Below are 53,762 nucleotides of genomic sequence, written 5' to 3' on the forward strand. Positions count from 1 at the left end.
CCTACCTCGGCGGCCTCGGCACGCTGCTCGGGGGCGTGCTCGCGGGGTCGTTCGGCTGGCGCAGCGCCTTCCTGATCATGGTCGTACCGGGCGTGCTCACGGCCCTCCTCGTCTGGCGGCTCCGCGAGCCCGTCAGGGGACACCTCGACCGGCTGGTGGCCGAGGGGGGCGCCGGAGCCGCTTCCGGCGTTCCGGGGAGCATCGGCGCCGAGCCCGCCCTCGACGTCGCGGGCGGTGCCGGTATCGGCGCCGGCAGCTCCGACCTGGGGGCCGTCGGCGGCCCCGAGGGCGTCAGGCCGCCGTTCGGCCGCCAGCTCCGCGAGGTCATGGCCATCCGCACCCTGCTCGTGGTCTGTATCGGCCTGATGCTGGTCAGCCTGGGCCTGGGCGGGGTCTTCTACTGGCTTCCCTCGCTGCTGGTACGCAACTTCGGCATCGGCATCGCCGCCGCGGGCTCGCTGAGCGGCATCATCACCATCATCGGCGTCGTCGGCGGGACCGTGATCGGCTCGTGGATCGGCGGGGTCTGGCACGGCACCCGCAAGGGAGGCAGGCTCCTGGCGGGCGGCGGGGGCATCGCGCTGGGCTCGACCGCCCTGGCCGTCGCGCTCACGATGAACTCCATCCCCCTGTTCAGCGTGGTGCTGGTCGTCGCCAGCGTGCTGACGTCGATGGCCATCCCCAACCTGACCGCCTCCCTGGCCGACGTGGTCCCCGCCGACTCCCGGGGGCTCGGCTTCGCCGTCCTGCAGCTCTTCCTCACCGGGGGCGTCGCCTTCGGCCCGCTGATCGTCGGCATCGTCTCCGACAACGCGGGCAGCCTGGTCGTCGCCATGTACGCGCTGATCGTGCCGATGGTCGTGGGCGGCCTGATCACGCTGTTCGCGCGCGGCTTCTACGAGCGCGACGCGCAGCGGGTGCTGGACGCGGCGCGCGGTTGATCCCCTGTCCCCTTGATCCTCGGTCCGCCCGCCCCGGCTCCCCGGCACCGCCCGGGGAGCCGGGGCGGGCGGCGTCCGGGACCCGGCGGTGACGCCAGGGCGGTGACGACGCGGGGACCCGGTCGTGACGCCGGAACGGTGACGACGCGGGAGGCCCGGCCACCGAACCGGAGCGGACGGTGACGAGAGTCCGGAAGGGGGACGGGAGCGGAGGGTGACGGGCGGCCCGGCCGCGACGACGGGGCGGACGGCGGGAGCGGGACCCGCCGAGGACGGGGTCCGCCAGGACGCGCCGTCTCCCGGCGAAGGTGACGTCCGGGATGAACAGCCGTAATCCTCTCAGGGGCCGTTTTCGACGGGAATACCCCACCTGACCCGACATGAACATTGATACTTAAACTTCGCTCCTGTGGCTTGAAGCTAGATCTGTCCCATGGGCATAGTGTGTCGAATCACTTACGTACCGGTTACGGCGTGCGACCGTGGGGTTTCGTCCCCGCCACCGCGGGCCTCGTGAAGAACCGCGGATTGGACAGGTCGAATGAGTTCCCCCCCGCCGATCCGCTCCAAGATTCTCAAGATCCTCGTCGTGCCGATCCTCGCGCTGGTCGCCCTGTGGTCGTACATGGCCGTCTCGACCGTCGCGGAGGTCAGCGCCCTCTCCCAGACGCTGAACCGCTGGGGGGCGATCGGAGCGCCGACCCGGGATCTGGCCACCGAGCTCCAGCGTGAGCGCAGGCTCACCGCCGAGGCGGTCGGCCGTACGGCGCAGGACAAGGCGCTGGCCGACCAGCGCAGGGCGACCGACGGCAAGGTGGAGGTGGTCCGCGAGGTGATCGCGTCCTCCGCGGCCAGCCAGCCCGGCAACACCCTCGCCGACGTGCGGGCCCTGGAGTCGGCCATGGACGGCCTGGACGCGCTGCGGGTCTCCGCGGACAACGACTCGATGAGCGCGATCCAGCTCACCGACGCCTACAACGCGTCCATCTTCGCCGCCACCCGGCAGTTCGGCTCCCCGACGACGCTCCCCGACGTCGCGTCCTTCCGTACGGTCCGCGGCGTGGGCGCCTACACCAACTCCGCCGAGTACCTGGGCCGGGAGCAGTCCATCCTCGCCCCCGTGCTGAAGCGCGGCGAGATGACGCAGGCCGAGCACGCCGCCTTCGTCGCGGCGATGACCACCCGCAGGAACTTCCAGACCAACGCGGACCGGGACATGAGCCCCGAGCTGTCGGCGCGCTACCAGCAGGTCGCGGGGGACGCGCCCCACCAGCGGCTCCAGGCGGCGGAGAACACGATCTTCGCGTGGGACCTGAAGGGCAGGCCGCCGCTGGACGCCGCCTCCTGGAAGCGCGACTCCCAGACGGTCCTGGACACCATCGCCCGGCAGACCAAGGAGGAGCTGGTCAGGGCCGCCGCCATGGGTGAGGGACTCAAGCGCGACGCCATCCTCCGCATCGCCGTGGTCGTCGGCGTGGGCCTGCTCGCCATCGTCGCCTCGATCCTGATCTCCTACCGGTTCGGCCGATCGATGATCGCCGAGCTGAGGCGGCTGCAGGACTCGGCCGTGGAATTGGCCGAGGAACGGCTGCCGAAGCTGGTCGAGCGGCTGCGCAGGGGGGACGACGTCGACCCGGCGAGCGAGGCCCCCGAACTGGCCCCGGCGGACACCGCCGAGGTGGACAGGGTCGTGCGGGCGTTCTCCAGCGTGCGGCGTACCGCCGTGGAGGCCGCGGTCGGGCAGGCGACGCTCCGCAAGGGCGTCGGCCAGGTCTTCCTCAACCTCGCCTGGCGCAACCAGGCGCTGCTGCACCGCCAGCTCAACCTCCTGGACGCGATGGAGCGCCGCGTCGAGGAGCCGGAGATCCTGGAGGACCTCTTCAAGCTCGACCACCTCACCACCCGCATGCGGCGGCACGCGGAGAACCTGATCATCCTGTCCGACGCGGCGCCCGCCCGCAGGTGGCGGGACCCGGTGCCGATCTTCGACGTGGTGCGCAGCGCCGTGCTGGAGGTCGAGGACTACACCCGCGTCACCGTCATGCCCATGCCGCACGCCCCGATGCTGGTGGGCGGCGTGGTCACCGACCTGATCCACCTGATCGCCGAACTGGTGGAGAACGCCACCGTCTTCTCGCCGCCGAACACGGTGGTCAACGTCCGGAGCATGTCGGCGGCCAAGGGCTTCGCGCTGGAGATCGAGGACCGGGGCCTGGGGCTCAACCGGGCGACGCTGGACGAGCTCAACGCCAAGCTCGCCGAGCCGCCGGAGTTCGACCTGGCCGACAGCGACCGGCTCGGCCTGTTCGTCGTGTCCAGGCTCGCCGCCCGGCACGGCATCAAGGTCGTGCTGCGGCCCTCGCCCTACGACGGGACCACCGCGATCGTGCTGCTGCCGCCGGCCCTGCTCGCCGTGGAGGAGGTGCCGGTCTTCGAGGTCCCGCAGCGCTCCCGTCAGGGCGGCGCCCACGCGGCCGGGCAGAAGCGCACGCAGGGCGTGTCGTCCGCCCCGGCGCCCAGGGCGCTTCCCGGCGCGCCGGAGTGGCAGCCGGTGCCCGATCCCTCGAAGGAGTGGCAGGCGGTCCCCGAGCCCTCGGCGGACTGGCAGCCGGTGCCCGACCCTTCGACGGAGTGGCAGCCGGTCCCCGATCGCCCGGCGCCCGCGACGGAGTGGCAGCCGGTTCCGCAGGACGCCACGGAGTGGCAGCCGGTTCTCGAGCCCTCGACGGACTGGTTCCCCGCCCAGGAGCGGCAGGAGCAGCCCCCGGTACTGCCCACCCGGCGGGCGGTCGCCGTCCCGGACGCCGACGACGACCTGGACGGGCTCCCGGTGCGCGTACGGCAGGCCAACCTGGCGCCCCAGCTTCGCCAGGCACGTTCCTCGGGGCAGCGTGAGGTGTCCACGCGAACCCCCGAGGAACTCTCGAACCTCATGTCGTCCATGCAACGAGGCTGGCAGCAGGGCCGCAGCCGGACCGAGCAGGACCAGGACGTGTGGAACCGAAAGGAGAGTCACCCCGATGCCCGACCCCAGATCTGAACTGAGCTGGCTGCTCGACGACCTGACCCACCGTGTCCCCGGCGTCCGGCACGCCATCGTGCTGTCCTCCGACGGACTGGCGATGGGCGGCTCCCGGGACCTGACCCGCGAGGACGCCGAGCACCTGTCGGCGATCTCCGCGGGGAGCCACAGCCTGGCGCTGGGCGCGGGCCGCCACTTCGGCCTCGGCGGCGTACGGCAGACCATCATCGAGATGGAGAGCGGCTTCCTGTTCGTCACCGCGGCCGGGCAGGGGGCCAGACTGGCCGTGCTCGCCGCGGGGGACGCCGAGCTGGGCATGGTGACGTACGAGATGGCGCTGATGGTCAAGCGCGTCGGCGAGCATCTGTCCGCGCAGCCGAGAGGGGCCGCGCCGGCGCCCGCCTGGAATGGTGCGAGGTCGTGACGGGAGAGGATCCGGGGCCCCTCATCAGGCTGTTCGGGGTGACCGGGGGCAGGGCCCGCCCGGTGGGGGAGAGTTTCGACGTGGTGGCCATCGTCACGACGGTCGACATGCCGTCGGAACCGGTCGGGCTGATGCCCGAGCACCTCGACGTGCTGACCTCGTGCCGCCGCCCCACCCCGGTGGCCGACGTGGCCGTGAACCTCCGGCTACCGCTCAACATCACCCGCGTCATCCTCAGCGAGCTGCGGCGAGAGGGCCTGGTCACCATCGACCGGCCCCGCCCGGTCGGGAAGACGATCGACGAACGTATCTACAGGGAAGTGCTGCATGGAATACGCGGCCTCTGAGCCGGGCGCGAGCCCGGACGACACTCCGGCGATGGCCATCAAGATCCTTGTGGCCGGTGGTTTCGGTGTCGGCAAGACGACCATGGTGGGCACGATCAGCGAGATCAGGCCGCTGCACACCGAGGAGCTGCTGAGCGAGCGCGGCGTCGGCGTGGACGACCTCTCGGGCGTGGAATCGAAGATCACCACCACCGTGGCGCTGGACTTCGGGCGGATCACCATCCGCGACGGGCTCTGGCTCTACCTGTTCGGCACCCCGGGCCAGGACAGGTTCTGGTTCATGTGGGACGAGCTCTCCGTGGGCGCGCTCGGCGCGGTCGTGCTCGCCGACACCCGGCGCCTGCAGGACTGCTTTCCCGCGGTGGACTACTTCGAGCAGCGCGGCCTGCCGTTCGTCGTGGCGGTCAACTGCTTCGACGGCGCGCGGCGGCACGACCCGATCAAGATCCGGCGGGCCCTGGGGCTGGACGGTGTGGCCCCGATCGTCCTGTGCGACGTGCGCCGTCGCGAGTCGGTCAAGGAGGTGCTGACCACACTGGTCACCTACTCGGCGGGGGGCGCCTACCAGGACGCCCACGCGCGCGTCTGATCATCCGCCGCCCGGCCGCGACGCGCACCTGGTGGCCCAGGTGCGCCGAAGCGGCCGCGGGGACGTCCCTGTCAGGATCGCGGCTCGTCCTCGGGGACCGCGCCGGCGGCGAACGACGGCACATCGCCCACCAGCTTCGCGATCTCGGGGTTCTCCCGGTAGCTGCGCTCGTGAAGCTCGGCGATCCGCGCGCCGATCTCGGGGTCGCCGTCGTCGCTGATGTCGAAGGACACGAAACGGTCGACCAGCGGAAGGCCCGCCTTCTCGCTCGCGAAGTGCACCGGGTGCATGAGGTACTCCCAGTAGCCGTCGAGGTCCTCGACCGCGAACACGGCGCCCCACTCGTAGTCCCCGCCGATGTCGGGGCCCACCACCCAGGACGTCACGGCGTCGATCTCCGAACCCTGCAGGCGCAGCCGGTCGAGCGCCTCCGCGCGTTGCCGGTCATCGACCTCGGGCCGGAACGTCAGGCGGTTCACATGAAAGATCACGATGGGCTCCTCGGTTCGTCGGGGTGTCGCACGGGGGCGCGGACGAGACGGGTTCGTCTCCCGCCGCGTCCGCGGGCTGGATCGCGTGGTGCTCGGCGGCGGCAGCGACCAGGACCCCTGACGACTTCCCGCCGGCCCCGGTGACGCGTGCGCCGCTCATGACATGACACTCGCAGCGAGGGCCGATCGTTCGCGTCGGTGATTCTCACCTATACGGCGCGCCCGTACGGCGTGATCGGGATCCGCCGGAGAGGGTCGCGAGGAGACGCCGGGCGGGGCTCACGGGGACGCCGGGCCGTCGCCGGCCGGGCGGCCGTCGCGTTCGCCGAGCAGCCGCGCGGTCTCCGAGGAGACCTCGGTGGCCAGTACGGCCGAGACGACGTCGACCAGGTGGCTGGTGAAGAGCCGGTCGTCCCTGCCCTCCGGCCCGGCGGCGCGCCGGGCGAGCTCCACGTACGTCACCCGGATGGCCATGAAGCGCTGGTGCAGCCGGGTGACGGCGACCTCGGGCAGGAGCGGGGCCACCAGCTCGCGCCACCGGTTGATGCTCTGCCCGGGATCGTCCTGCCCGCTCCGCAGGGCGGGCCGGCCGGCGCGGTGCACGAGCTGCTCCATGATCCTCAGGTAGGCGCGCCCACCGTCGGGGTCGGCCAGTTTCGCGGCCATCGGCCGCACCAGCGCACCGGCGAGGGACCGGCGGGCCTCGGCGCCGGGCGGCGCGTCCCGGGACTCGTACTCGTCGAGGAGCTGGTGGCGGCGGGCCTCGATCTCGGGGTGGTGCTTGGCCAGCACCGCGCCGAGCAGCCCGGCGCGGTCGCCGAAGTGGTACTGGAGCGCGGTCGAGTTCCGCTGACCGGCTGCGGCGTTGATCTCGCGCAGCGACACGCCGTCGATCCCCCGCTCGGCGAAGAGCAGCTCGGCCGCCGCCACCAGGCGCCTGCCGGTGGCCTCCGGGTTAGGGGGCATGGGAACTCCTGCCTTGCCGGTGGATGTGCCGATGACTATGGTAATAATGCACGCGTCTCAAATCGTCGAGCAGCCGCCTCAAAGCCGGTGGCACACGGCACAGGATAGAGGCGATCGGCGGGACGACGGTGATTCCCGGTGACTCCCGGTGACCTCGCGCGACCCGCCGACACGTCACGGAAGCGGTAACCGGTCAAGGGGAGAGCATGGCCATCGACTTCACCCTCGCACCCGAGCACGAGGAGATCCGCCGCCGCGTGCGGACCTTCGTCCAGGAGACCGTCATCCCGGCCGTCGAGGGTCTCGACGTGGACAAGGGGGGCGGCCGCGACGAGTACCTCCGCGTCATCTTCGACCTGCGCGCCAAGGCGAAGGCCGAGGGACTGTGGCTGCCGCACATGCCCGTGGAGTGGGGCGGGATGGGCCTCGGGCACGTCGAGCTCGCCATGGTGCAGTCGGAGGCGGCCAAGACCCGGCTGGGGCCGTGGGTCCTCAACTGCTCGGCGCCCGACGAGGGCAACATGCACACGCTGCTGCACTGGGGCACCGACGAGCAGAAGGAGAGGTACCTCAGGCCGCTGCTCAAGGGCCACGCGATGTCGTGTTTCGCGATGACCGAGCCCGAGGTGGCCGGGTCGGACCCCACGCTCATCCGCACCCACGCCGTCCAGGACGGCGACGAGTGGGTGATCAACGGCCACAAGTGGTTCATCTCCAACGCCCGCCGCGCGAGCTTCGCCATCCTCATCGCCAAGACCGAGCTCGACGTGCCCGAGGGCTCGCGCGGCGGCAACACCGCCTTCCTCGTCGACCTGCCGCAGGAGGGCTGGAACGACGTCCGCGAGGTCGAGACGATGCACGGCTCCACCGGGCACAGCGAGATCGTCATCACCGACCTGCGGGTGCACGACGACCAGATCCTCGGCGGGCGCGGCAACGGCCACCGGCTCGGCCAGTACCGGCTCGGCCCGGCGCGGCTGGCGCACTGCATGCGCTGGATCTCCCAGGCCGAGACCGCGCTCGACATGATGGTCGACCGCGCGCTCAACCGCTACAGCCACGGATCGCTGCTGGCCGAGAAGCAGGGCATCCAGTGGCTCATCGCCGACTCGGCCATGGAGCTCTACCAGTGCAAGCTCATGGTCCTGCACGCCGCCTCGAAGATCGACAAGGGTGAGGACTTCCGTACCGAGGTCTCGATGGCCAAGCACTTCGTGGCCAACAGCCTCAACCGGATCGTCGACCGCGCGATCCAGGTGCACGGCGCGCTCGGCTACTCGACCGACACCCCGCTGGCGAACATGCTCCAGCACGCCCGCTGGGCCCGCTTCGCGGACGGTGCCGACGAGATCCACCAGATGCGCATCGCCGAGCGTACGATCGCGGCGTACCGGAGCACGGGATCCACCAACGCCGCCACCGGAGGGCTGCCGCTGTGAGCACGCAGGAGACGAGCATGGGAACCGGCGACGGCGAAAGCGGCGGAGTCACGGGCGGCGGGCTGCTCAGCGGACTGGTCCCGCTGCCCCCGATCCAGGCGTCCAACGTGGTCCGCGGCGACGACCTGGAGGGGAAGGTCGCCCTCGTCACCGGCGGGAGCAACGGCATCGGCGCGGGCGTGGCCCGGCGGCTCGCCTCCGGCGGGGCCCGCCTCGTCCTCGCCGACATCGACGACGACGCCGGCGAGAGGCTCGCCGGCGAACTGGACGCGACGTACGTCCACTGCGACGTCTCGCGCATGGAGGACAACGAGGCGGCGGTGGCGATCGCGGTCGAGCGGTACGGCAGGCTCGACCTCGCCTTCCTCAACGCGGGCATCTCCTCCGGCTGCGGGCTGGGCGAGGACTTCGACCTCCGGCGCTACCGCCTGGCGATGGGCGTCAACCTCGACGGCGTCGTGTTCGGGGTGCACGCCGCCCTGCCCGCGCTGCTCGCGGCGGGCGGCGGCACGATCGTGGCCACCGCCAGCATGGCCGGCATCGTCGGCATCCCGTCCGACCCGATCTACGCCGCCAACAAGCACGCGGTCGTCGGCCTGGTCCGCACGCTCGGCCAGGACCTCCAGTCGCGGGGGATCAGGGTGCAGGCGCTCTGCCCCTCCTTCGCCGACACCGCGATCCTCGGCGAGGGCAAGGCCGTGCTGGAACGACTCGGCTTCCCCGTCCTGGAGGTCGCGGACGTCGTGGAGACGTTCATGCGGCTGCTCGACAGCGAGGACACCGGCGAGTGCTGGTTCGTGATCCCCGGCAGGGAGAGCCAGCCCTTCGCCTTCCGCCGCGCCCCGGGGCCGCGCGCCTGACGCCTCCCGCGCGGTCCGGGGCTCGCGACACGCTCAACGGCCCCGCCGATCTCCTGAACGACCGCGACGGTCACCGAAAGTAAGCTCGCGGACGTGAAGAGTGGTCATGAGCTGGTCTCGTCCAGGAAGGCACCGACCGGAGGGCTTCGTCGCGTCGTGCTGCTGACCGGCCAGCTACGGGTCGGCGGCACCGAGAAACAGATCCATCTCCTGGCCACCGGCCTGGCCCGCAGCGGGGTGGAGGTCGACGTGGTGACGCTGCACTCCGGGGGGCTCTACGGCGACGCGCTCGAACGCGCCGGCATCTCCGTGCACAACGCCGGGTTCACGGCCCTGTCGGCGGGGATCACCGCCCTTCCGCACAACCTGCTCGCGGCGGCGCGCCTCGTCAGGACCGTGCGGAGGCTCAGGCCGGACGTGCTGCACGCCTTCCTCTACCACGCCTACGTGATCGGCGCGCCGCTCGCCTGGCTCGCCAGGGTCCCCGTCATCGTGGCGGGACGGCGCAGCCTGAGCGTCTTCAAACGGCTCCGGTACGGCAGCCGCCCCCTGGAACGCCTCGCCGCCCGGCTGACACGGCACGTGGTGGCCAACGCCGTGGCCGTGGCGGAGGACGCCAGGAAAGTGGAGGGCCTCGCCAGGGAGAAGATCAGTGTGATCTACAACGGCCTGCCCGAGTCGGCCTTCATGCCCGCCGCGCCCGCGTCGATCAGCACCGACCTGCCGGTCGTGTGCTGCGTGGCCAACCTGATGACGTACAAGGGACACCGCTTCCTCGTCGAGGCCGTGGCGCTGCTGGCCGCCCGGGGCAGGCCGTGCACGCTGGTGCTCGCGGGCGAGGGTCCCGAGCGCGACGTCCTGGTGCCGCAGGCGGCGGCCCTGGGGGTGGACCTGCGCCTGCTGGGCCTTCGCCGGGACGTCGAGGCCCTGCTGCACCGGGCCTCGGTGGTGGTGCTGCCCTCCCTCCACGAGGGGATGAGCAACGCGGTCATGGAGGCGATGGCGGCGGGCAGGCCGATCGTCGCCACCGCGGTGGGCGGGACCTGCGAGCTGCTGCGCGGGCGCGGCCTGCTGGTCCCCCCGCGAGGGCCCGGGGAGCTGGCCGACGCCCTGGAGCGCGTACTGGACGACCCCCGCCTGGGAGCCTCCCTCGGCGGCGCCGCGCGCGCCTGGGCACTGGACAACCTCCGCGTGGACTCCATGATCGACCGTCACCTGGAGCTGTACGGGCGCCTGCTGGAGGAGCGATGTGCGCGATAGCCGGCGCCGTCTCCGCGGGCGGGGTGGACCCGGGGACGGTCCTGGCGATGTGCGAGACCATGGCGCACCGCGGCCCCGACGGCGACGGCCTGCACGTGGAGCACTCGGCCGTGCTCGGCGCGCGCCGCCTGGCCGTCGTCGACGTGACCGGCGGCGACCAGCCCGTCCGCAGCGAGGACGGCCGCGTCGTCGCGGTGTTCAACGGCGAGATCTACAACTTCGCCGAACTCCGGGCCGAGCTGCTGGCCAAGGGGCACCGCCTGGCCGCGAGCGGCGACTCCGAGTGCCTGGTCCACCTGTACGAGGAACACGGCGATGCCCTGGTGCACCGCCTGCGCGGCATGTTCGCCTTCGCCCTCTGGGACGGGCACAGGCGCAGGTTGCTGCTGGCGCGCGACCGGGTCGGCAAGAAGCCGCTCTACTGGGGGGTCCGGTCCGGCTCGCTCCGCTTCGCCTCCGAGCTGAAGGCGCTGATCGCCGACCCGGAGTGGCGCGGCGAGGTCGACCCGGTCGCCCTGCACCACTACCTGACGTTCCAGTACGTCCCCGCCCCCTGGTCGATCGTCCAGGGCATCGGCAAGCTCCCGCCGGGCTCGACCCTGGTGTGGCAGGAGGGCCGCGTCCGCGTCGACCGCTACTGGCGGCTGGACGCCACCCCCCGCCCGGTGGCCGCCGCCGACGAGGAGGCGGAGGCGGAACGGCTGCGCGAGCTGCTGCTGGAGGCGACCCGGCTGCGGATGGCCGGGGAGCGCCCGATCGGCGCCTACCTGTCGGGAGGGGTCGACTCCTCCGCCGTCGTCGCGGCGATGGCACGCCAGTCCTCGCGGCCGGTCCGCACGTTCTGCGTCGGCTTCGACCACGCCGCCTTCGACGAGCGCGAGCACGCCCGGCGGGTGGCCGCCCTCTACGGCACCGACCACTCGGAGCTGACGCTCTCCGACGCGCCGCTGGAGGTGTTCCCCGCCCTGTCGTGGCACTTCGACGAGCCGTTCGCCGACTCCTCGGCGATCCCCAGCCTGCTCGTCGCCCGGATGAGCGGCCGGGAGGTGACGGTGGCGCTCACCGGGGACGGCGGGGACGAGTCCTTCGGCGGCTACCGCCGCTACCTGATGCTGCGGCGGGCCGCCCGGCTGCGGACGCCGCCGGTGATGTCGCCGCTGCTGGGGGCGGCGGGCAGGAGCCTGCAGGTTCTGTCGCGCCAGGGGTCGGCGCTCCGCAAGGCGGGCTGGGGCCTGGAGCTGGCCGGGCTGCCGGCGGCCGACAGGTACACGCGGCTGATGTCCTACTTCACCGGGGAACAGAAGTGGGGGATCTACACCCCCTGGCAGCGGGGCCGGGTGGGGGGCGTCCGCAGCGGCGCCCTCGTCGAGCGGGCCTTCGCCGAGTCCTCGGCCGGCTGCGACCTCACCCGGTTCATGGACGTCGACGTCAACACCTACCTGCCCGGCGACCTGCTGGTGAAGACCGACCTCAGCACGATGGCCTGCTCGGTCGAGGCGCGCTCCCCCTTCCTGGACCACGTCCTGATGGAGTGGGCCGCGGGCCTGCCCGGCGAGCTGAAGATCCGCGGCGGGACGACGAAGTACCTGCTCAAGCGCGCCCTCGCGGGCTGGCTGCCCGCGGACCTGCTGCGGCGCCCGAAGATGGGGTTCGGGGTGCCGCTGGCCTCCTGGCTCAGGGCCGGGCTGCGTCCTCTCGCGCACGACCTGCTGACCGACGCCACCGCCCGCGGCCGGGGGATCTTCGACCCGGGGGCCGTCGCCCGCCTGCTCGCCGAGCACGCCGCGGGCCGGGACCACTCCGACCGCATCTGGGCCCTGCTGCAGTTCGAACTGTGGCACCGCACCCACCTGCCCGCCCGCCCGTCCGCCGATCACCCGCCCGCGTGAGCGCCCCGTCGCCTTCCACGTCGTCCTCCCCGCCGCTCCCCGCGTCCGCGCCGCTCCCCGCGTCCGCGCCGCGACGTCGCGACGCGACCGCCGCCCGCCTGGTCCACCTGCTCCTGACCCGCGTGACCCTCGCCGTGGCCGGGGCACTGACCAGCGTCGTCGTGGCCCGCGCACTGGGACCGGAGGACCGCGGTGTCTACTGGGTGGTCGTCACGGTCGCGATCACGGCGGCGGCTGTCGGGAACCTGTCGGTGGAGAGGTCACAGACGGCCCTGTGGACGCGGGAGGGCCGCCGGCCGTCGATCTCGGCGAACGCGCCGTGGCTGGGACTCGCCGTGGGCACGGTGGCCGCGGTCACCGCGTTCGCGGCCGTCCTGCCTCCCGGCACCGCCGTGACGGTCGTCGCGGACCGCCCCACGCTGGTGTGGGGGCTGGTCGCGGTGCCCGTCATGACGGCGATCGTCTACGTCGGCAACGTGCACGTCCTGCGCGCCCGCACCGGGGTCGTCAACCGGGGCTCGCTGGCCGGGGCGGCCGTGCAGTGCTCCGCCCTGGCGGCCCTGGCGCTTCCCGGCCGGCTCACCGTCGAGGGGGTGGTGATCGTCTGGACTCTCTCCGCCGTGGTGAACCTGCTGCTGTTGCTGCCGTCCCTGCCGGTGCGCCGGCCACGCGGGCGGAGGCTGGCCGCCCGCACGCTCTCGTGCGGGCTGCGCCACCACCCGGGTTACGTCTGCCACTTCCTGCTGCTGCGGCTCGACATCCTCGTCCTGAACGCCATGGGCACGCCCGCCGCCGTGGGCGTCTACTCCATGGCGGTGACGCCCGCCGAGCTCCTGCGGGCCATGACCGGCACGGTGGTCCAGCTCGCGCTCCCCCGGCAGATGGAGTCGAGCCTGGAGGAGGCGGCGGCGTACACGGCGCGGACGATCCGGATCACCGGTGTCCTGGCCGTCTCCTCGGCCGTCCTGTTCTGCCTGGCGGGCCCGGTCCTGGTGGTCGCCGCCACCGGACCGGCGTTCGCGGGGTGCGTCGTGCCGATGCTGGTGCTCGCACCGGGCGTGGCGGCCGCGGCGACGGCGGCCCCGGCCGCGGCCTACCTGCTCCGCCTCGACCTGCCGTTCCCCGCCGCGCTGATGTACGGCGCCGCGCTGCTGGCGAACCTCGTCCTGAACGTCCTGCTGATCCCTCCGATGGGCGTCACGGGGTGCGCCCTGGCGTCCACGGTCGCCTACACGATGCTCGCCGCCGCCCAGGCAGGCTGGTTCGCACGCTCAGCCGGGGTGTCCCTGCGCCGGCTGATCCCGGGTGCCGCCGAGGTAGGAGAGATCGTCCGACGGCTCCACGGGCTCCTGCGCGCCGGCCGTCCCTGAGGGGGCCCGCGTGACCATCGGGTCGGAAAGCTCCCGCCCACCGGCCGGTCGATCCGATGTGTCCGGCCGCCGGAGCAGGTACTCGTTGCAGCCGAGCCCGCCCGCGCACGTCTTGAGGACCAGGAGGCCGAGATCGTGCGCGCGGGCGCGGGCGAGGACCTGCTCGGGCCTGGAGACCTCGAACGGGTAGCCGCCCACCCAGTCGAGCATGTCGTGCCGGCGCGACATGCCCCGCGGCTGGACGTCCGCGGGACCGGCCCCGCCACGCAGCAGCCGCGCGATCCTGAGCAGGGGCCAGGCCCGGTAGACGTAGAGCGCGCTCCCGGCGATCAGGGCGCCGCGGGTCACCGGCCCCGACCGGTTGTAGCGCCGTTTCACGGCGGTCCAGACCCGGCTCTGCCCGCCCTGGTCGTTGTAGAGCGAGACGAACAGCAGCCCGCCCGGGGCGACGAGCCCGACGGCGGCGTCGAAGGCCCGCCACATGTGCCCGGTGTGGTGCAGCACCCCCCAGGCGTACACCACGTCGAAGGTCCCCAGCCGCGCGAGACGGCCGCCGTCCAGGATCGACCCCTTCTCGATCGTCCAGCAGGCACCGGCCGATTCCCGCGCGACCTTCCCGGAGGCACCGGCCGGCTCCCGCACGACGTTCCCGGAGGCGCCGGCCGATTCCCGCACGACGTTCCCGGAGGCGCCGGCCGGCTCTCGTTCGACCGCCGGGGAAACCCCGGTCGCCTCCCGCTCGACCGTCAGGCAGGACCGGGGCGTTCCCCCCTCGACCGTCCCGGAGGCCTCGGGGGCGAAGGCGCGCCGTAGCCGTACGGCGGACTCCACCGCCTCGGCGTCGGAGTCGAAGGAGTGCACGCGTGCCCCGAGGCGGTACGCGGCGAGCGAGAACAGGCCACTGCCGCACCCCACGTCGAGGAAGGTGCGCCCGGCGAGGTCCTCGACGCCCAGGGTCGCCCGCAGCGAGTCGACCGCGCGCCGGATGCGATCTTCGTCGACGAGCCCGACGAAGGACTTCCAGTTGCGGCCGAAGGCGAACCTGTCACCCCGCCTGACCTGCAGAAGGTTCTCGTCCACCGTCGTCTCCTGTCACCTGCCGCGCGAGGACCACCGTACGATTATCGACAACGTATCGTGACTCGAAGATCACCCTGCGGAGGCGACGCCGGAGTGGCCGGCGGACGTCGATCGACGACGTCCTTTCCGCTTTCGGGCACACCTGTGAATCGCCGGCCACGATTTCGGATGACGACGAGCAACGATGTTCCGGTAGCCGTGACGCCACGTCATGCGTTCAGGCCGGGAATGTCACGTCCGGGTCGTGACGTGGTCGCACTGCTCGGTGAGGGCGGTGGCTGATGGGATCGACGGCATGTCCTCGACACCGGTCATCGACGTTGAACGTCTGAATCTCACATACGGCGACTTCCCTGCCGTGAAGGACCTGTCCTTCCAGGTGCGGCCAGGGGAGCTCTACGCGCTGCTCGGCACGAACGGGGCGGGGAAGACCTCGGCCCTGGAGACCGTCGAAGGTCACCGCAGGGCCACCTCGGGCACCGTGCGGGTCTTCGGGAAGAGCCCGCAGGACCGGCGCACCGTGCGGCCCAGGATGGGCGTCATGCTGCAGGAGAGCGGGTTCTCCCCGGACCTGACGGTGCGGGAGTCGGTCCGGCTGATCGGGGGGCTCACCCGGCGCACGGACACGGTCGAGCGCGTGCTCGGCGTCGTGAACCTCACCCGCAGGGCCGCCACCAAGGTCTCCCAGCTCTCCGGTGGCGAGAAGCGACGCCTGGACTTCGCCACCGCCGTGTACGGGACACCTGAGCTGATCTTCCTGGACGAGCCCACCACCGGCCTGGACATCCAGTCCCGGGACGATCTGTGGACCACCGTGGACAGGCTGCGCGAGGCCGGCTCCACCGTCGTTCTCACCACGCACTACTTGGAGGAGGCGCAGCAGCACGCCGACCGCATCGGTCTCATGCACGAGGGCACCCTCCACCGGGAGGGGACCGTCTCCGAGCTGACGCGGACCCTGCCCTCCACGGTCCGCTTCTCCCTGCCGGGCCCCGCCCCGGTGGCGCCGCTGCCGCTGCCGGCCGTACGCGACGGCGACGGAACGTTCCTCGTCGAGACCTTCGGCCTGCAGAAGGACCTGCACGTCCTGCTGGGCTGGGCGCAGGAGCACTCGGTGGAGTTGCGGGACCTCCAGGCCGGACCGACCCGGCTCGACGACGTCTTCCGCGCCATCGGCAACGACCGCACCCCCTGACCTTTTCCCGACCCTCTGTGAAAGGGCGCCTCGCCATGCTCTCGATCGCTCTCGGCGAGCTGATCCAGATCTTCCGGAACCGGCTGGTCCTGGTCACCGGTCTCGTCATGCCCGCGGTGGTCAGCGGGTTCTTCATCCACCGGCACGAAGCCTTCGCGGCCCTGGGCAGCCTCGGGTACATCGCGGCGATCATGATGTTCACCGTGGGGGCGTTCGGGCTCTACACCACCGCGGTGACGACCCTGGCCTCCCGCAGGCAGAACCTCTTCCTCAAGCGGCTGCGTTCCACCGCGGAGGGCGACACCGGCATCCTGTCCGGGCTTCTCCTCCCGATCACCGCCATCTCGCTGGTCCAGGTGACCGTGATCATGACCGTGCTGGCGGTGGTCGCGGGCCGGCCGGACAACGTCCTCCTCCTGGCGGCGGCCGTCCTCTCGACGCTGATCATGATGATCGGCCTGGCGCTGGCCACGGCGGGGCTGACGAACTCCCCCGAGCACGCCCAGGTGACCACGCTGCCCGTCAGCCTCGGCGCCATCGCCGTGGCCACCTGGGTGGGCATCACCGGCACCGAGGAGCTCACCCTGCTCAAGCGGCTGCTTCCCGGGGGCTCGGCCACCGAACTGGCCGTCAACGCCTGGAACGGCGGCGTTCCGGTCGCCGAGTCCCTGCTCCTCCTGGCGCCCACGCTGAGCTGGGTGATCGTCGCCGTCGCGCTGGCCTCCCGGATCTTCCGCTGGGAACCGCGCCGATGACGGCTCCCACCGGGAGGGGGCGGTCCCCGCGAGAGCACCGCGTACCGTGGACACGACCGACGCGGACGACCGCGGTCCGATCAGGCCCGGCCACGCGGACCGGCCCGTCCGGTGACCTCCGCGAACCGATCGTCCCGCGACCAGGTGAGGCCCAGTGAGCCCGACACACGCGGTGTCCCAGGACACCGAGCCCGCGCGGGAACGGCTACGCAGGCTCAACATCACCCTGTTCCTCCCGCTGCTCGTCACCGTCGGGGCGCTGCTGGTGGTGAGGGACGCCCGGACCTGGGGGGAGGCCCTCGTCCTCGGCGCGGGCGTGGTGGCGGGCCTGGTGGCCTTCGTCCGGTGGGCGGCGGGCGACGTCCTGCGTGTCGCGCTCCCCTGCCTGGTCGTCACCGCGGCCGTGTGGCCCTTCTCCGTACTGCTGGCCGACGGCGGCGCGGCGTTCTACGGCCTCGCGATCGTGGGCTCCTACGCCATCCCGCAGCTCCCGCGCCACCGGGTCGCGGCGGCCGCGGGGCTGATCGCCTACGTCGCCGCGGTGGGCGCGTCGAGGCTGCTGGTCACCGGGGGAGACCTCTCCGGCGTCCTGATCGAGTACGTCATCGTCCCCGCGGGCGCCACCGCGATCTTCGTCGGCCTCATGTTCCCCAACAGGCGCTTCTACGGCCTCGTCGAGGAGCTGGAGGAGGCCCGGGAGCGCGAGGCGGAACTGGCCGTCATCCGTGAACGCGTCCGGTTCGCCAGCGACCTGCACGACATCCAGGGCCACACCCTGCACGTGGTGAAACTGAAGATCGCGCTGGCCCAGAGGCTGGTACGCGGCGACGCCGAGCGGGCGGAGCAGGAACTCCGCGAGGTGCACGCCCTGGTCAGCGACACCATCACCCAGACCAAGGAGCTCGCCTACGCCCAGCGGCGGCTCAACCTGTCCGCGGAGCTGGAGAACGCGAAGAACCTCTTCGAGGCCGCGGGGATCGGCGTGCGCGTCGACCGCGAGAGCGAGGTCGACGCCGGTGTGGGCGAGCTGCTCGGCCAGGTCCTGCGGGAGACGACGACCAACATCCTGAGGCACGCGCAGGCCGGGCAGGTGCGCATCGACCTGTCGGCCTCCGGCATCGCCATCGTCAACGACGGCGCGCCGGAGGCCCCCCTTCCCGCGCTCCGTGGGCTCGCCACCCTCCGGGAACGCGTGGCGGCCGGCGGGGGAGAGCTGACCGTGGAGCAGAAGGACGGGCGTTTCCTGACGGCCGCGACGTTCCCGCACGACGATTCGGACGCCGCTCCCCGCAGCGTGGAAGGACGACCGACATGACCACCGTGGTGCTGGCCGACGACGAGGCCCTCCTGCGCAAGGCGCTGGCGGCGCTGCTCCCCCTGGAGGGTGAGATCACCGTTCTCGCCGAGGCGGAGGACGGCGAGACGGCCGTCCAGGCCACGCTGCTGCACCGGCCCGACGTGCTCGTCATCGACCTGGAGATGCCCGGCACGGACGGGCTCGAGGCCGTCGCCGAGATCCGCCGCACACGGCCGGACCAGGTGATCCTCATGCTGACCCGCCACGCCAGGCCCGGGGTGCTGCGCAAGGCGCTGAAACTCGGCGTCCAGGGCTTCGTCAGCAAGTCCGCGGAGCCGGCGCACATCGTCTCCGTCATCGCGACCCTGCACGGGGGCAGGCGATGGATCGACCCGGACGTCTCCGCCCTCGCCGTCGTCGACGACTGCCCGCTCACCGACCGCGAGATCGACGTGCTGCGGGCGACCGGCGAGGGCTACTCGGCCGCCGACATCGCCACCCGCCTCCACCTGGCGGAGGGCACGGTACGCAACTACCTCTCGAACGCGATGCAGAAGACCCAGACCAGAACCCGCCACGAGGCGGCCCGCTACGCCCGCGAACACGACTGGCTCTGACCCCCGAGGGAGGTCCCGGGGGTCTCCGAAGGCCTTTTCCTCGGGGACGTCGGGGGCCGCTTGTGCGCATCGATCCCGCATCGGTCAGAAGCCGGGCGGCCGGGTCGCGTCCGGGCCAGGCGTGACGTGCAAGATGATCACACCGTCGTTGTAGGTTTCAGCCGACGCGACCGTCCAGCCGGGATCGATGCGGGAAGCGAGCACGTTTTCCTCCGTCTGGAAACCCTCCTCCCCGCTCCTCAACGGCCAGTCGAGCCCGTAGGACACCTTCAGGTCGTGCTCGCGCACGACACGGACCGCCTCGCCTGCGGATCGTCCCTGAAGTTCTACTCCGGCCAGCGCCTCACCCGGCCAGCTCGCGTCGGCGGGGTAGGCGTACCTCTCGCCGGGTTTCGCCGGGCGGCCCAGGTGCAACCGCACCGGCCCCTTGAGGTCGGCGGTGACGCGGAAAGCCGTCACGCATCCTTCGACGCGCTCGGCGCAGTCGGACACGGTGAACGACGCCTTGGCGCCGGGCCCGGCCTCGCCCAGGTCGGCTCCCACGACGGGGGACCGCTGTTGCGGCGAGACGGGGATCAGCTTCACCGTGACGTTGTCCAGGCCGACCTTGCGGAATGCCTTCTCCAGCTCGGCGGGGTCGGGATCGCCGTCGGTGATGTAGAAGTCGTACCTGTCGCCTTCGCGGTCGATCGTCACGGCCTGACTGGCGTACACCTGCTCGGACGTCGTGAACAGGGACGGGCCGACGACCAGGGCTCCCGCCAGGGCGGCGGTCGAGGCCACGCCGAGCAGTGCCCGGCGTGGAGACGGCGCGAAACGCCGCCGGGCCGGAGCCCGCTCCAGCAGGACGATCTCCGCCAGCAGCGCGTCCGCTCCTGAGGTGGAGGCTCGGCCGGACAGGTCCTTGTCCAGCACCCTCGCCCGGTTCCTGAAGAGCTGGTCGTTGTTCACCGTGACTCCTTCTCGATGAGCGTCCGCGCCTTGGGACGGACCGATGGGCGGATCTTCTCCATGGCTTTGGCGAAGCGTCTGCGGGCCCGGTGCAGGCGGATACGGGCGGCGTTGCGCGAGCATCCCAGCACCTCGGCGATCTGTCCGGGGTCGAGCTCTTCCCAGACCGCCAGAGCCAGCAGCTCGCGATCGTCTTCCGAGAGCAGATCCAGGGCCTGGCCCACCTCGTCAGGCCCGCGCCGGGGAGGGGCCGGGAGGTAGAGAGGCTCGGTCTCGGCCGTGAGCTCGGCGTGCCGGGTGGCTCTGCGTCGCTCGCCGCGACGGTGGTTGGCCAGAACCCGCCGGGCCACGCCGTACAACCAGAGCCTGGCGGCCTCGCCGTGCGGGAGCTCGTCCATCCGCCGCCAGGCGATCACAAAGGTCTCGGCCACGACGTCCGCCGCGTCCTCGGCACAGGAGCACCGCCGCGTGGCGTAACCGAGGATCTGCTCGTACGTTCGCCGGTACACGGCCTCGAACCGGGACCGGTCGTCTGCCTCATCCACGCGTCATCCTCGTCAAACCCTTTCGAACGCTCAGGGGGTTTCAATCCCTACGTGTCCGCGAGCGCCCGCAGAATTTCAGGCCGACGAGACTCACGCCCTGTCACCGACTCATCAGGAATGAGCCAGACCCGAAAAGTAAGGTGGCCGCGCGTACGGCAGAGATCTCTTGTTGACGCTGACCGTGTTCATCTGAGGTGTTGAAGGTGGACAAGGGCGGAGCCGCTCAGGCAGCTTCTCGCATACATTCGGGGCAAAGGAGTTACGAGATTGCGCCGTATGCCGCCGGGAAGCCCTGCTCGGTGAGCTGGCGGTTCACGTGCCGCATGATGCGGGCCACCCGGTCCGGGTCGGCTCTGCGGGCGCGTTCCCGCAGCAAGGCCAGCGCTCGCTGGTCGGCCATGCGCCTGGCGGCTACGGCGTCGTTGAAGACGGCGTCCACGCTGGTCGCCTTGCCGCCGGTGACCAGGCGCTCGGCGTAGGCGACAACGTCAGGGTCCACGGTGATCGTGATTCGGACCTTCTTGTCTCCGCTCATACTCAGACACTGGCAGCCCGGTGGGGGGGCGACAGCGAAAAGGCGCGAGTCGTGAGGCAGCAGACCGTCCCTCATCGGCACGGTGAGGACTTCCCGGGCTGAGCGGGTCGCCTCTCACAGCACGATGCGATCCACCCGCACGGCCCGGTCGCCGGGGATGACGATCGGATCCGCGACCTCGACCACGCGCTTCTTCGCGTACATCAGCCGAGTGATCGCGAACACCGGCACCCCGGCCGCGATCCCGAGCAGGTCGGCCTCTTCCGGCGTCGGCATGCGCGTCGCGGTTTCCTCGGTGACTTCGTCGACTTCGATGCCGAGCGTCCGCAGTTGGCCGATGTTGCCGCCCGGCCACGGCTCGTTGTTCGGGTCGGCGATCGGCGTGCCCTCGACGTCGCTGGCCAGCAGGCAGGAGCGCGCCGTCTGACTCGGGTTGCCCGAGGCGTAGAAGACGAACCGGCGTTCGAGGATGCGGGTTCCGGCCGGGACTCCGAACAGGCCGGCAAGGCGCTCGTCGGCTTGGAGCATCCGGTAGGCCTTGTCGAGCCGATACTGCGACCAGGTGATCCCGGCATCATGGGTGAAGCTCGTCTGCGGTCTGTCCTGCGGACCGGCGTCGGCAAGGTAGCGATCCATGGAGATGCGCCGTACGGGCGGCTGCTCCCGGACGTACGTGCCGGAGCCCTGCCGTGATTCGATCAGGCCCTCGTTGCGGAGGATCTCCAGGGTAGATCAACGACACCGGAGCCGGTGATTTCCGGCTGGCGGGTCATTCTCAGCGACAAGGGGCGGCTGTGGGCGTCCCGCGCCGTCCCGTTCACCGATGCCGAGTTCGATGCCGGGGCGGCGCGTACGGTCGACGCCGACACCCTCGACGCGCTGCGGGCCGAGGTCGAGCGGCAGGAGGAGGTCGCCCGGCGGGTGACCGGGCGGGTGGCCTCGTGATCCGGCGCGGGCCCGCGCCGGCCGGAGGGCGGCACCGCGACGGTCGCGACCGTATGGACCCCGCCCCCGTGCCCCGCCGTACGTGGGACCACCGGGCCCGCGCCGAGGCGGAGCGGCTGGATCGGGAATGGAAGGACTGGACCGTCATCTACGGCGCGTACTCACGTCTGTTCTTCGCGATCGCGTCCTGGCCGTTTCCCGCCCCGATGATCCTCCAGGCTCCCAGCGCCGGCGACCTCGAAGTCCGGATGTGCGGGGTCGTCATGGCCGTCGCCCACCGAGACGGCGCCCGCGGGGCACAGGTGGCGGGCTCGGCGGACGGCGGCGTGCAGCTCGGGCGGGGGCGTGTCGTCCAGGAGGACGACGGTGCCGCTCTCCTCGTCCTGGTCGAAGACCTCGGGCGCGGTGAGCGCGCACATGCCCGCCCCGGCGCACGACGCCGCGTCCGCGGTGACCTTCATGGCGCGTCCTACCATTCGACCGGCAGCGCCCGGACGCCGTAGATGGTCATGGTGTCGCGCATGGCCACCTCCTCGGCCGGTACGGCGAGACGGAGGCCGGGGAAGCGGTCGAACAGCATCGGGAAGGCGATGCGCATCTCCACCCGGGCGAGCTGCTGTCCCAGGCACTGGTGCAGCCCGTGCCCGAACGTCAGGTGGCCGCTCGCGGGGCGGGTGACGTCCAGGCGGTCGGGGTCGGGGAAGCGGGCGGGGTCGCGGTTGGCGGCCGGGACCGAGATCGTCACCACCTCGCCCGCCCTGATGAGCTCCCCCTCCACCTCGACGTCCTCCAGGGCGGCGCGCATCGGGCCGATGTGGATGATGCCGAGGTGGCGGAGCAGCTCCTCGACCGCGTTGTCGATCAGTGAGGGGTCGGCGCGCAGCGCGGCGAGCTGGTCGGGGTGCTCCAGCAGGGCGAACGTGCCGATCCCGAGCATGTTGGCCGTGGTCTCGTGTCCCGCGACGAGCAGCAGGAGCCCCACGTTGCCCAGCTCCTCGTCGGTCAGCTCGCCGTTCTCGATCAGTCCGCTGAGCAGGTCGTCGGCGGGGTCGGCGCGCTTGAGGGCGATGAGCCGGGCGAAGAAGGCGGCGATGCCGCCGATCGCCGCGCGGATCTCCTCCAGGGAGGACTCCAGGCTCAGCAGCGCCGCGGTGGCCCGCTGGAACTCGTCGCGGTCGGCGTAGGGGACGCCGAGCAGCTCGCAGATCACCAGCGAGGGGATGGGCAGCGCGAACGCGCGTACCAGGTCCAGGGGCGGCCCGGCCTTCTCCATGGCGTCCAGGTGTTCCCGGGTGATCTCGGCGATCCTGGGCTCCAGGGCCTTCATGCGCCGCACCGTGAACTGCGCGGTGAGCTGCCTGCGGTAGCGGGTGTGGTCGGGCGGGTCCATCCGGATGAACAGGCCGGGCTCGGCCGGGTGGCGCATCTCCTGCAGCAGCGGGTGGGGCACCGGGACGTTCAGCAGCTCGCGGCGGGAGCTGAACCGGGGATCGGACAGGATCGCCCGTACGGCGGAGTGGCCGGTCACCAGCCAGCCGGTCCGGCCGTCGGGGTAGAGCAGCGGGGCGACGGGCCGCTCCGCGCGCAGCGCGGCCAGCCGCTCGGGCGGGTCGAAGGGGCCGGGACGTCCGGTGGGAAAGGTGATCGCCTCGGATGGGGTCTGGGTCATCCGCGTTCCTCTCGTGATGGGCTCCGTCCCCTCCAGAAAACTACATCGGATGCAAAATTACAACACGTGCAGAGTTTTATCTTATGGATTAGGCTGTTCCGTATGGGTGAAGGGTCGGGCCTGCGCGAGCGCAAGAAGCTGCGCACCCGGCACGCCCTCATCGAGGCGGCGCTGGAGCTCTTCCTGAGCAAGGGCTACGAGCAGACGACCGTCTCGGAGATCGCCGCCGCCGCCGACGTCTCCACCCGCACCTTCTTCAGCTACTTCGCGAGCAAGGAAGACGTGATCTTCCACAACGCTCGTGAGGGCGCCGACCGCGCCCTGACGGTGCTCGCCGAGGCCGCGCCCGGGGAACGGGCCGCCGACCTGCTGGGCCGCGTCATCGCCACCGGCTTCGCCGCGATCGACATGGACGAACGGATCAGCCGGGAGATCGCCCCGATCAACCAGCTCACGATGACCGTCCCCTCGCTCCGGGCGCGGGGCCTGCTGCTCCTCTTCGACGTCCAGCGGGAGATCGCCGAGGCCCTGCACCGGGCCTGCCCCGGCGAGCTGAGCCTGACCGAGGCGTCGGCCGCCGTCGGGGCGGTGATCGGCGGCGCCAAGCTCGCCGCGTTCGTGCAGATGAGCCACGGCGCGTCCGCCGAGGAGATGATGCGTGCCGGCCGGGAGGCCACCGCGTTCGCCCTGGCCGCCCTGCGCGCCTCTCCTCCGGCCCAGGGACCGCATCCCCGCCGGGAGGTGTGAGACGGGCACGGCCCGCGCCGGGATGGCGCGGGCCGTGCGTGCGGTGCGGGACTCAGGGGGTGGGAACGGTGTCGATCCAGGTGGTCGAGGCCGAGCGGTCGCCGTCGGGGCCGCTGACCGGCGCGTCGGAGAACTTCACCCGGGCCGCGTAGGTGCCCTCCAGGAACTTGCGCCGGTGCAGCACCTCCGACTGCCGGGTGCCCGCCGCTGTGCCGCCGCTCCCGGCCTTGAGCCGCAGCGCCCTGTTGGCGCCGGAGAGGGCGGGGAAGGAGACGTTCTGCCTGGGCCAGCTCGCCCCGGGCACGCCGGGACCGCCGCTGCCGGTGCGCACGGTCCAGTTGTGGCGCCAGGGTGCCGGAGGTGAAGCTCACCTCCGGGTAGCGGTCGGCGGGCGGCGGGGGTCCGGCTCGGCTAGCGTTCGGGGATGACCTCCCTCGACGACCTGGTCGCCCGGGCCCGCTCCCTCGTACGCGACGGGCAGCGCGCGCTGCTGGGCATCACCGGCGGTCCCGGGGCAGGGAAGAGCACCCTCGCCGAGCACCTGGTCGCCCTGCTGCGTCCCGTGCCTCCCGAGGGGCTGACGGCCCGCGCGTGGGTGGCGTACGTGCCCATGGACGGTTTCCACCTCGCCGACGCCGAGCTCGACAGACTGGGACGGCGCGACCGCAAGGGGGCCCCGGACACGTTCGACGCGGCCGGTTACGCGGCCCTGCTCCGCCGCCTGCGCGACGACGAGGACGAGGTGGTCTACGCGCCCGCGTTCGAACGCGACCTGGAGCAGCCGGTCGCGGGGAGCATCCCGGTCGCGCGGGCCGCCCGGCTCGTCGTCACCGAGGGGAACTACCTGCTGCTCGACCGGGGTGACTGGGCGCGGGTGCGTCCCCTGCTGGACGAGACCTGGTACTGCGACCTCGCCCCCGACGAGCGGGTACGCCGCCTCGTCTCCCGCCACGAACGTTTCGGCAAGGACGCCGGCGCGGCCCTGGCCTGGACGCTCGGGAGCGACCAGCGCAACGCCGACCTCGTCGCGGCCACCCGCTCGCGCGCGGACCTCGTCGTCCCCGACGCCGTCCTGCGCGCCGTCGGGGACCGGGAGGCGACGAACGGCTGACCGTTCCGGTCACGGCGTGCGGCAGGAGCCGAACGGTGCTCGGCCAGAGTCTTGATCGTCGGTGTGGTTCGTTGTGACCGGCGCCCGGTTATACCCCCGCCGTACTATTCGCACACCATGGGGGGACACATGTCCGTTGCCCGATTCATCACTGCCGTGACCCTCACCGCCGGGGCGGTGACGCTCGCCGTCCCGGTCGCCTGCGCCGACCCCATGCCGCCGAGGCCCGCCGCCGAGGAGGGCTACCCGCCCTCGGGAACGCTGACCGTCAAGAACGGCGACCTCACCGAGACCTGGACGTGGAGGCCGGGTTACGAGGCATACCAGAGCAGCAAGAGCAACGAGCAGCGGATCAGGAAGAATCGCTGACCGCCCCGCCCCGCCCGGAACGGCGCGGGGCGGGATCCGTGCGACCCGTGAAGAACGGCATTCCTCGCCAATCTCCTCGGTGACGTCATCGGCACCGATACTGGCATCAAGTGCCACTCATCGGGATTAACGTGACGTCCCATGACGGAAACGCTACGACCGAAATCAAGGGCACGAATTCGGCGTTCATCCACGCGTGAATTCCCCCGATGAATCGGCGCGGCGAATGTCCGGAGACTAGAACAGCGTCGGGGCGGTGGCCGTCCGTTCCGGCTCGTCCGGGGCGAAGAGGTGGATCGTGCCGAACGTGCCGTCGTACCCCGGCTCGCGGATCACCTCGCCGCGGCGCAGCCGGTCGACGGCCTCGGCGAGCGGCTGCGAGTGGACGGCGATGTCGCCGACGGGCACGTCCTGCAGGATGGACAGCTCGGGGCCCAGCGCCACGGTGAGGTCGTCGACCAGCTTGACGACCTTCTTGCTCTTCGGGCCGACCCCGAGGACCTCTCCCGCGATCTCCGGCAGCGGCACCAGGCTGCGGAAGTCCTCGGCGTCGTCCGGGCGGAACCCCTCGGGCCGGTCGGCGAGATCCTCGACCCGGCTCAGTACCCCCACCGTGAGCAGCCTGCCGCACACCGGGCATCTCCCGCCGAGCTCGCGCGTCCCGGCGGGGTCGAGGCGGACCCCGCAGGCGCGGTGCCCGTCGAGGTGGTACTTGCCCTCCTCGGGAAAGAACTCGGTCGTGCCCGCGTACCCCTCCCCGGTCCGCAGGGCCCGCAGCACGGCGAAGTAGTCCAGGTCGGTGTCGAAGACCGTGGTCTCGCGGCCGAGCATGGGCGGCGAGTGCGCGTCGGAGTGGCTGACCAGGCGGTAGCGGTCCAGGGCGGAGACCCGCCGGTTCATCGCCGGATCGCTGGACAGGCCGGTCTCCAGGGCGAAGATCTCCTCCGACAGGTCGCCGTAGCACTCCTCGACCGTGTCGAACCCCGCCTTGGACCCGAACACGCCGAACCACGGCGTCCACACGTGGGCGGGGACCAGATAGGCGCCGTCACCGCTGCCCAGGGTGAGTTCCAGCAGGTCGCGGGAGTCCATGGCGAGGACGGGACGGCCGTCCGCGGCCAGGTCGCCCACCTTTTCGAGCTCGCGGTTGAACGCCGCGGCCTCGTCGAAGCCCGGCATGTAGACCAGGTGGTGGATCTTCCGGGTGCGCTCGCCGCGCCGGTAGACCGTGGAGACCTCGCTGGAGAGCATGAACCGCACCCGGCCCGGGACCACGCCGGCCGGCAGCGCGCCGCCGACGTCGGCGGCGGGGCCCGTGGCGAGGTCGTCGCGGAGCCGGAAGAGCCCCGGCTCGGCGGGGACGAGGCTCTCGCGCAGCCGCTCGAACCACACCGGATGGGTGAGGTCGCCGGTGCCCATCAGCGCGATGCCCTTGCGCTGCGCCCACCAGGTCAGATGTTCCAGGTCGCTGTCCTTGCTGCAGGCCCGGGCGTACCTGGAGTGGATGTGCAGGTCGGCATGAAAACGCATCATGACACTTTGCCACAGTGCGGGCAGGCGTCTACCGGAGACGGCCGGACCCGGCCGGGACCGGATCGGGCCTGATCAGACCTGTTCGGATCGTCGGGGCGAAAAGGTGGATCACGGGAAAGGGGGCACCGGGAAATAGGGTTGCCTAACAAGTGTGAAAAATGATGACTTCTCAATAGAGATCCACAGGAGGACCGATATTCCCTATCATTCCTTGGGACGAGGAGGGATATGACGAATCATGAAGCCGTCTCGGAGGGCATCGATCCGAGCACTCCGAGTGTCGCCCGGATGTACGACTACTACCTCGGGGGGAAGGACAACTTCGCCGCCGATCGGGATGCCGCGGACCAGTTTATCCAGGTATTGCCCGGTATTCGGGAGATGGTTCGAGAGAATCGGGCATTCCTCTCACGCGCCGTCGAACTGGTAGCACGCGAGGGCGTCGACCAGTTCCTCGACATCGGGTCGGGACTGCCGACACGGGAGAACGTGCACGAGGTCGCCCACCGCGTCGCGCCGGAGGCCCGGGTCGTCTACGTCGACATCGACCCCATCGTCCTGTCGCACGGCCGCGCGCTCCTGGAGGACAACCCCTACACCTCGGTCGTCCAGGCCGACATGCGGGAACCCGAGCTGCTCCTGGCGCATCCGGAGGTCGAGGGTGTCATCGACTTCACCCGCCCGGTCGCCGTGCTGCTGACGGCGATGTTGCACTTCGTCCCCGAAGAGGCCGTGGTCGACCGCATCCTGACCGCGATCCGCGAGCGGCTCGTCCCGGGAAGCCACGTGATCGTCACGCACGCCTTCGCGGGTGAGGTCAGCGCCGAGGTGCGCGAGGCCGGCCAGCGGCCCTACCGCCTGACCAGCGTCGGAGGACTCACCTCGCGCGGTCCGGAACGGCTCGCGGAGCTGATGGAGGGGCTGGAGATCCTGGAGCCGGGCATCGTCCCGGTGCACGCGTGGCGTCCCGACCCCCCCGGGGACGGCGAGGACGTCGTCATCGACCTCACCGAACCCGACATCCTCGGCCTCGTCGGACGCCGCTGACCCCGGCGCGGCCGTGTCGCCGACCTTCGTACGATCGTGACGCCGGCCTCCGCACGGCCGTGTCGCCGCGTTCCGTACCGCCGTGTCGCCGGCCTTCGTACGGCCGGGTCGAGGGCGTCCGGGAACCCCGGCCGGGCGGGTGGCGCAAGTTTTACGGTGCCCTGGCGCTCCCGGTACGGCGCTTGCCCCGGCGCGGGTAGGAGGAGGACGTCGCGTCGGCGTGATCCGCGACCGTCCAGCCGCTCCCGGCCGCCACGGCGGGGACCTCACCGCGTCCCGTACCGGCCGGTGGCGGGCGGCCGGGTGGCGGGACGGCGCGTGCCAGGTCCGGTCCCCGGTCGTGGCCGGTTCCCAGCGAAAGGCGCAGCCCGCCCATGAGAGTCCTCGTCACCGGCGGCGCCGGGTTCATCGGCTCACACTTCGTCCGCACCCTCGGGCAGGCCCGGGTCACGGTGCTCGACCGGCTCACCTACGCCGGCGACCGGGCCAACCTGGAGGGTGTCCCGCACGACTTCGTGCACGGGGACGTCTGCGACGCCGGCCTGCTCGGCCGGATCGTCCCCGGCCACGACGTCGTGGTCAACTTCGCGGCCGAGTCGCACGTCGACCGGTCGATCGAGGGGGCGGCGGAGTTCGTCCGTACCAACGTGCTGGGCACCCAGACGCTCATGCAGGCCTGCCTGGAGGCGGGCACGCCCAGGATCGTGCAGGTGTCCACCGACGAGGTGTACGGGTCCGTCGAGACCGGCTCCTGGGACGAGGGGGCCCCGCTCCGCCCCCGGTCGCCGTACGCGGCGGCGAAGGCGGGCGGGGACCTGATCGCCCGCGCCTACGCGGTCACGCACGGGCTGCCGGTGTCGATCACCCGGTGCGGCAACAACTACGGGCCGTACCAGTTCCCCGAGAAGCTCATCCCGCTCTTCGTCACCAACCTGCTCCAGGGACGCAGGGTCCCGCTCTACGGCGACGGCGGCAACGTCCGCGACTGGATCCACGCCGACGACCACTGCCGCGGCATCCGCCTGGTCGCCGAACGCGGTGAGCCCGGCGAGATCTACCACATCGCCGGCACCGCCGAGCTGACCAACCTGGAGCTCACCCGCATGCTGCTGGACATGCTGGGCGCCGGCTGGGACATGGTCGAGCGGGTCGCCGACCGCAAGGGGCACGACCGCCGCTACTCGCTCGACGACTCCCGGCTGCGCGCCCTCGGCTACCGGCCGCGGATCGCCTTCGAGGACGGGCTGGCCGAGACCGTCCGCTGGTACGTCGACAACCCCTCCTGGTGGAAGAGCAGGCGGCGGACCGGCTGATCACGGGGTGTCGGGCGGGCTCGCGTCGTGGACGAGCAGCGCGATCTGGACGCGGTTGTTGAGGTCGAGCTTGGTCAGGACGCTGGACACGTGCGTCTTCACCGTGGCCAGGGTGAGGTGCAGCAGGGCGCCGATCTCCGCGTTGGACATGCCCCGGCCGACCGCGAACGCCACCTCGCGCTCCCGGTCCGCCAGCCGGGCCAGCCGTTCCCTGGCACGGGTGCGGCGCTCGTCGCCGTCGGCCCCGGCGACCCGGGCGATGAGGCGCCGCGTCACCGAGGGGGAGAGCACCGGGTTGCCCAGGGCCACCTGGCGTACCGCGGCCACGATCTCGGCGGGAGGGGTGTCCTTGAGCAGGTAGCCTGCGGCGCCGGCGCGCAGCGCGCGCACGACGTGGTCGTCGGCGTCGAAGGTGGTCATCACGATGACCTCCGGGCCGCCGGGACGGGCCCGGAGCGCCTGGGTCGCGGCCAGCCCGTCCATCACGGGCATCCGGATGTCCATCAGGACGACGTCGGGGCCGTGCAGCCCCGCGAGGGCGATCGCCTCCCTGCCGTCGCCCGCCTGCGCGACGATCCGCAGGTCGGGGGCACCGCCCAGCATCATCGCCAGCCCGGCCCTGACCAGGGGATCGTCGTCGGCGATGAGCACGGTGACCTGCGGTGGCGGTGGGGAGGTCATGCCGGCCAGGGTAGCCAGGCCGACAGGCTCCAGCCACCCTCGGAGGTGGGACCGTGCTCCAGCCGCCCCCCGAGCAGGCCGACGCGCTCGGCCAGCCCGGCCAGCCCGCGTCCGGGGACCTCGCCGGACGGGGCCGTCGTCACCCCGGCGGGGCGGTCGCGTACCTCGACCGTGAGCCACCCGCCGGGCGTCCCGGCGGTGCGCACCGACACCTCGGCCCCGGGGGCGTGCTTGCGGGCGTTGGTCAGGGCCTCCTGGACGACCCGGTACGCCGTCCCGCCCGCCCGCGCGGGGACGGCCTCGCGGACCTCCTGGCTCAGGGTCACCCGCATCCCGGCCTGCCGGGACTCGGCGACGAGCCCCTCGATGTCGGACAGGGAGGGTTGCAGCAGCTCACCGGCCGGGGCCCGCAGGACGCCGATGACCTCCCGCAGGTCCTGAAGCGCCTGATGGGCGCTCTGCCTGATCACCCCGGCGGCGCGGGCGATGTCCTCGGCCGGGGCGTCGGGATGGAACTCCAGGGCGCCCGCGTGCACGCTCAGCAGGGAGAGCCGGTGCCCGAGCACGTCGTGGATCTCCCTGGCGATCGTCTCGCGGGCGAGCTGCTGCGCCTCGGCCTCGGCCCTGGCCGCGCTCTCCTTCAGGGAGACGAGCAACCGGCGCCGGTGCTGCACGAACAGGCCCCAGCCGGTGACGGCGCTCTGAGCCACGACACCCAGCATCAGCAGCACCACGCCCGGGGTGCCGGGCACACTCCTGAGCATGACGAAGATCACGCCGGAGACCAGGCTCGCCGCGAAGACGGCCGCCGTGGTCCGGGGCGGCCGGTGCACCGCCACCGTGAACATGGCCACCAGCAGCGCGCCCGCGGCCAGCTCGAAGAAGGCCGACAGGACGATGAGCACCAGGGTCAGCCCGACCGGCCACCGCCGGCGCGTCCAGAGCGCGACGCAGCTCAGCGCGGCGACCAGCTGGTCGAGGTGGAAGGCCCACAGCGGTACGTCCAGGGGAGGCGCGGCCAGGCGGTCGGAGAGCGTCAGCAGCCCGAGCCCCGCCGCCGCCAGGAACAGGCCGATGTCCACGAACCAGTCGCGGACGCTGCGCCGGGAGGCGGACGGCACGGGATCCCCCTCGCTCAGGTCTCTTCGAGACGGCGCAGCAGCGCCCGCTTGGCCGAGGCGAACTCCTCGTCGGTGAGCACCCCCGAGCGGTACAGCTCGCCGAGCTCGCCCAGGCGGCGCATCACCGCGTCGTGCTCGTCGAGCCCGGTCGCGCTCCGCGCCGGGACCCGGTGATCCTCCGGCCCGTCCGGGGAACGCCGCTCGTCCGGAGAGTGCCGGTCGCCGGGGGAACGCCGGTCGCCGGGAGAGCGCCGGTCGTCCGGTGCCGCCGCGAGCGCGGGCCGCCCCTCGCCGTGGCGCGGCAACCTGGCCAGCACCGCGGCGGCGACCAGGGCGCTCACCCCGCCGTACCGCTGCAGGCCCCAGGACAGGCAGTGGACGTCGTCCTCCGGGGACCTGGCCGCGGGGGCCTGCCTGAGCCGGAACCGCAGATGCCCGTACCCGGCACCGCTCTGCGGAGCCCACTCCACGCCCTCGAGGTCCCTCAGCGAGAACGTCTGCGAACCCGCCGCCTGCTTGCCGGACGTGGCGAACAGGGTCCAGTCCAGGCGGATCCGCTCGCCGTCGAAGCTCACCGTGCCGTCGCCCGCCGAGGCGGACACGGGCACGGCGGGGCCGGGGAGCAGGAACCTCTCGCACGGGCCGCTCGGCACCCCCTCCACCGCCAGTGCCGAACGCACCTCGTCGACGAGGTACTCGGCGGCCCAGGCCCGGTCCTTGGGGACGGCCAGCCGGTAGGGATCGATGGCGCCCGAGAGCCGCCCGGAGACCACGTCGCTCAGCGGATCGGCTCCCGGCCGCAGCCGGAGCTGAAGGTCGCCGCCCTTGCGCGAGGGCTCGAACGAGACACCGGCCATCGCGACCAGGGGGACCGTCAGCTCGCCGAGGGTCCTGCGCAGCTCGTGCGCGTCGCTTCCGCCCGGCACGATCCGGAGGGTCTCACCGTCGAAGGTCCACGAACCGTTGGGGACGAAGATTTCGGCCATGCCGTCACCCTAGGACATCGCGAAACACGGCGGCCCTTCCGAGGAGGGCACCGCGTGCGCGCCCACCGCTGTATCGGCCTCTTTCGTGCTCTCCGGTCGTGATTTCCGGCTCTTTCCATCGGGGCCACCGGCGTGCCGTTCTTTTCCGGCCTTCCGGAAAGGCCCACCTCGACGGTGGCCGCCCGTTCACGGAACCGGCGGTCCCGGGACGGGGGCCATCCGGTTCGAAGAGGGATCGCCTCACGATGACGGAGCCCTTTCCGCGGCGACCATCATAATGAGGCCGAGGGCGGCCAGGATCAGGTTCGCGTAGATCTCACGGCCTTCGAGGAAGGCGACGTTGGCGACCACGAAGCGGTTGAAGAAGTTGAGCACCACGCCGAAAAAGGGCTGGCCGACGAGGTGGTCGATCGTCCCGCTCACACCCTGGAGGGCGAGGACCAGGCCGATGAACTGGATGGATTTCCGCACGTTCCCAGGTTAAGGACATTCACCATCGGGGGAATCGGCCATTGGTATTGCTCGTCCCGACCGAGGTGGCCGTCGGAGGTCAATTCTCCGACCGAAGTATGAATCGCTCCGACTTTGGTCGCACGGGGCCTCCGCCGGGTTACCGTATAGCGGCGCCGGGTGCCAGGGCGGAGAATTTCGTGGCACGTTCCATGAGATGCGACCATACGACAGGGATCAGGAGCGGCCGGAATGAAACCGATGGAGATCGAAGGCGCGTGGATCGACGCCCCGAGAATTCACCTCGACGATCGCGGCGCTCTCCACGAATGGTTTCGGGAGGGGGAGTTCCACGCCGCCACCGGCCGGGGGCTGCGGCTCTCCCAGGCGAACTACTCCGTCTCGCGGCGCGGCACCCTGCGCGGCATCCACTTCGCCGACGTCCCGCCGGGCCAGGGGAAGTACGTCAAGTGCGTGCGCGGGGCGGTGCTGGACGTGGTCGTCGACATCCGCGTCGGCTCGCCGGGGTTCGGCCGCTGGGAGCTGGTGCGGCTGGACGACCGGGAGCACCGCGGGGTGTTCGTGTCCGAGGGGCTGGGGCACGGCCTGCTGGCGCTGACGGACGACGCGACCGTGATCTACCTCTGCTCCGAGGGCTACAACCCGACCAGGGAACACGGCGTGCACCCGCTCGACCCCGCGCTCGGCATCGCCTGGCCCGCCGACGTCGAACCGCTCCTGTCCCCCAAGGACGTCGCGGCGCCCACCCTCGCCGAGGCGCGCGAGCGCGGCCTGCTCCCCTCGTACGAGGAGTGCGTGGCCTTCTACGCGTCGGGGCCCGGCCCCCGCTGAGCGACGCGGGGGCCGAACCCTGCCGGGCGGGCTGGGGGCGGTTCCCTGACCAGGCCGCGCGGGGGCCGGCCCCCACCGGGCCGGGTCCCCGAGCCGCGCGGAGACCGGGTCCTACCGGGCCGGGTGGAGGTCCGCGCCGCGCTGGGCCGCGTGGAGCGCGTCCCGCCAGGGGCGGAGCGGTTCCAGGCCCAGCCGCGGCGACCGGGTGTCGTCCAGGACGCTGAAGGCCGGCCGGGGGGCCGGGGCGGCGAAGGCGGCCGAGGTCGTCGGGCGCACCCGGTCCGGGTCGGCGCCGGCCAGCCGGAAGATCTCCCGGGCGAACTCGAACCAGGTGGTCTCGCCGGAGTTGGTGGCGTGGAACACCCCGGCGGCCGAGCCGGTCTCGCCGATCGCGACCAGCCGCCCGGCGAGGTCCGCCGCCCAGGTCGGCTGCCCCCGCTGGTCGTCGACCACGTCGAGGGTCTCCCGCTCGGCCATGAGGCGGAGCATGGTGCGCACGAAGTTCGGTCCGTGGGCGCCGTACAGCCAGGCCGTCCGGACGACGGCGGCGGAGGGCAGCAGGCCGAGCACCGCCTCCTCCCCGGCCAGCTTGGTCCGTCCGTAGGCGGTCCGCGGGCCCGTCGGATCGTCCTCGCGGCAGGGCGTGAGGGCGTCGCCGGGGAAGACGTAGTCGGTGGAGACGTGGACGAGGCGGGCGCCGTACCCGGCGCAGGCCTCGGCGAGCAGTCGCGGTCCTTCGGCGTTGACCCGGTGCGCCTCCGCCTCCCGGCTCTCGGCCGCGTCCACGGCCGTCCAGGCGGCGCAGTTGACCACGACGTCCGGTGCCGACTCCCGGAAGGCGGCGTCGATCCCGGCCGGGTCGCAGATGTCGAGGTCACGGTGGCCCGGCGCGACCACGTCGTGTCCCCGTTCGCGCGCCCGCGCGACCACCTCGTGTCCCAGCATGCCGTTCGCTCCTGTGACGAGCCAGACCATGACGTCCTCTCCGAGCGACGGCCGTACGGACCTTCGGGGGCAGCGTATCCTCCGGCCGGCCTCGAGGGAGAGGGCGTGGAGCGGTTCGCCCCCCGGATCCCGCGCGATCGGCACGCCCGTGTGGTCGGCACGCCCGCACGATCGGCACGTCCGTGCGGCCTGTGCACCCGAGCGGTCCGTGCACTCGTCACCCGTGCCGGAAAATAAGACCTCCTTGACAATTTAATTTGTCGGCGGTTAGCGTGTGGGCATGCAGGAGATCGCCGTTATCGAGGACCCGGCCGCCGCCGAGGTCTCGCTGGACCCCATCCGGGCCCGGCTGCTGGCCGAGCTGAGCGAGCCCGGCTCCGCGACCATGCTGGCCGCCAAGGTCGGCCTGCCTCGGCAGAAGGTCAACTACCACCTGAAGACGCTGGAGGCGCACGGGCTCGTCGAGATGATCGAGGAGCGGCGCAAGGGCAACGTCAACGAGCGCATCATGCGCGCGACCGCCGCCTCCTACGTGATCTCCCCGGCCGCCCTGGCGTCGGTCGAGCCCGACCCGGCCCGCTCCCCCGACCAGTTGTCGGCGAGCTGGCTGCTGGCCCTCGCGGCCCGGCTGGTCCGCGACGTCGGGGCGCTCGTCGCCGGCGGGGCCGCGGTGCGCAGGCGCGTCGCGACCTTCGCGATCGACGGCGAGGTGCGTTTCGCCTCCGCCGCCGACCGGGCCGCGTTCGCCGGCGAACTCGCCGAGGCCGTCACGGCCCTGGTGTCGAAGTACCACGACGGGTCCGCGGAACAAGGCCGCGACCACCGGATCGTCGTCGCCCTCCACCCGAACACGAAGGAATCCCGATGACACACCCGTTCGAACTCAACCAGGCGATCGAGCTCGCCGCCACCCCCGAGCAGGTCTGGGACGCGATCGCGACAGGACCGGGTGTCGACTCCTGGTTCATGGGACGAACCGAGATCGGCACCTCCGTCGGCGATCCCGCGAGCCTCACGATGATGGGGAACGTCGGCCGGTCCACGATCACCGCCTACGAGCCGGGCGCCCGCTTCGCCGTGCGCGGTGAGGAGACCTCCGACGGCCGGTTCATGGCGACCGAGTACCTCATCGAGGGGCGCGCCGGCGGCGCGACCACGCTGCGGATCGTGCAGAGCGGCATGCTCGGGGACGACTGGGAGACCGAGTTCGAGGCGCTGAAGGCCGGCTGGCCCCTCTACCTGGAGACCCTCAGGCAGTACCTCGCGCACTTCACCGGCCGGACCCCCTCGGTCACGACGGTCCTGCGGCCGGGGGCGGGCGGCGCGGACGCCCTCTGGAAGACCGTCACGGAGGCGCTGGGCACCACGCCGGACGTCGCCGAGGGCGACGAGGTCCGGCTTCCCGACGGCTCCGCCGGGGTCGTCTACCACGCGATCCTGCCCGTCGGGCTGGGCGTCCGGACACGCGAGGGCCTGTACCGGTTCGTCCACTCCGGCGATCACCGCGGCGACGTGCTCGTGCTCGGCCACCAGAACTTCACGGGACGCGACGAGCAGGCCGCGTGGGACACCTGGACGGCCGGCCACTTCGCCTGACCGTCTGACCGTCTGACCGTCTGACCGCCTGACCGCCTGGTCCTCCGGCCGTCCGTTCCGGACGAGGGCCCGGTCGCTGCGGCGACCGGGCCCTCGTGCGGGGATCAGCGGACGGTGAGGGGACGGTAGGCGGCGAAACCGGTCCCCGCCGACAGGCCCTCGCTCACGCGCCGGTGGTCGGTGCCGTACCCGCGACGCTGCTGGTACGCCCAGTAGGAGGTGCGTCCGGCATCGGCCCACCGGTCGAAGATGATCACTTGTCGCGCGGTGGCCGGCCCGCCGGCCCTGATGACCAGATCGCCGGAGCGCAACCCGGAGATCGGGACCGGCCTGCTGTGGCGGGCCGAGGACAGCCCCCGGGAGTCGGGACCCGGCGTGCCGAGCCGCAGCGCCATGGAGGCGTAGCCGGAGCCGTCGGCACGGTAGCCGCCCTGCAACGCCGTCTGGCTGTACGGCACCCGCCGCGCCGTACCCGGGTTCCAGGTCCTGGCGCGGGCGACGACCTCCGCCCGCGTCACGCCGGAGACCGGCCAGAGCGCCGAGGCGATCATCTGCCCGTCCGCCGCCTGCGGCTGGTAGCGCTCCGGGTACTTCGACACCTGGACACGCTGGCAGACGTCGCCCACCACCGCCGACCGCCACGAGCCGTCGGGGTACCTGCGGAGCATCTTGTCCAGGAACGCGCCGGTCGACCAGGCCACGTCCAGCCGCTGGGCGGCACCGCCCCAGGTGGCCCGTTGCTGGAACACCCCCAGGCTGTCATGGTCCACCTCCCGGTCGATGTTCCGCACGCCCGTCTCGACGACGGCCGTGGTGATCGCGATGACGGCGGCCTCCCGGGGGAGCCCGCGGGCACGGACCGCCCCGACCACCGCCCTGGCGCAGGAGACGCGGTAGCCGTCCATGTAGCCCCGCATCTTCATGGTCAGCCGGGTGTTGAGCTCCACCGCCAGTGCGGTGTCCTCCGCCGTCACCCCGCCGGGATCGCACGGGGCGGTCGGCAGGGGGGCGGCGAGGGCCGCCGTCTCCGCGGGCGCGCCGAGCGCGACCGGCAGCGGGGCCGCGAAGACGGCCGCCCGGACGCGCGAACCGGAGACGGCCACCCGGACGGGTGAACCGGAGACGGCTGCCCGGACGGGTGAACCGGGGACGGACGCCGGGACCGGTGAACCGGAGACGGCCGCACGGGTGGGGGGATCGAGGACGGTCGCGCGGGCCGGTGAGGCGGGGACGGTCACCACCGTGGCCGCCACGGACGCCGCGAGCAGGAACGCCCCCGCGATCCCGGACGGTGCGGGTGAGGCGGCGTGGGGTCGTGACCGGAGCACTAGCGGATCCTCAGCGAACGGTAGGCCTTGAACTGGGTGCCGGCGGTCAGGCCGTGCTTGACCACGCGGTAGTCCGTGCCGTAGCCGGCGCGCTGCTGGTACGCCCAGTAGGAGGTCTTCTTGGCGTCGGCCCACTTGTCGAAGATGACCACCGCGCGGGCGGTCGTGCCCCCCACCGGGTCGATGACCAGGTCACCCTGGAGCAGCGCGGTCATCGCGATGGGACGGGTGTAGGCGCTCTTGGCCAGGGCGACCGTGTTGGGGCCGGGCTTGGCCAGGCCGAGCGTCATGGAGACGTACCCGGAGCCGTCGGCGCGGTAGCCGCCCTGCAATCTCGTCTGGCTGTAGGGCACGCGCTGCGCGGTGGCGGGCTTCCAGGTCTTGGCGCGGGCGACCACCTGGGCGCGGGTGACCGTGGCGGGCGGCTTCGGCGCGTCCTCACGGATCTTGTTGGCCCGGTAGGCCTTGTACTGGCTTCCCGACGCCAGGCCGTAGGTGCGCGTCCGGTAGTCCGTGCCGTAGCCGCCGCGCTGCTCGTAGGCCCAGTAGGAGGTCTTCCCGGCGTTGGCCCACTTGTCGAAGATGACCACGTGGCGGGTGGTGTTGCTGCCGATGGCGTCGATGACCAGGTCGCCCCTGCGCAGCTGGGACATGGTGATGCGCTTGGAGTACGTGCTCTTGGCGAGCCCGACGGTGATCGGGCCGGGCTTGCCGAGCCCGAGCGCCATGGAGACGTAACCGGAGCAGTCCGTGCGGTAGCCGCCGCGCGTCTTGCTCTGGCTGTAGGGCACGCGCTTGGAGGTGCCGGGGTTCCAGGTCCTGGCCCGGGCGATCATCTGCGAGCGGGTGATGGTGGCGGCGGCGAACGTGGTCGCCTCCTCCTCCGTTCCCGTGTCGGGCTCGCCGTACTCGTCCGCCGGGGTGCCCGGCGGGGGCGCCTCGGTCTCGCCGTCCGGGTCCGGAGCGGTCGTGGACGTGGGGGACGGGGACGGCGTGGGGGTCGGGGTGGGGGGAGTGGTGGCCGTCACGGCCGGTCCGGTGAGGGCGAGGGACGCCACCGGTGTGGAGGGTGCCTGCGCGGACGTCCCCTGTGTGGACGCCGCCTGTGCCGACACCGCCGTCACCAGGCCGCCTCCGCAGGCGACCACGGTGGCGAGCGCCAGATGTCCCGCTGTGATCCAGGAGCTTCGGTTCGAGGACATGTGCTCTCCTTGTTCCTGCCATTGATCGTTCGGTCGGACGAGGACACACGTTGGCAGGAAATTCCTGAAATCAATCGTGAAATTGATGAAGTCGGGACAATAGCTACGAATGGGACCGACGTGACCTGCGATGACTCAGACAGCTGGGACAAGGTTGGGACGAATCACCATGGTGAATGGAATCGGGAACACGAGCCGGAACCGGCGACAGCGACCGCTGTCCGATGATCTGCCCGAGCAGACCCGGGTCCTCCTGCGGGAACTGAGGGTCCTGAGGGAACGGGCCGGACTGGACCTGCGGGCACTGGAACAGGCGACGCACGCGAGCCGGTCCTCCTGGGGACGGTGGCTCTCCGGGGAGACGTGGATCCCCCTGGACGCGGTGGAGGGACTGGCCCGGCTCTGCGGGGAGGACCCGGGAGGCCTGCGGAGGATGTGGGAGGCGGCCGAACGGGATCGGCGGGCGGCGGGGGTTCCGGCGACGGGGGTTCCGGAGACGGAGGATCCGACCCGTGAGACCACCGGGAAGGGGGCCGGCACCGGGGTGACGGTGCCCGAGCGCGGCGAGCCCGTACCGGAACCCGGGGTGACCCTGCTCGATCACGGCATGACCGTGCCGGACCTCGGGGCGGACGTCCGGGATCTCGACGTGACCGAGCCGGGGCGGGACCTGACCGTGTCACGGCCTCCCGCGGGCCGCCCGCGACGGCGGTTCCTGATCGGGACGGCGGTGGGCCTCTTCCTGGGCACGGCCGCCGGCCTCGCGATCGGGGGATCGGTCCTGATGAACGGGGAGGGGGAGAAGGCAGGGCCGACGGGCACGACCGTCGACCGGGCCAGGGCGACCACCGGAGCCAAGGCCAAGGCGATCGACCGGGACACGGTGATCGAGCGGGCCGAGAGCTGGCATCCGGGAACCGAGCGGCGCATCCCCTACAGCCAGACCAGGAATCACGACGGATACCGGACCGACGGCTCGGGGTACGCCTCCATGGCGCTCGGGCTCCGAAAACCGGGCCCGAACACGATCAGCCTGGTCTCGGCGGCCTTCAGCCGCCCCATCGGGATGAGGGAACTGCTCAGGGGGGACCTGGTCATCGACCCGGTGGGCGGGAGCACCGCCCGCGCGGTGGTCGTCTTCGACAGGTGGGCCGACTCCGGGCGCACCTCGTACTGGGCGTACCAGCAGCGCGCCCAGTACGGCACCGATCACCGCGTCGTCCGGCACGGCCTGAGGCCGGGGGACGACTTCCGGGCCTACCGGCCGGTCAACATCCGCGAAGGGGCTCCCGGCAGGGACACCGCCTCGCCGGAGTGACCGGCCTCCGGACCCTCGCCGGAGTGACCGGTCCTCGGACCCCCGCCGGAGTGACCGGCCTCCGGGCCCCGCCGGTGGTCAGAAGAGGCATCCGACGTGGGCGAGGGCCTGCTTCAGCAGGACGCCCTGGCCACCGGTCATCTCCTGCTGCACCATCGGCGAGGAGGCCTCCCGCGGCGTGAACCAGACGAGGTCGAGGGCGTCCTGCCGGGGGCGGCAGTCACCGGTGACCGGGACGACGTAGGCCATGGACACGGCGTGCTGCCTGGGGTCGTGGTAGGGCGTGACACCCGGGGAGGGGAAGTACTCGGCGATGGTGAACGGCTGCGGGGAGGCGGGCACCTGCGGCAGCGCCGTCGGGCCGAGGTCCTTCTCCAGGTGGCGCATGAGCGCGTCCCGGACGCGTTCGTGCAGGAGCACGCGCCCGGAGACGAGGGCGCGGCTGACCGCGCCGTCGGCTCCGATGCGCAGAAGCAGGCCGACATGCGTGACCACCCCCGCCTCGTCGAGCCGTACCGGTACGGCGTCGACGTAGAGGATCGGCATCCGCTCGCGGGCCGACGCCAGCTCGTCGGGGGAGAGCCAGCCGGTCGTGGTTTCGGTCATTTCGGTCATTGGCCGATCGTACGTCGGGAGCAGGTCCGGGGGTGCGATCCTCGCGGCGGTGTTCCACGACGGGCGCGGGTTTCTCGCCGCCGGTCAGCCGGAGGGGCGCGGCGTCCCGGCGTCCCGGCCGTCCTGACCCGCGCGGCCGGCGCGGTCGTCCTGAGCTTCCTGAGCGTCCTGACCGGTGCGGCCGTCCCGACCGGCGTGGCCGGCGCGGTCGGCGCGGTCGGCGCGGTCGGCGTTCGCCCTGATCGCCGTCCGCAGCCACTCCGCCGCGCCCGGCCGGGTGTTGGCCTCGATGCCCGCCCGGAAACGCGGGTCGTCCACGTACAGGTCGCTCTTTCGTACGTGGAACTCGTGCGTCATGTCGTAGAACCAGCGGGCGATGTGCCGCCGTTGGGCCTCGGCCACGTCCATCCCCGTCTCGCCCGACGGATCCTCGCCGGCGTCCATCAGCTCGCGGATCCGGGCCTCGATCACCGCGTTGTCGTGGTTGATCCGCTCCCACTGCTCCTTGCCGTAGGCCGCGACACGCCTCGCGGACTGCGCGTACGCGGTGGAGTCCCCCCATCGCCGCTCGACCTCGTCGAGGTACTCCTCCTCGCGGCCGGCGAACTCACCCCACACCTCGCGCTTCTCCTCGGAGGTGAGCGGGGACCGGATTCTTCTGTCACTCATGGCGCCGACCGTACGGACTGACGTCGCGTGAGGGTCAAGCGGTCTCGGCGCGAGGCGCGGCGGTCCCGTCCCGTCGTTCCACCGTCGGCGTCCCGGCGTGGGACGTGCCGTCGGAGGTCTCGGAGGGAGGGTCGGCGTATTTCATGTAAAGCTAGTAGGAAATGTTGACTTCTGTCCCGCCGGATCGTAGGTTCGGAGCATGAGCAATGGGCTTCACCTGACCCGGCGCCCGCACGTGGACTTCTGTCACGTCGCCAGCGCGCAGTGTCGTTGATCACGGATCACTGACGATCGCCCTGCCGGTGAGTGGGCGCGGCGTCCCGCCGCCTTCCTGACCCTCACCCCTCCGCGTGGCCGACGGTGCCCACGCTTCCCTCAATGTCCCGTCCCGTCCCGTCGGCATGTCCCGCCCGCGCCACGGTGCCGCGTGAGCATGCCCTTCCTCTCCGAGGACCACTTCCGTGATCAGAACCAGACACGTCCTCCTCTCCGCACTGCTGGCCCTCTCCGTGACCGCCTGCGGCTCCGCCTCGGGCTCCTCCCGTACGGGAGGAGCCGAGGTCACCGAGCTGCGCTACCAGGGTGGCGTCGGCGCCGTATCCTTCCCCGAGCTCGCCGAGTCGCTGGGCTACCTGGGCGACGTCAAGCTCACGTGGGTCGGCAACACCATCTCCGGCCCCCAGGACATCCAGTCGGCGGCCACCGGCCAGACCGACTTCGGCGGCGCGTTCAACGGCGCGATCGTCAAGCTCAAGGCGGCGGGAGCCCCCATCAAGGCCGTGATCGGCTACTACGGCAGCGACGAGGGCAGCTACATCGGTTACTTCGTCGCCGACGGATCACCGATCAAGGGTCCCCGGGACCTGATCGGCAAGAAGATCGGTGTCAACACCCTCGGCGCCCACCTGGAGGCCGTGCTCAAGGAGTACCTCAAGCGCGGCGGCCTGACCCCGCAGGAGATCGACAAGGTCGAGCTGGTGGTCGTGCCGCCGGTCAACACCGAGCAGGCGCTGCGCCAGGGCCAGATCGACGTGGCCGCGCTGTCGGGAATCCTGCGTGACAAGGCCCTGGAGCGCGGCGGCATCAGGCCCCTGTTCAAGGACATCGACCTGTTCGGCTCCTTCACCGCGGGCAGCGTCGTGCTCACCGAGAAGTTCATCGAGCAGAACCCGAGGACCACCGCCACGTTCGTCGGCGCCTTCGCCAAGGCCGTCGAGTGGACGCACACCCACTCCCGCGAGGAGGTGATCGCCAAGTACAAGGAGATCATCACCGCGCGCGGGCGCAACGAGGACGTCTCGGCCGTCGAGTTCTGGAAGAGCAGCGGCGTGAGCGGCAAGGGTGGCGCGATCGCCGACAAGGAGTTCACCACCTGGGTCGACTGGCTGGAGCGCGAGGGCGAGATCAAGCCCGGACAGGTGAAGGTGTCCGACCTCTACACCAACGAGTTCAACCCCTTCGCGAGCGGGAGCGCGTCATGAGCCCCCGCGTCGCGGAGAACAGGACCGCCGAACGCCGCACCGTCGAGGACGTGACCGCCGAGCGACACCTCACCCACGACGGGACCGCCGAACGGCACGCCCCCCACGACGGGGCCACCGGCCCCCGCACCACCGCCGTGCGGGACGACCCCGCCGCCCGGCCCGTGAAGATCGGGATCCGGGGAGTGGACAAGGTCTTCCGGATCAGGGGTTCCGACCGCCCGTTCACCGCGGTCGAGAACGTCGACCTGGACGTGCGCGAGGGCGAGTTCCTCACCCTGGTCGGCCCGAGCGGCTGCGGCAAGTCCACGCTGCTGGACCTCATCGCCGGCCTCACCGCGCCGACCGGGGGCGAGATCCTCATCGACGGCCGGGTCGTCCACGGCCCCGGCCTGGACCGCGGCGTCGTCTTCCAGCAGTACGCGCTGTTCCCCTGGCGCACCGCCCTGGCCAACATCGAGTTCGGCCTGGAGGCCAAGGCCGTACCGAGGAAGGAGCGGCGCGAGCGGGCCCGGCACTACCTGGACCTGGTCGGGCTGGGCGGGTTCGAGCAGCGCTACCCGCACGAGCTCTCGGGCGGCATGCGCCAGCGCGTCGCGATCGCCCGCAGCCTCGCGTTCGACCCGGACGTGCTGCTGATGGACGAGCCGTTCGCCGCGCTGGACGCGCAGACCCGCGAGTCCCTCCAGGAGGAGCTGCTGCGCATCTGGGAGAAGACGAAGAAGACGGTGGTGTTCATCACCCACGGCATCGACGAGGCCGTCTACCTCGGGCAGCGGGTCGCGGTGATGACCTCCCGGCCCGGCCGGATCAAGCGGATCGTCGACATCTCCTTCGCGTCGCGCGAGGGCGACCTGCGCGCCGACCCCGTCTTCGGCGAATACCGCCATCACGTCTGGACGCTGCTGCGCGACGAGGTCGCCGCGGCTCAGGAACAGGAGCGGACCGTTGGCTGACGCGCTCACCACATTCGAAGCACGCCCCGGGACCGCCACCGCGTCCGGCGTCACCGCCGACGCCGCCGCGACCGGCATCACCGCCAGGGCCGTCCCCGTGACGGGAGACGGCGCCGACCGGGCCGGGGGGAACGTCCTCACCGCGGAGGAGCGGGCCAGGGGGGACGTGCCCACCGCCGAGGACCGGGCCACGAACTTCTTCAGGGTCACCGGTGCCGCGCGGACGTCCGCGGTGTCGTGGCTGGGGCTGCTGCTGCGCAGGACGTCGGCCATCACCCTGCTGGCCGGGATCTGGGAGGTGCTGCCCCGGGCCGGGCTGGTGGACCCGGTGTTCGTGCCGCCGCTCTCGCAGGTCCTCGTCGCCTGGTACGACCTGCTCGTCTCCGGGCAGCTCGTCGAGCACTTCCAGGCGTCGCTGATCCGTTCCGTCTCGGGCTTCGTGCTGGCCATCCTGGTCGCCGTCCCGGTCGGCCTGGCCATCGGCCGCTACCGGCCGGTCGCCGACTTCCTCAGCCCGGTGCTGGAGCTGTTCCGCAACACCTCGGCCGTGGCCCTGCTGCCGGTCTTCATCCTGGTCCTCGGCCTGGGCGAGCCCTCGAAGATCGTCTTCGTGTTCTACGCCTGCTCCTGGCCGATCCTGCTCAACACCGTCAGCGGGGTCAGGACCGTGGAACCGCTGCTGATCAAATCCGCCAGGTCCATGGGGCTCGGCTCGCTGCGGCTGTTCCAGAAGGTGATCCTCCCGGCCGCCGTGCCGACCATCTTCACCGGCATCCGGCTCGCCGGGGCCACCTCGATCCTGGTGCTGCTGTTCGCCGAGATGGTCGGCGCCAAGGCCGGCCTGGGCTACCTCGTCCAGGACGCGCAGTTCAGCTTCCGCATCCCCGACATGTACGCCGGGATCATCACGATCTCCGCGCTCGGCCTGCTGTTCAACCTGCTCCTCCTCGCTGTGGAGCGCCGCTTCTCGACGTGGAGGACCACCTCATGACCACCCGCAGGCTTCACCTGAACGCCTTCCTGATGGGCGTCGGCCACCACGAGGCCGCCTGGCGCCACCCGCGTACCGAACCCGCCCGTCTCAACGACGTCCGGCACTACCAGCAGCTCGCGCGCATCGCCGAGCGGGGCCGGCTCGACTCGGTCTTCCTGGCCGACGGCCTGGCCCTGCACGGCGACGTCCGCCACAACGCGCTCGGCGGCCTGGAACCCCTCACCCTGCTGTCCGCGCTCGCCGCGGTCACCGACCACATCGGCCTGATCGCTACCGTCTCCACCACCTACAACGAGCCGTTCCACGTCGCCCGCAAGTTCGCCTCCCTGGACCACATCAGCGGCGGCCGGGCCGGATGGAACATCGTCACCTCCGCCGGGGAGGCCGAGGCGCGCAACTTCGGCGTCGAACGCCCGGCGCACGCCGACCGCTACGCCCGCGCCGACGAGTTCCTCGACGTGGTCACCAAGCTCTGGGACAGCTGGCAGGACGACGCGATCGTCCGCGACCGCGACGGCGGCGTCTACGCGGACGCGACCAGGATCCACCCGATCGAGCACGCCGGGGAGCGCTTCGCCGTCCGGGGACCGCTCAACACCTCCCGCCCGCCGCAGGGGCACCCGCTCCTGGTGCAGGCCGGCTCCTCGGAGTCCGGCAAGGAGTTCGCCGCCCGGCACGCCGAGGCGGTCTTCACCGCCCAGCAGACCCTCGCCGAGGGCCGGGAGTTCTACACCGACCTCAAGAGCCGCCTGGCCCGGTACGGCAGGGGGCACGACGAGCTGCTCATCCTGCCCGGCATCTCCCCGATCATCGGTTCCACCGAGGAGGAGGCGCGCCGCCTGGAGAGGGAGCTGCAGGACCTCATCACCCCCGCCTACGGCCTGGCCCAGCTCTCCACCATGACGGGCATCGAGCTGACGCACGACGCGCTGGACCTGCCGCTGCCCGACGTCTCCGTGGAGACCGAGGGGGCGCAGAGCCGCCGCAAGCTCGTCGTGGACCTGGCCCGCCGGGAGAACCTCACCGTCCGGGAGCTCCTCGGGCGCCTGGCGGGCGGGCGCGGGCACCGGGTCGTGGCCGGGACCCCCGCGCGGATCGCCGACCAGATCGAGGAGTGGTTCACCGCGGGCGCGGCCGACGGCTTCAACATCATGCCGCCGATCCTGCCCGGCGGGCTGGAGGACTTCGTCGACCACGTCGTCCCCGAGCTGCAGCAGCGGGGCCTGTTCAGGACCGAGTACGAGGGCCGTACGCTGCGCGAGAACTACGGGCTGCCGCGCCCCTCCTCCCGCTACGCGCCGTCCGCGGTCGCGGCGCGGCCCGAGGCGGTGGTGGCGTCGTGAGCGCCGTCGTGACACTGGTCGGCAACCCCCGCGAGGGGTCCCGTACGCGGACCGTGGCCGTGTCGGCGGCCGGGACGCTCGGGCGTCGGATCGGGTACGACGACCCGCCCGACGTCGTGGACCTGGCGGCGCTCGCGCCGCACCTGCTCGCGCCGGTCCCGCCCCCGGCGGTGGAGGCGGCGCTGGAGCTGGTCGAGAGGGCCGGCGTGCTCGTGGTGGCCAGCCCCACCTACAAGGCCACCTACACCGGGCTGCTCAAGGTGTTCCTCGACCGGCTGCGCGGGGGCGCGCTGGCCGGGACGGTGGCGCTGCCGCTGCTGGTCATGGGCGACGCCCGGCACGCCCTGGCCGTCGAGGTCCACCTGCGGCCCGTGCTGGTCGAACTGGGCGCGCTCGTGCCCACCCCCGGGCTCGCGGTGGTGGAGGCGGACATCCCCGCCCTCGGCACCCGGCTCGAACCGTGGGCCGACCGGGTCGCCCCCCAGGTGGCCGCGGCTCTCAGGCAGACGATCGGTGAAGGAGTGCAAGCATGACGGAGACCATCGTCGAGACCCCGCGGACGGCCCGGCCCGGCCCTTCCGGCCCGTCCCTCCCGGCCACCCCGTCCCCCCACGCCGGACCGTCCGGCCCGACCGTCCTGTCCGGCCCGACCGAGTCGTCCGTGGATCGCGAGACCTTCCGCCGGACCCTCGCGGCGCACGCCGCGGGCGTCGTCGTGATCACCGCGCAGAACGAGGGGGTCCCCGTCGGGCTGACCGCCACCTCGTTCTCGTCGGTGAGCCTGGACCCGCCGCTGGTCTCCTTCTATGTCGACCGGCACTCCACCACCTGGCCAGGGCTGCGGGCGGCCGACCACTTCGCGGTCAACATCCTCGCCGGTGACCAGGCGGAACTGGCCTCGCGGTTCGCCCGCAAGGGCATCGACCGCTTCGCCGAACCCACCCGGTGGCGCCCCGGGCGGCTGGGGGCGCCGCTGCTGCGGGACGTCTCGGCGCACCTGATCTGCCTGCCCCACCGGGCCATCGAGGTGGGCGACCACATCCTGGTGGTGGGGCTGGTCGCCGAGGCCGTCGCGAACGGCCCGGACCGTCCCCTGCTGTACCACCAGGGCCGCTTCGGCCGGTTCAGCGTCCACCCCTGACGCGGTCGCCGTTCTCGGCGCCCGCCGTCGACTCCGGCGACCGGTTCGGCGTCCGCCCCCGATCCGGTCGCCGGTCCGGCGTCCTCCGGCCCGACCGGTCGCGGGCCGGGGGCGTCCCCCTACCCGGGCGGTCCTTGGCCCGCCCGGGCTCCGGGGAGCGGAGGGAGAGCGGGGCCGGCGTCAGCCCAGTCGCAGCCGGGCCACCCTGCCCTGCTCTCCCGACGCCCAGCAGCCCGCGCGGACCGTACAGGAGACCGTGTCGAACGAGCCGGTGTCGAAGGTCGTCCAGGTACGCCCCGAGGTGAGCGTCACGTCGCTGCCGGACGGGCCCACCGCGACGGCCGCGAAGGGCGGGAACGGGAGCCAGCTCACCCCCGACCGGTAGGCGGGCGGCGCGGCGGCGGAGGCCCGCCAGGTTCGCCCGCCGTCCCGGGTCAGCGCGGCGGCCATCGGCGATTGCTGGTCGGGCCGGTAGTCGCCGCCCACCGCGATGCCGTGGCGGGGGCCGCGGAAGGCGAGGGCGAAGACCCCGCGGGCGGGATCGGCGGCCGGGACGGGGGTGTCGCTCACGGTCCAGGTCAGGCCGCGGTCGGCGGAGTGGAACACCCGGGAGCGGTCGGCGCCGCCGGTGGCGAGCCAGACGTCGCGCCCGCCGGAGGTGGTCAGGCACTGGCCACTGGCGGCGAACCCGGCCTCGCCGGGAAGCGCCGGGGGCATCCCCTCGGAGGGCAGGACGCGCCAGCTCCGGCCGCCGTCGTCGGTGGACAGGATGCGGAACCTCCCGTCCACCGGGTCGCTCATCGCCAGCCCGTGCCGGTGGTCGAAGAAGGCCAGGCAGTCGTAGAAGGCGGCGGGATCGTCGTTGCGGAACGTCTCCGCCCAGGTGCGGCCGGCGTCCCCGGTGCGGTAGACGCGCGAGTCGGCGCCCTGGCCGATGGACAGGATCACCGCCTCGCGCGGGCCGAGGGCCTCGACGTCGCGGAACTGCAGGGCCTCGGTGCCGGGCGGGCCGACCTTCGACCAGGTCCGCCCGCCGTCGGCCGTGCGCAGGACCGTGCCCTCGCTGCCCGACGCCCACACGACGTCGTGGCTGACGGGCGACAGGCCGCGCAGGCGGGAGGTCACGCCGGTCGGTCTCACGTCCCAGCCGAGCCGGGGGGCCGAGGTGTCCGCGCCGGCGGGTGCGGCGTTCGCGGTGGTCACGCAGAGCACCGAGGACACCGACACCACCGAAAGCACCGAAAGCACCGACAGGACCGACAGGGGGCGCATGAACGATCTAAGGCTCATGTCGGGAAAAGTAACTCAGGATGGTCAAAGCGTCCACAGGTACGGGTGAGCCGCCGGTCCCGGGTCGTCGTACGAAAATCATATAAGTGATTTATATAAATAACTGATACGTTCCCTCCATGACATCGCGGAACCGGCAGGATCTCGACGCCGGCGAGCTCGCCGGCGTCCTGGAGGAGTTCATCCGGAGCTTCATCCGGCTCCCGTCGGCCGAGAGACACACGTTCACCACGCTGTCGGTCCTGCACACGCTGGCCGGCAGGGGCCCCATGCGGCTGACCGCGCTGACGGCGACCGAGCAGATCACCCAGCCCGCCGTCACCCAGCTCGTCGCGCGGCTGGAGCGCGACGGGCTGGTGGAACGCCGCCCCGACCCCGAGGACCGCCGCGCGGTGCTCGTCCAGGTGACCCCGGCCGGCGCGCGGATCGTCCACACCCGGCGCCAGGACCGCGTCGACCGGCTCGCGCGGCTGGCCCTGACCCTCACCCCCGAGGAACGGCACGCCGTCGGCACCGCGCTGCCCGCCCTGGCGCGGATGGCCGCGCTCATGGACGTCGAACGCTGACCCGCGCGCTCGCCGCGTCCACCTCGTACGCCCCGGAAAGGAACCCCATGGCAGCCACGGCCCGCCTCCCGCTGGAACCCACACCCCTGCACGTCCCCGACGCCGTGCTCGACGACCTCAGGACCCGGCTGCGCCTCACGAGGTGGCCCGACGGCACGGGCGACCGCGACGGGTACTACGGCGTCGACAGCGGTTACCTGCGGGAGCTCGCCGACCACTGGCTGCACCACCACGACTGGCGCGCGGCCGAGGCCGCGATCAACGCCTACGAGCACTACCGGGTGGACGTCCAGGGCGTTCCCGTCCACTTCATGCGCAAGGCGGGCGTCGGACCCGCCCCCGTGCCGCTCGTCCTCACGCACGGCTGGCCGTGGACCTTCTGGCACTGGTCCAGGGTCGTCGATCCCCTCGCCGACCCGGCGGCCTTCGGCGGCGACCCGGCCGACGCGTTCGACGTCATCGTCCCCTCCCTGCCCGGCTTCGGCTTCTCCACCCCGCTGCCGGACCACTCCGGCATGAACTTCTGGAAGGTCGCCGACCTCTGGCACACCCTGATGACCGACGTTCTCGGCCACCGGAGGTACGCCGCCGCCGGATGCGACATCGGCGCCCTCGTCACCGGCCAGCTCGGCCACAAGTACGCCGACGCCCTGCACGCCGTCCACATCGGCTCCGGCCAGAAGCTCACCCTCTTCAACGGCGACCGGGCCTGGGACCTCAGCGGCGGGCAGCCGATCCCCGAGGACCTGCCCGAGTCCGCGCGCCGGCGGCTCGTCTCCCTGGAGCGGCGCTTCGCCGTCCACCTGGCCGCACAGGTCCTCGCCCCCGACACCCTCGCCCACGGGCTCGCCGACTCACCGGTCGGCCTGCTCTCCTGGCTCCTGGAACGCTGGGACCACTGGAGCGACAACCGCGGCGACGTGGAGAACGTCTTCTCCAAGGACGACCTGCTCACCCACGCCACGATCTTCTGGGTGAACAACGCGATCGGCACCTCGATGCGCTACTACGCCAACGCCAACCGCTACCCCTGGACCCCCTCCCACGGCCGGTGGCCGGTCGTCGAGGCCCCCACCGGCATCACCTTCGTCGGCCACGAGAACCCGCCGGGCGTCACCACCCCCGAGCAGCGCGTCCAGAGCTGGCTCTCCGGCGACCGCGCCGCCTGGTACGACCACGTCAACCTCACCGCCCACGAGGACGGAGGGCACTTCATCCCCTGGGAGGTCCCCGGCGCCTGGGTCGACGACCTGCGCCGCACCTTCCGCGGCCGTCGCTGAGACCGGCGGCGAGGCGGCGACCAGCGCCCCGGCGAGGTCGAGCCGTCGCCGCATGCCCCCGGAGTAGCCCTGGACGGGACGGTCGGCCGCCCCGGTCAGGTCGAAGCGCTCCAGCAGCTCGTGCGCGCGCTCCCTGCTGCGCCCGGTGCCCAGGTGGTGGAGCCGTCCCACCATCTCCAGGTTCTCGGCGCCGGTGAGGTGGTCGTCGACGGCGGCGTACTGCCCGGAGACGCCGATGCGGGAGCGCAGCCGCCGGGCGTCGCGGACGACGTCGAGTCCCGCGACCGTGGCGCGGCCGGCGTCCGGCCTCAGCAGCGTGGTCAGGATCCGCACGGTGGTGGTCTTACCGGCGCCGTTCGGCCCGAGCAGCCCGAACACCGTGCCCTCGGGGACCGACAGGTTCAGCCGGTCGAGGGCGATCACGTCGCCGTACTTCTTGACGAGGCCTTCGGCCACTATCGCGGGGGGCATGGGTCTCTCCTCTGTCAGGTCCCGGCGAACCCGGGCGAGCGGTGGGAGGCAGGCCGGCCGGGTCCCGGCGCGTCGCCGGGTCCGGTGCGGCGGGTCCGGTGCGGCGGGTCCGGTGCGGCGGGGTCGGTTCGGCGGGCTCGGTGAACCCAGCGGTGACGGGTCAGCGGGGGGTGCGGCGGATCACGATGTCGCCGTTGGAGGTCCGGGCGCGCACCTCGGCGGTCTCGTCGCCCCTGCGGGGTCCTTCGCACGGCTTCAGGAGGACGTTCACGGCGCCGTACTCGGCCCTCACGTCCAGGTGGGCGACGGTGCCCTCGCGGATGCCGGCCTCGATCTCGCCGCTGGTGGTCTCCAGGACGACCGGGCCGCGCACCACCTCGCCGATCCGGACGCTGCCGTGCGCGGTCCTGGCGTCGACGCCCGCCAGCACCCGGTCGACGGTGATGTCCCCGTGCGCCGTCTTCAGCCGCAGGTCACCGGTCACCTCGCCGAGGGTGATGGAACCGTTGGCGCTCCTGATCGTCGCCGCGCCGTCGATCTCACCGATCCGGATGTCGCCGTTGGCGGTGGTGACGTCGGTGTGCCCGGCCGACCGGCTCACCGTGACGTCGCCGCCGGAGGTGTTCAGCCGCAGCCTGTCCGTACGGTCGAGCCAGATGTCGCCGTCGGCGGTCTCGAACCTGGACTCCCCGAGGTGTCCCTCGCAGTGCAGGTCCCCGGTCGTCCTCGCGTCGACGTGGGAGCCCGACGGCAGGTGGATCCGCACCTCGACGGAGCCTCCCCACCGGAACCACGAACGCAGCGTGGGCGCGGGCGCCTTGACCAGCAGCCGGCCCCGGGAGTACTCCACCCTGATCTGTTCGGCATCCTGCGGGCCGGCGTCTCCGGACCCGCCCCTCGGGCGTATCTCCACGACCGTGTCGGTACGGTCGCTCGCGTGGATCCGCACGTCGGCGACCGCGAGCTCGATGACGGCGTGGACCGGTTCCGGGGTGTCGAACGTCGGCATGACGGTGCCCTCACAGGTGAACGGTGGCGGGTGTCCCGGCGGCGGGGACGGGCGATGAGCGGTGACGGGGACGAACCGGCGGGACGAGCCTCGTGGCCGCGCCCGCTGGGACGACCCGGGGAACGGCCGGGGGACGGTACCGAGGGCGGTCCGGCGGGGCGCGGGGCGCGTCAGCGTACCCAGCCGGTGTAGTGCCGGCCGGTCCCCGGATCGTCACCCTGGCCGGGGCGCCGGCCCGCGTCGCCGGGTTCGAGCGCCGCGGACACGGCCCGCACGAGCCAGGCGTTGATCGAGAGCCCCTCCCGCCCGGCGGCCCGCTCGATGCGCGGCTTGAGGTGGTCGGGGACGCGGAGCGAGATCCGGGACGTGCCGCCCTCGTCGCCCTCCGCCGGCTCCTCGGGGACGGGCGCCCGGACGCCCATCGCGACCTCCACCGCGCCGGCCAGCGCGCTTCTCAGGCTGCTCGCGCGCGGCTCGCCCGGTGACCGGTCGGCGCCCGGCGGTGTCACGAGGAAGTCGAGGTCGCGCCCGCGCAGCCGCACGTCGACCGAGCCGGGGGCGAGATCACGGGTGATCTCACCCGCGGCGGCCGACAGCGCCTCCAGCAGCGCGAGCCGGACGGACGATTCGAGCGGTGCGATCAGGCGTTCGGCGAGCGCGCGGGCGTCCGGGCCGCCCGCCTCGGCGGCGACCGCCAGATCGCGCCGGAGGGTGTCGACATAGGGCGTGAGGTCCATGACGCCACTATGACGTCACAATGACGCCATTTCAAGGTGCGGCGCGTTTTTCGTGACGTCATCGCGATTTTCCGGCCGCGGCCGACGTCCTGGGCTGCGGGAGGGGAGGACGTGCGGAGGGATGTTCACCTGTGGGGATGGTGTGTGAGGTGATGGTCCTGGCACCGTGAGGCGGGGGTGACGTCACGATGGCGCCACGCGCTTCATGTGCGGCATACGCGTCTCGCGGGTCTCGCGGGTCTCGCGGGTCTCGCGGGTCTCGGGGGTCACGCGGGAGGGGGCGGCCGCCGGGTGGCGAGGCGGCCGGGGTGGGCGTTCGCGGGTCAGGCGGCGAACGTCGCCACCAGGACCACGATCGAGGCGCCGAACCCCACGACGTGCCGTACCTTCTGCAGGGTCCACGTCCAGGCGGGGAAGCCGTCCTCGGCCGCCTTGAGCAGGGCGGGCGAGGCCGCCAAGGACTTCCCCCGGCTGCGCGCCCGCCTGGGGACGCCGTCCGCCTGAACTACGCCGCCGCCCCCGACGACACCTTCGAGTACGGCCTCCAGGCCCTCCCCGACGGCATCGAGTCCCGCCTCTCCGGCGCGTGACGTCCGCCGCCCGGCGCCCGGGGACCGGTCACCAGCGGACCGGGACCGTCCGCAGGCCGCCGACGGCCAGGCCCTCCACGCGTTCCAGCTCCTCGGCGGGCACGGTCAGCTCCAGGGTGGGGAGCCTGCGCAGCAGCACCTCCAGCACGACCTGCAGCTCGGTGCGGGCCAGGGCCTGGCCCAGGCAGGAGTGGGAACCGGAGCCGAAGGCCAGATGCGGGTTCGGGCTGCGGCCGAGGTCCATCGCGGCGGCGTCCTCGAAGGCGTCCTCGTCGCGGTTGGCGGCGGCCATGCTGCAGATCACGGTGGTACCGCGGGGCAGGACCGTGCCGCCGGCCTCGGTCTCCACCGGCAGGTAGCGCGGCAGGCCGATGCCCGCGTTGGCGTCGAAACGCAGGGACTCCTCCACCGCCGTGCGCACCAGCGACGGGTCGGCCAGCAGCCGCTCCCACCGGCTCCGGTCGGCCAGCAGCATGCAGACCATCTTGCCGATCATGTTGGCGGTGGTCTCGTGGCCGGCGACCAGCAGCGCCATGCCGGTGACCAGGATCTGCGTGTCCGTCAGCCCGCCGTCCTCGGGGCCGCCGACCGCGATCAGCTCGCTCAGCAGGTCCTCGCCCGGCTCGGCGCGCTTGGCGGCGACGTGGCCGGACATGTACTCGAAGAACTCGGCCTGGGCGGCCTCGATCTCGGCCTGACCGTAGCGGGTGAGGTTGAGCAGGGTGTCGGACCAGTAGGCGAACCGGTCCCGGTCGGCCGCCGGCACGCCGAGCATGTCGCAGATGACGTACACCGGCAGCGGGAAGCCCAGCGCGGCCCGCAGGTCACCGGACC

The 53,762-nt window shown here is 72.2% G+C and carries 58 protein-coding genes and 1 pseudogene (2 of these 59 cut by a window edge); 32 read left to right on the forward strand and 27 right to left on the reverse strand.

The features are described from left to right. The 5 genes from ACLQ2R_RS29360 to ACLQ2R_RS29380 all read left to right on the forward strand — a co-directional run. A protein-coding gene (locus tag ACLQ2R_RS29360) for an MFS transporter (RefSeq protein ID WP_425964075.1) crosses the window boundary here: on the forward strand, positions 1 to 941 show its 3' portion. 490 nt of this gene lie to the left of the window's left edge; 941 of the gene's 1,431 nt are visible here — the last part of the coding sequence; its start codon lies beyond the left edge, outside the window; its stop codon occupies positions 939 to 941. Positions 942 to 1,482: 541 nt separating this feature from the next. After that, entirely contained in the window at positions 1,483 to 3,981 is a 2,499-nt protein-coding gene (locus ACLQ2R_RS29365) for a sensor histidine kinase (protein WP_425964077.1), read from the forward strand. Then, entirely contained in the window at positions 3,962 to 4,387 is a 426-nt protein-coding gene (locus ACLQ2R_RS29370) for a roadblock/LC7 domain-containing protein (protein ID WP_425964078.1), read from the forward strand. Before ACLQ2R_RS29365 ends, ACLQ2R_RS29370 begins: the two co-directional genes overlap by 20 nt. Then, a complete protein-coding gene (locus ACLQ2R_RS29375; protein WP_425964080.1) occupies positions 4,384 to 4,734 on the forward strand; it encodes a DUF742 domain-containing protein in 351 nt (116 codons plus the stop codon). Before ACLQ2R_RS29370 ends, ACLQ2R_RS29375 begins: the two co-directional genes overlap by 4 nt. Continuing rightward, entirely contained in the window at positions 4,715 to 5,323 is a 609-nt protein-coding gene (locus ACLQ2R_RS29380; RefSeq protein ID WP_425964081.1) for a GTP-binding protein, read from the forward strand. The genes ACLQ2R_RS29375 and ACLQ2R_RS29380 overlap by 20 nt, the downstream gene beginning before the upstream one ends. A gap of 71 nt (positions 5,324 to 5,394) precedes the next feature. Here ACLQ2R_RS29380 and ACLQ2R_RS29385 read toward each other — a convergent pair whose 3' ends face one another. Both ACLQ2R_RS29385 and ACLQ2R_RS29390 read right to left on the reverse strand, forming a co-directional pair. Further along, on the reverse strand, positions 5,395 to 5,814 hold the full coding sequence (locus ACLQ2R_RS29385) for a Dabb family protein (RefSeq protein WP_425964082.1): 420 nt from the start codon (positions 5,812 to 5,814) through the stop codon (positions 5,395 to 5,397). 279 nt (positions 5,815 to 6,093) lie between these two features. Then, on the reverse strand, positions 6,094 to 6,780 hold the full coding sequence (locus ACLQ2R_RS29390; protein WP_425964083.1) for a TetR/AcrR family transcriptional regulator: 687 nt from the start codon (positions 6,778 to 6,780) through the stop codon (positions 6,094 to 6,096). A 206-nt stretch (positions 6,781 to 6,986) separates the two neighbouring features. On the opposite strand from ACLQ2R_RS29390, the gene ACLQ2R_RS29395 reads away from it, so the two are divergent. From ACLQ2R_RS29395 to ACLQ2R_RS29415, 5 genes are all read left to right on the forward strand, one after another. Beyond that, positions 6,987 to 8,219, forward strand: coding sequence for an acyl-CoA dehydrogenase family protein (locus tag ACLQ2R_RS29395; RefSeq protein WP_425964084.1), 1,233 nt, complete (start codon positions 6,987 to 6,989; stop codon positions 8,217 to 8,219). A gap of 17 nt (positions 8,220 to 8,236) precedes the next feature. Continuing rightward, complete coding sequence (locus tag ACLQ2R_RS29400) at positions 8,237 to 9,079, forward strand: SDR family NAD(P)-dependent oxidoreductase (protein ID WP_425964085.1); 843 nt, start codon at positions 8,237 to 8,239, stop codon at positions 9,077 to 9,079. 93 nt (positions 9,080 to 9,172) lie between these two features. Beyond that, positions 9,173 to 10,339 carry a glycosyltransferase gene (locus ACLQ2R_RS29405; RefSeq protein ID WP_425964086.1) on the forward strand — a complete coding sequence of 389 codons (1,167 nt, stop codon included), beginning with the start codon at positions 9,173 to 9,175 and terminating at the stop codon, positions 10,337 to 10,339. After that, on the forward strand, positions 10,327 to 12,228 hold the full coding sequence (gene asnB, locus ACLQ2R_RS29410; protein ID WP_425964087.1) for an asparagine synthase (glutamine-hydrolyzing): 1,902 nt from the start codon (positions 10,327 to 10,329) through the stop codon (positions 12,226 to 12,228). The genes ACLQ2R_RS29405 and asnB overlap by 13 nt, the downstream gene beginning before the upstream one ends. Further along, positions 12,225 to 13,598: a lipopolysaccharide biosynthesis protein gene (locus ACLQ2R_RS29415; RefSeq protein ID WP_425964088.1), complete on the forward strand. Its 1,374-nt coding sequence runs from the start codon at positions 12,225 to 12,227 to the stop codon at positions 13,596 to 13,598. The genes asnB and ACLQ2R_RS29415 overlap by 4 nt, the downstream gene beginning before the upstream one ends. On the opposite strand, the gene ACLQ2R_RS29420 is transcribed toward ACLQ2R_RS29415, so the two are convergent. Continuing rightward, positions 13,500 to 14,678 (reverse strand): class I SAM-dependent methyltransferase, encoded by a 1,179-nt coding sequence (locus ACLQ2R_RS29420; RefSeq protein WP_425964089.1) that lies wholly within the window; start codon positions 14,676 to 14,678, stop codon positions 13,500 to 13,502. The genes ACLQ2R_RS29415 and ACLQ2R_RS29420 overlap by 99 nt on opposite strands. A 295-nt stretch (positions 14,679 to 14,973) precedes the next feature. Here ACLQ2R_RS29420 and ACLQ2R_RS29425 point away from each other — a divergent pair, with 295 nt between their 5' ends. The 4 genes from ACLQ2R_RS29425 to ACLQ2R_RS29440 all read left to right on the forward strand — a co-directional run bounded on the left by ACLQ2R_RS29425 (position 14,974) and on the right by ACLQ2R_RS29440 (position 18,542). Beyond that, a complete protein-coding gene (locus tag ACLQ2R_RS29425; protein WP_425964278.1) occupies positions 14,974 to 15,873 on the forward strand; it encodes an ABC transporter ATP-binding protein in 900 nt (299 codons plus the stop codon). Between the two features lie 35 nt (positions 15,874 to 15,908). Then, a complete protein-coding gene (locus ACLQ2R_RS29430) occupies positions 15,909 to 16,628 on the forward strand; it encodes an ABC transporter permease (protein WP_425964090.1) in 720 nt (239 codons plus the stop codon). A 154-nt stretch (positions 16,629 to 16,782) separates the two neighbouring features. Then, entirely contained in the window at positions 16,783 to 17,943 is a 1,161-nt protein-coding gene (locus tag ACLQ2R_RS29435) for a sensor histidine kinase (RefSeq protein WP_425964091.1), read from the forward strand. Next, complete coding sequence (locus tag ACLQ2R_RS29440; RefSeq protein ID WP_425964093.1) at positions 17,940 to 18,542, forward strand: response regulator; 603 nt, start codon at positions 17,940 to 17,942, stop codon at positions 18,540 to 18,542. The genes ACLQ2R_RS29435 and ACLQ2R_RS29440 overlap by 4 nt, the downstream gene beginning before the upstream one ends. A gap of 84 nt (positions 18,543 to 18,626) precedes the next feature. Here ACLQ2R_RS29440 and ACLQ2R_RS29445 read toward each other — a convergent pair whose 3' ends face one another. The 4 genes from ACLQ2R_RS29445 to ACLQ2R_RS29460 form a co-directional block, all read right to left on the reverse strand. Beyond that, on the reverse strand, positions 18,627 to 19,493 hold the full coding sequence (locus tag ACLQ2R_RS29445; RefSeq protein ID WP_425964095.1) for a hypothetical protein: 867 nt from the start codon (positions 19,491 to 19,493) through the stop codon (positions 18,627 to 18,629). Continuing rightward, positions 19,490 to 20,038: an RNA polymerase sigma factor gene (locus ACLQ2R_RS29450; RefSeq protein WP_425964097.1), complete on the reverse strand. Its 549-nt coding sequence runs from the start codon at positions 20,036 to 20,038 to the stop codon at positions 19,490 to 19,492. The genes ACLQ2R_RS29445 and ACLQ2R_RS29450 overlap by 4 nt, the downstream gene beginning before the upstream one ends. Before the next feature lie 259 nt (positions 20,039 to 20,297). Further along, positions 20,298 to 20,573 carry a hypothetical protein gene (locus ACLQ2R_RS29455; RefSeq protein ID WP_425964099.1) on the reverse strand — a complete coding sequence of 92 codons (276 nt, stop codon included), beginning with the start codon at positions 20,571 to 20,573 and terminating at the stop codon, positions 20,298 to 20,300. A 114-nt stretch (positions 20,574 to 20,687) separates the two neighbouring features. Then, positions 20,688 to 21,209 carry a UTRA domain-containing protein gene (locus ACLQ2R_RS29460; protein ID WP_425964101.1) on the reverse strand — a complete coding sequence of 174 codons (522 nt, stop codon included), beginning with the start codon at positions 21,207 to 21,209 and terminating at the stop codon, positions 20,688 to 20,690. 114 nt (positions 21,210 to 21,323) lie between these two features. Between ACLQ2R_RS29460 and ACLQ2R_RS29465 the strand changes: the two genes are divergently transcribed. Continuing rightward, positions 21,324 to 21,518, forward strand: coding sequence for a hypothetical protein (locus tag ACLQ2R_RS29465; RefSeq protein ID WP_425964103.1), 195 nt, complete (start codon positions 21,324 to 21,326; stop codon positions 21,516 to 21,518). Between the two features lie 161 nt (positions 21,519 to 21,679). Here the strand turns inward: ACLQ2R_RS29465 and ACLQ2R_RS29470 are convergent, their stop codons facing one another. Together ACLQ2R_RS29470 and ACLQ2R_RS29475 are read right to left on the reverse strand one after the other, a co-directional pair. Further along, positions 21,680 to 21,979 carry a ferredoxin gene (locus ACLQ2R_RS29470; protein ID WP_425964104.1) on the reverse strand — a complete coding sequence of 100 codons (300 nt, stop codon included), beginning with the start codon at positions 21,977 to 21,979 and terminating at the stop codon, positions 21,680 to 21,682. An 8-nt stretch (positions 21,980 to 21,987) separates the two neighbouring features. Then, a complete protein-coding gene (locus ACLQ2R_RS29475; RefSeq protein WP_425964106.1) occupies positions 21,988 to 23,187 on the reverse strand; it encodes a cytochrome P450 in 1,200 nt (399 codons plus the stop codon). Positions 23,188 to 23,289: 102 nt separating this feature from the next. Between ACLQ2R_RS29475 and ACLQ2R_RS29480 the strand changes: the two genes are divergently transcribed. After that, positions 23,290 to 23,934, forward strand: coding sequence for a TetR/AcrR family transcriptional regulator (locus ACLQ2R_RS29480; protein ID WP_425964108.1), 645 nt, complete (start codon positions 23,290 to 23,292; stop codon positions 23,932 to 23,934). Positions 23,935 to 23,986: 52 nt separating this feature from the next. Here the strand turns inward: ACLQ2R_RS29480 and ACLQ2R_RS29485 are convergent, their stop codons facing one another. After that, complete coding sequence (locus ACLQ2R_RS29485) at positions 23,987 to 24,265, reverse strand: hypothetical protein (RefSeq protein ID WP_425964110.1); 279 nt, start codon at positions 24,263 to 24,265, stop codon at positions 23,987 to 23,989. A 93-nt stretch (positions 24,266 to 24,358) separates the two neighbouring features. On the opposite strand from ACLQ2R_RS29485, the gene ACLQ2R_RS29490 reads away from it, so the two are divergent. Together ACLQ2R_RS29490 and ACLQ2R_RS29495 are read left to right on the forward strand one after the other, a co-directional pair. Continuing rightward, positions 24,359 to 25,045, forward strand: coding sequence for a nucleoside/nucleotide kinase family protein (locus ACLQ2R_RS29490; protein ID WP_425964112.1), 687 nt, complete (start codon positions 24,359 to 24,361; stop codon positions 25,043 to 25,045). Positions 25,046 to 25,174: 129 nt separating this feature from the next. After that, complete coding sequence (locus ACLQ2R_RS29495; RefSeq protein ID WP_425964114.1) at positions 25,175 to 25,414, forward strand: hypothetical protein; 240 nt, start codon at positions 25,175 to 25,177, stop codon at positions 25,412 to 25,414. A gap of 237 nt (positions 25,415 to 25,651) precedes the next feature. On the opposite strand, the gene ACLQ2R_RS29500 is transcribed toward ACLQ2R_RS29495, so the two are convergent. Further along, complete coding sequence (locus ACLQ2R_RS29500) at positions 25,652 to 26,947, reverse strand: endonuclease Q family protein (RefSeq protein ID WP_425964116.1); 1,296 nt, start codon at positions 26,945 to 26,947, stop codon at positions 25,652 to 25,654. Between the two features lie 228 nt (positions 26,948 to 27,175). On the opposite strand from ACLQ2R_RS29500, the gene ACLQ2R_RS29505 reads away from it, so the two are divergent. Further along, positions 27,176 to 27,994 carry an SAM-dependent methyltransferase gene (locus ACLQ2R_RS29505; RefSeq protein ID WP_425964118.1) on the forward strand — a complete coding sequence of 273 codons (819 nt, stop codon included), beginning with the start codon at positions 27,176 to 27,178 and terminating at the stop codon, positions 27,992 to 27,994. A 151-nt stretch (positions 27,995 to 28,145) separates the two neighbouring features. On the opposite strand, the gene ACLQ2R_RS29510 is transcribed toward ACLQ2R_RS29505, so the two are convergent. Continuing rightward, a complete protein-coding gene (locus ACLQ2R_RS29510) occupies positions 28,146 to 28,385 on the reverse strand; it encodes a hypothetical protein (protein ID WP_425964120.1) in 240 nt (79 codons plus the stop codon). On the opposite strand from ACLQ2R_RS29510, the gene rfbB reads away from it, so the two are divergent. Next, positions 28,369 to 29,307, forward strand: a complete 939-nt coding sequence (rfbB, locus tag ACLQ2R_RS29515) for a dTDP-glucose 4,6-dehydratase (protein WP_425964122.1) — start codon at positions 28,369 to 28,371, stop codon at positions 29,305 to 29,307. The two genes, ACLQ2R_RS29510 and rfbB, sit on opposite strands and share 17 nt — an antisense overlap. On the opposite strand, the gene ACLQ2R_RS29520 is transcribed toward rfbB, so the two are convergent. The 4 genes from ACLQ2R_RS29520 to ACLQ2R_RS29535 form a co-directional block, all read right to left on the reverse strand. Then, positions 29,308 to 29,988: a response regulator gene (locus tag ACLQ2R_RS29520; RefSeq protein WP_425964123.1), complete on the reverse strand. Its 681-nt coding sequence runs from the start codon at positions 29,986 to 29,988 to the stop codon at positions 29,308 to 29,310. It lies immediately after the preceding gene. After that, positions 29,985 to 31,109 (reverse strand): histidine kinase, encoded by a 1,125-nt coding sequence (locus ACLQ2R_RS29525; RefSeq protein ID WP_425964125.1) that lies wholly within the window; start codon positions 31,107 to 31,109, stop codon positions 29,985 to 29,987. The genes ACLQ2R_RS29520 and ACLQ2R_RS29525 overlap by 4 nt, the downstream gene beginning before the upstream one ends. A gap of 14 nt (positions 31,110 to 31,123) precedes the next feature. Further along, positions 31,124 to 32,095, reverse strand: a complete 972-nt coding sequence (locus ACLQ2R_RS29530) for a DUF4429 domain-containing protein (protein WP_425964127.1) — start codon at positions 32,093 to 32,095, stop codon at positions 31,124 to 31,126. Positions 32,096 to 32,335: 240 nt separating this feature from the next. Then, the gene (locus ACLQ2R_RS29535) at positions 32,336 to 32,566 is read right to left on the reverse strand and encodes a hypothetical protein (protein ID WP_425964129.1); all 231 of its coding nucleotides are present in this window, start codon (positions 32,564 to 32,566) and stop codon (positions 32,336 to 32,338) included. Positions 32,567 to 32,797: 231 nt separating this feature from the next. On the opposite strand from ACLQ2R_RS29535, the gene ACLQ2R_RS29540 reads away from it, so the two are divergent. After that, positions 32,798 to 33,397: a dTDP-4-dehydrorhamnose 3,5-epimerase family protein gene (locus tag ACLQ2R_RS29540; RefSeq protein WP_425964131.1), complete on the forward strand. Its 600-nt coding sequence runs from the start codon at positions 32,798 to 32,800 to the stop codon at positions 33,395 to 33,397. A gap of 111 nt (positions 33,398 to 33,508) precedes the next feature. Here ACLQ2R_RS29540 and rfbD read toward each other — a convergent pair whose 3' ends face one another. Continuing rightward, a complete protein-coding gene (gene rfbD, locus ACLQ2R_RS29545) occupies positions 33,509 to 34,372 on the reverse strand; it encodes a dTDP-4-dehydrorhamnose reductase (RefSeq protein WP_425964132.1) in 864 nt (287 codons plus the stop codon). A gap of 250 nt (positions 34,373 to 34,622) precedes the next feature. On the opposite strand from rfbD, the gene ACLQ2R_RS29550 reads away from it, so the two are divergent. Then, the gene (locus tag ACLQ2R_RS29550; protein ID WP_425964134.1) at positions 34,623 to 35,210 is read left to right on the forward strand and encodes an ArsR/SmtB family transcription factor; all 588 of its coding nucleotides are present in this window, start codon (positions 34,623 to 34,625) and stop codon (positions 35,208 to 35,210) included. Then, positions 35,207 to 35,938, forward strand: coding sequence for an SRPBCC family protein (locus ACLQ2R_RS29555; RefSeq protein ID WP_425964136.1), 732 nt, complete (start codon positions 35,207 to 35,209; stop codon positions 35,936 to 35,938). The genes ACLQ2R_RS29550 and ACLQ2R_RS29555 overlap by 4 nt, the downstream gene beginning before the upstream one ends. A gap of 104 nt (positions 35,939 to 36,042) precedes the next feature. Here ACLQ2R_RS29555 and ACLQ2R_RS29560 read toward each other — a convergent pair whose 3' ends face one another. Together ACLQ2R_RS29560 and ACLQ2R_RS29565 are read right to left on the reverse strand one after the other, a co-directional pair. Next, a complete protein-coding gene (locus ACLQ2R_RS29560; protein WP_425964138.1) occupies positions 36,043 to 37,266 on the reverse strand; it encodes a hypothetical protein in 1,224 nt (407 codons plus the stop codon). Further along, a complete protein-coding gene (locus ACLQ2R_RS29565) occupies positions 37,266 to 38,468 on the reverse strand; it encodes a hypothetical protein (RefSeq protein WP_425964140.1) in 1,203 nt (400 codons plus the stop codon). Before ACLQ2R_RS29565 ends, ACLQ2R_RS29560 begins: the two co-directional genes overlap by 1 nt. 169 nt (positions 38,469 to 38,637) lie before the next feature. Between ACLQ2R_RS29565 and ACLQ2R_RS29570 the strand changes: the two genes are divergently transcribed. Further along, complete coding sequence (locus ACLQ2R_RS29570) at positions 38,638 to 39,786, forward strand: helix-turn-helix domain-containing protein (RefSeq protein WP_425964142.1); 1,149 nt, start codon at positions 38,638 to 38,640, stop codon at positions 39,784 to 39,786. Between the two features lie 78 nt (positions 39,787 to 39,864). On the opposite strand, the gene ACLQ2R_RS29575 is transcribed toward ACLQ2R_RS29570, so the two are convergent. Both ACLQ2R_RS29575 and ACLQ2R_RS29580 read right to left on the reverse strand, forming a co-directional pair. Continuing rightward, the gene (locus ACLQ2R_RS29575; protein ID WP_425964144.1) at positions 39,865 to 40,401 is read right to left on the reverse strand and encodes an NUDIX hydrolase family protein; all 537 of its coding nucleotides are present in this window, start codon (positions 40,399 to 40,401) and stop codon (positions 39,865 to 39,867) included. 84 nt (positions 40,402 to 40,485) lie between these two features. Next, complete coding sequence (locus tag ACLQ2R_RS29580) at positions 40,486 to 41,070, reverse strand: TipAS antibiotic-recognition domain-containing protein (RefSeq protein ID WP_425964146.1); 585 nt, start codon at positions 41,068 to 41,070, stop codon at positions 40,486 to 40,488. 461 nt (positions 41,071 to 41,531) lie between these two features. Between ACLQ2R_RS29580 and ACLQ2R_RS29585 the strand changes: the two genes are divergently transcribed. From ACLQ2R_RS29585 to ACLQ2R_RS29610, 6 genes are read left to right on the forward strand one after another with little or no spacing between them, the layout of a single operon-like run. After that, positions 41,532 to 42,551 (forward strand): ABC transporter substrate-binding protein, encoded by a 1,020-nt coding sequence (locus ACLQ2R_RS29585; protein WP_425964148.1) that lies wholly within the window; start codon positions 41,532 to 41,534, stop codon positions 42,549 to 42,551. After that, a complete protein-coding gene (locus ACLQ2R_RS29590) occupies positions 42,548 to 43,507 on the forward strand; it encodes an ABC transporter ATP-binding protein (protein ID WP_425964150.1) in 960 nt (319 codons plus the stop codon). Before ACLQ2R_RS29585 ends, ACLQ2R_RS29590 begins: the two co-directional genes overlap by 4 nt. Then, positions 43,500 to 44,498, forward strand: a complete 999-nt coding sequence (locus ACLQ2R_RS29595) for an ABC transporter permease (protein WP_425964152.1) — start codon at positions 43,500 to 43,502, stop codon at positions 44,496 to 44,498. Before ACLQ2R_RS29590 ends, ACLQ2R_RS29595 begins: the two co-directional genes overlap by 8 nt. Next, the gene (locus tag ACLQ2R_RS29600; protein ID WP_425964154.1) at positions 44,495 to 45,844 is read left to right on the forward strand and encodes an LLM class flavin-dependent oxidoreductase; all 1,350 of its coding nucleotides are present in this window, start codon (positions 44,495 to 44,497) and stop codon (positions 45,842 to 45,844) included. Before ACLQ2R_RS29595 ends, ACLQ2R_RS29600 begins: the two co-directional genes overlap by 4 nt. Then, positions 45,841 to 46,377 carry an NADPH-dependent FMN reductase gene (locus ACLQ2R_RS29605; RefSeq protein WP_425964156.1) on the forward strand — a complete coding sequence of 179 codons (537 nt, stop codon included), beginning with the start codon at positions 45,841 to 45,843 and terminating at the stop codon, positions 46,375 to 46,377. Before ACLQ2R_RS29600 ends, ACLQ2R_RS29605 begins: the two co-directional genes overlap by 4 nt. Further along, the gene (locus ACLQ2R_RS29610; protein WP_425964158.1) at positions 46,374 to 46,985 is read left to right on the forward strand and encodes a flavin reductase family protein; all 612 of its coding nucleotides are present in this window, start codon (positions 46,374 to 46,376) and stop codon (positions 46,983 to 46,985) included. The genes ACLQ2R_RS29605 and ACLQ2R_RS29610 overlap by 4 nt, the downstream gene beginning before the upstream one ends. 180 nt (positions 46,986 to 47,165) lie before the next feature. Here the strand turns inward: ACLQ2R_RS29610 and ACLQ2R_RS29615 are convergent, their stop codons facing one another. After that, on the reverse strand, positions 47,166 to 48,275 hold the full coding sequence (locus ACLQ2R_RS29615) for a WD40/YVTN/BNR-like repeat-containing protein (protein ID WP_425964160.1): 1,110 nt from the start codon (positions 48,273 to 48,275) through the stop codon (positions 47,166 to 47,168). 119 nt (positions 48,276 to 48,394) lie between these two features. Between ACLQ2R_RS29615 and ACLQ2R_RS29620 the strand changes: the two genes are divergently transcribed. Together ACLQ2R_RS29620 and ACLQ2R_RS29625 are read left to right on the forward strand one after the other, a co-directional pair. After that, entirely contained in the window at positions 48,395 to 48,841 is a 447-nt protein-coding gene (locus ACLQ2R_RS29620) for a MarR family winged helix-turn-helix transcriptional regulator (RefSeq protein WP_425964162.1), read from the forward strand. 47 nt (positions 48,842 to 48,888) lie between these two features. Continuing rightward, positions 48,889 to 50,121: an epoxide hydrolase family protein gene (locus tag ACLQ2R_RS29625; RefSeq protein ID WP_425964164.1), complete on the forward strand. Its 1,233-nt coding sequence runs from the start codon at positions 48,889 to 48,891 to the stop codon at positions 50,119 to 50,121. Positions 50,122 to 50,139: 18 nt separating this feature from the next. On the opposite strand, the pseudogene ACLQ2R_RS29630 reads toward ACLQ2R_RS29625, so the two are convergent. The 5 genes and pseudogenes from ACLQ2R_RS29630 to ACLQ2R_RS29650 form a co-directional block, all read right to left on the reverse strand. Further along, a pseudogene (locus ACLQ2R_RS29630) lies at positions 50,140 to 50,592 on the reverse strand (ABC transporter ATP-binding protein); the annotation flags it as partial. A gap of 160 nt (positions 50,593 to 50,752) precedes the next feature. Continuing rightward, positions 50,753 to 51,601 carry a DUF4097 family beta strand repeat-containing protein gene (locus tag ACLQ2R_RS29635; RefSeq protein ID WP_425964165.1) on the reverse strand — a complete coding sequence of 283 codons (849 nt, stop codon included), beginning with the start codon at positions 51,599 to 51,601 and terminating at the stop codon, positions 50,753 to 50,755. A 170-nt stretch (positions 51,602 to 51,771) separates the two neighbouring features. Then, positions 51,772 to 52,338: a hypothetical protein gene (locus ACLQ2R_RS29640; RefSeq protein ID WP_425964167.1), complete on the reverse strand. Its 567-nt coding sequence runs from the start codon at positions 52,336 to 52,338 to the stop codon at positions 51,772 to 51,774. A 323-nt stretch (positions 52,339 to 52,661) separates the two neighbouring features. Continuing rightward, positions 52,662 to 52,796, reverse strand: a complete 135-nt coding sequence (locus ACLQ2R_RS29645) for a hypothetical protein (RefSeq protein WP_425964168.1) — start codon at positions 52,794 to 52,796, stop codon at positions 52,662 to 52,664. Between the two features lie 160 nt (positions 52,797 to 52,956). Continuing rightward, on the reverse strand, positions 52,957 to 53,762 hold the 3' portion of the coding sequence (locus ACLQ2R_RS29650; protein WP_425964169.1) for a cytochrome P450. 406 nt of this gene lie beyond the right edge of the window; only the last 806 of its 1,212 coding nucleotides appear in the window; its start codon lies off the right edge, out of view — the gene reads right to left on this strand; it ends in the stop codon at positions 52,957 to 52,959.

Origin of the sequence: Streptosporangium sp. DT93, assembly GCF_049844535.1 — a bacterium.
GTDB lineage: Bacteria > Actinomycetota > Actinomycetes > Streptosporangiales > Streptosporangiaceae > Streptosporangium.

What these genes read in the sequence shown, in the direction of transcription:
- ACLQ2R_RS29640 (WP_425964167.1), bottom strand. Translation starts at nt 52,338, where the DNA reads ATGGACCTCACGCCCTATGTCGACACCCTCCGGCGCGATCTGGCGGTC.
- ACLQ2R_RS29370 (WP_425964078.1), top strand. Translation starts at nt 3,962, where the DNA reads ATGCCCGACCCCAGATCTGAACTGAGCTGGCTGCTCGACGACCTGACC.
- ACLQ2R_RS29455 (WP_425964099.1), bottom strand. Translation starts at nt 20,573, where the DNA reads ATGAGCGGAGACAAGAAGGTCCGAATCACGATCACCGTGGACCCTGAC.
- ACLQ2R_RS29470 (WP_425964104.1), bottom strand. Translation starts at nt 21,979, where the DNA reads ATGAAGGTCACCGCGGACGCGGCGTCGTGCGCCGGGGCGGGCATGTGC.
- ACLQ2R_RS29620 (WP_425964162.1), top strand. Translation starts at nt 48,395, where the DNA reads ATGACATCGCGGAACCGGCAGGATCTCGACGCCGGCGAGCTCGCCGGC.
- ACLQ2R_RS29555 (WP_425964136.1), top strand. Translation starts at nt 35,207, where the DNA reads ATGACACACCCGTTCGAACTCAACCAGGCGATCGAGCTCGCCGCCACC.
- ACLQ2R_RS29440 (WP_425964093.1), top strand. Translation starts at nt 17,940, where the DNA reads ATGACCACCGTGGTGCTGGCCGACGACGAGGCCCTCCTGCGCAAGGCG.
- rfbD (WP_425964132.1), bottom strand. Translation starts at nt 34,372, where the DNA reads ATGGTCTGGCTCGTCACAGGAGCGAACGGCATGCTGGGACACGAGGTG.
- ACLQ2R_RS29395 (WP_425964084.1), top strand. Translation starts at nt 6,987, where the DNA reads ATGGCCATCGACTTCACCCTCGCACCCGAGCACGAGGAGATCCGCCGC.
- ACLQ2R_RS29580 (WP_425964146.1), bottom strand. Translation starts at nt 41,070, where the DNA reads ATGAGTGACAGAAGAATCCGGTCCCCGCTCACCTCCGAGGAGAAGCGC.
- ACLQ2R_RS29610 (WP_425964158.1), top strand. Translation starts at nt 46,374, where the DNA reads ATGACGGAGACCATCGTCGAGACCCCGCGGACGGCCCGGCCCGGCCCT.
- ACLQ2R_RS29475 (WP_425964106.1), bottom strand. Translation starts at nt 23,187, where the DNA reads ATGACCCAGACCCCATCCGAGGCGATCACCTTTCCCACCGGACGTCCC.
- ACLQ2R_RS29590 (WP_425964150.1), top strand. Translation starts at nt 42,548, where the DNA reads ATGAGCCCCCGCGTCGCGGAGAACAGGACCGCCGAACGCCGCACCGTC.
- ACLQ2R_RS29365 (WP_425964077.1), top strand. Translation starts at nt 1,483, where the DNA reads ATGAGTTCCCCCCCGCCGATCCGCTCCAAGATTCTCAAGATCCTCGTC.
- ACLQ2R_RS29495 (WP_425964114.1), top strand. Translation starts at nt 25,175, where the DNA reads ATGTCCGTTGCCCGATTCATCACTGCCGTGACCCTCACCGCCGGGGCG.
- ACLQ2R_RS29500 (WP_425964116.1), bottom strand. Translation starts at nt 26,947, where the DNA reads ATGATGCGTTTTCATGCCGACCTGCACATCCACTCCAGGTACGCCCGG.
- ACLQ2R_RS29480 (WP_425964108.1), top strand. Translation starts at nt 23,290, where the DNA reads ATGGGTGAAGGGTCGGGCCTGCGCGAGCGCAAGAAGCTGCGCACCCGG.
- ACLQ2R_RS29505 (WP_425964118.1), top strand. Translation starts at nt 27,176, where the DNA reads ATGACGAATCATGAAGCCGTCTCGGAGGGCATCGATCCGAGCACTCCG.
- ACLQ2R_RS29520 (WP_425964123.1), bottom strand. Translation starts at nt 29,988, where the DNA reads ATGACCTCCCCACCGCCACCGCAGGTCACCGTGCTCATCGCCGACGAC.
- ACLQ2R_RS29575 (WP_425964144.1), bottom strand. Translation starts at nt 40,401, where the DNA reads ATGACCGAAATGACCGAAACCACGACCGGCTGGCTCTCCCCCGACGAG.
- asnB (WP_425964087.1), top strand. Translation starts at nt 10,327, where the DNA reads ATGTGCGCGATAGCCGGCGCCGTCTCCGCGGGCGGGGTGGACCCGGGG.
- ACLQ2R_RS29540 (WP_425964131.1), top strand. Translation starts at nt 32,798, where the DNA reads ATGAAACCGATGGAGATCGAAGGCGCGTGGATCGACGCCCCGAGAATT.
- ACLQ2R_RS29600 (WP_425964154.1), top strand. Translation starts at nt 44,495, where the DNA reads ATGACCACCCGCAGGCTTCACCTGAACGCCTTCCTGATGGGCGTCGGC.
- ACLQ2R_RS29380 (WP_425964081.1), top strand. Translation starts at nt 4,715, where the DNA reads ATGGAATACGCGGCCTCTGAGCCGGGCGCGAGCCCGGACGACACTCCG.
- ACLQ2R_RS29400 (WP_425964085.1), top strand. Translation starts at nt 8,237, where the DNA reads ATGGGAACCGGCGACGGCGAAAGCGGCGGAGTCACGGGCGGCGGGCTG.
- rfbB (WP_425964122.1), top strand. Translation starts at nt 28,369, where the DNA reads ATGAGAGTCCTCGTCACCGGCGGCGCCGGGTTCATCGGCTCACACTTC.
- ACLQ2R_RS29530 (WP_425964127.1), bottom strand. Translation starts at nt 32,095, where the DNA reads ATGGCCGAAATCTTCGTCCCCAACGGTTCGTGGACCTTCGACGGTGAG.
- ACLQ2R_RS29425 (WP_425964278.1), top strand. Translation starts at nt 14,974, where the DNA reads ATGTCCTCGACACCGGTCATCGACGTTGAACGTCTGAATCTCACATAC.
- ACLQ2R_RS29550 (WP_425964134.1), top strand. Translation starts at nt 34,623, where the DNA reads ATGCAGGAGATCGCCGTTATCGAGGACCCGGCCGCCGCCGAGGTCTCG.
- ACLQ2R_RS29430 (WP_425964090.1), top strand. Translation starts at nt 15,909, where the DNA reads ATGCTCTCGATCGCTCTCGGCGAGCTGATCCAGATCTTCCGGAACCGG.
- ACLQ2R_RS29460 (WP_425964101.1), bottom strand. Translation starts at nt 21,209, where the DNA reads ATGGATCGCTACCTTGCCGACGCCGGTCCGCAGGACAGACCGCAGACG.
- ACLQ2R_RS29625 (WP_425964164.1), top strand. Translation starts at nt 48,889, where the DNA reads ATGGCAGCCACGGCCCGCCTCCCGCTGGAACCCACACCCCTGCACGTC.
- ACLQ2R_RS29390 (WP_425964083.1), bottom strand. Translation starts at nt 6,780, where the DNA reads ATGCCCCCTAACCCGGAGGCCACCGGCAGGCGCCTGGTGGCGGCGGCC.
- ACLQ2R_RS29570 (WP_425964142.1), top strand. Translation starts at nt 38,638, where the DNA reads ATGGTGAATGGAATCGGGAACACGAGCCGGAACCGGCGACAGCGACCG.
- ACLQ2R_RS29635 (WP_425964165.1), bottom strand. Translation starts at nt 51,601, where the DNA reads ATGCCGACGTTCGACACCCCGGAACCGGTCCACGCCGTCATCGAGCTC.
- ACLQ2R_RS29565 (WP_425964140.1), bottom strand. Translation starts at nt 38,468, where the DNA reads ATGTCCTCGAACCGAAGCTCCTGGATCACAGCGGGACATCTGGCGCTC.
- ACLQ2R_RS29615 (WP_425964160.1), bottom strand. Translation starts at nt 48,275, where the DNA reads ATGAGCCTTAGATCGTTCATGCGCCCCCTGTCGGTCCTGTCGGTGCTT.
- ACLQ2R_RS29490 (WP_425964112.1), top strand. Translation starts at nt 24,359, where the DNA reads ATGACCTCCCTCGACGACCTGGTCGCCCGGGCCCGCTCCCTCGTACGC.